Source organism: Pseudomonas sp. IPO3749, assembly GCF_013386605.1.
Taxonomy (GTDB): Bacteria; Pseudomonadota; Gammaproteobacteria; order Pseudomonadales; family Pseudomonadaceae; genus Aquipseudomonas; species Aquipseudomonas azotoformans_A.
This window is the reverse complement of the sequence record NZ_JACARN010000053.1, coordinates 55,295-105,811: the sequence shown is the minus strand read 5'-3', so window position 1 is coordinate 105,811 and position 50,517 is coordinate 55,295. Positions and strand designations below refer to the sequence as shown.

Annotated in this window: 44 protein-coding genes and 2 pseudogenes; 9 read left to right on the top strand and 37 right to left on the bottom strand. The window is 61.6% G+C overall.

Going from position 1 to position 50,517, the window contains the following annotated elements; translation table 11 throughout:
- Window positions 1-82: 82 nt before the first annotated feature.
- Window positions 83-703, bottom strand: a complete 621-nt coding sequence (locus HX812_RS21185) for a LysE family translocator (RefSeq protein ID WP_038849649.1) — start codon at window positions 701-703, stop codon at window positions 83-85.
- Window positions 704-867: 164 nt separating this feature from the next.
- Complete coding sequence (locus HX812_RS21180) at window positions 868-2,433, bottom strand: PAS domain-containing methyl-accepting chemotaxis protein (RefSeq protein WP_038849651.1); 1,566 nt, start codon at window positions 2,431-2,433, stop codon at window positions 868-870.
- 162 nt (window positions 2,434-2,595) lie between these two features.
- Here HX812_RS21180 and HX812_RS21175 point away from each other — a divergent pair, with 162 nt between their 5' ends.
- Window positions 2,596-4,794, top strand: a complete 2,199-nt coding sequence (locus HX812_RS21175) for an OsmC domain/YcaO domain-containing protein (protein WP_038849653.1) — start codon at window positions 2,596-2,598, stop codon at window positions 4,792-4,794.
- Between the two features lie 115 nt (window positions 4,795-4,909).
- On the opposite strand, the gene HX812_RS21170 is transcribed toward HX812_RS21175, so the two are convergent.
- The 4 genes from HX812_RS21170 to dapA all read right to left on the bottom strand — a co-directional run bounded on the left by HX812_RS21170 (window position 4,910) and on the right by dapA (window position 9,735).
- Window positions 4,910-6,076 carry a cystathionine gamma-synthase gene (locus HX812_RS21170; protein ID WP_038849655.1) on the bottom strand — a complete coding sequence of 389 codons (1,167 nt, stop codon included), beginning with the start codon at window positions 6,074-6,076 and terminating at the stop codon, window positions 4,910-4,912.
- On the bottom strand, window positions 6,073-7,449 hold the full coding sequence (locus tag HX812_RS21165) for a cystathionine beta-synthase (RefSeq protein ID WP_038849656.1): 1,377 nt from the start codon (window positions 7,447-7,449) through the stop codon (window positions 6,073-6,075). Before HX812_RS21165 ends, HX812_RS21170 begins: the two co-directional genes overlap by 4 nt.
- 139 nt (window positions 7,450-7,588) lie before the next feature.
- On the bottom strand, window positions 7,589-8,761 hold the full coding sequence (locus tag HX812_RS21160) for a carboxylesterase (RefSeq protein WP_080642428.1): 1,173 nt from the start codon (window positions 8,759-8,761) through the stop codon (window positions 7,589-7,591).
- A 125-nt stretch (window positions 8,762-8,886) separates the two neighbouring features.
- Complete coding sequence (gene dapA / locus HX812_RS21155) at window positions 8,887-9,735, bottom strand: 4-hydroxy-tetrahydrodipicolinate synthase (protein WP_038849659.1); 849 nt, start codon at window positions 9,733-9,735, stop codon at window positions 8,887-8,889.
- A 396-nt stretch (window positions 9,736-10,131) separates the two neighbouring features.
- Here dapA and HX812_RS21150 point away from each other — a divergent pair, with 396 nt between their 5' ends.
- Window positions 10,132-11,028, top strand: a complete 897-nt coding sequence (locus HX812_RS21150; RefSeq protein WP_038849661.1) for an SGNH/GDSL hydrolase family protein — start codon at window positions 10,132-10,134, stop codon at window positions 11,026-11,028.
- Here the strand turns inward: HX812_RS21150 and HX812_RS21145 are convergent.
- From HX812_RS21145 to HX812_RS21120, 6 genes are all read right to left on the bottom strand, one after another.
- Window positions 11,025-11,507: a VOC family protein gene (locus HX812_RS21145; RefSeq protein ID WP_016979938.1), complete on the bottom strand. Its 483-nt coding sequence runs from the start codon at window positions 11,505-11,507 to the stop codon at window positions 11,025-11,027. The genes HX812_RS21150 and HX812_RS21145 overlap by 4 nt on opposite strands.
- A 34-nt stretch (window positions 11,508-11,541) precedes the next feature.
- Entirely contained in the window at window positions 11,542-11,934 is a 393-nt protein-coding gene (locus HX812_RS21140) for an ester cyclase (RefSeq protein WP_038849663.1), read from the bottom strand.
- A 3-nt stretch (window positions 11,935-11,937) separates the two neighbouring features.
- Window positions 11,938-12,558, bottom strand: coding sequence for a LysE family translocator (locus HX812_RS21135; RefSeq protein ID WP_038849666.1), 621 nt, complete (start codon window positions 12,556-12,558; stop codon window positions 11,938-11,940).
- Window positions 12,559-12,624: 66 nt separating this feature from the next.
- Window positions 12,625-13,173, bottom strand: a complete 549-nt coding sequence (locus HX812_RS21130) for an adenylate kinase (RefSeq protein WP_038849668.1) — start codon at window positions 13,171-13,173, stop codon at window positions 12,625-12,627.
- A 59-nt stretch (window positions 13,174-13,232) separates the two neighbouring features.
- Complete coding sequence (locus HX812_RS21125; protein ID WP_038849669.1) at window positions 13,233-13,871, bottom strand: hypothetical protein; 639 nt, start codon at window positions 13,869-13,871, stop codon at window positions 13,233-13,235.
- Window positions 13,872-13,915: 44 nt separating this feature from the next.
- Entirely contained in the window at window positions 13,916-14,272 is a 357-nt protein-coding gene (locus tag HX812_RS21120; protein WP_033896551.1) for a VOC family protein, read from the bottom strand.
- Between the two features lie 78 nt (window positions 14,273-14,350).
- Here HX812_RS21120 and HX812_RS21115 point away from each other — a divergent pair, with 78 nt between their 5' ends.
- The gene (locus HX812_RS21115; RefSeq protein WP_177128164.1) at window positions 14,351-15,181 is read left to right on the top strand and encodes an NAD(P)-binding domain-containing protein; all 831 of its coding nucleotides are present in this window, start codon (window positions 14,351-14,353) and stop codon (window positions 15,179-15,181) included.
- A 45-nt stretch (window positions 15,182-15,226) separates the two neighbouring features.
- Here the strand turns inward: HX812_RS21115 and HX812_RS21110 are convergent, their stop codons facing one another.
- Window positions 15,227-15,880 carry a hydrolase gene (locus HX812_RS21110; protein ID WP_038849671.1) on the bottom strand — a complete coding sequence of 218 codons (654 nt, stop codon included), beginning with the start codon at window positions 15,878-15,880 and terminating at the stop codon, window positions 15,227-15,229.
- 152 nt (window positions 15,881-16,032) lie between these two features.
- Between HX812_RS21110 and HX812_RS21105 the strand changes: the two genes are divergently transcribed.
- Window positions 16,033-16,929 (top strand): LysR family transcriptional regulator, encoded by an 897-nt coding sequence (locus HX812_RS21105; protein ID WP_038849673.1) that lies wholly within the window; start codon window positions 16,033-16,035, stop codon window positions 16,927-16,929.
- 22 nt (window positions 16,930-16,951) lie between these two features.
- Here the strand turns inward: HX812_RS21105 and HX812_RS21100 are convergent, their stop codons facing one another.
- A complete protein-coding gene (locus HX812_RS21100; protein WP_080642429.1) occupies window positions 16,952-17,845 on the bottom strand; it encodes a LysR family transcriptional regulator in 894 nt (297 codons plus the stop codon).
- Between the two features lie 94 nt (window positions 17,846-17,939).
- Here HX812_RS21100 and HX812_RS21095 point away from each other — a divergent pair.
- Window positions 17,940-19,105: pseudogene (locus tag HX812_RS21095) on the top strand (MFS transporter).
- Between the two features lie 80 nt (window positions 19,106-19,185).
- Complete coding sequence (locus HX812_RS21090; RefSeq protein WP_038849685.1) at window positions 19,186-20,304, top strand: saccharopine dehydrogenase family protein; 1,119 nt, start codon at window positions 19,186-19,188, stop codon at window positions 20,302-20,304.
- Between the two features lie 242 nt (window positions 20,305-20,546).
- Here HX812_RS21090 and HX812_RS32135 read toward each other — a convergent pair.
- Window positions 20,547-20,704: pseudogene (locus HX812_RS32135) on the bottom strand (thiol-disulfide oxidoreductase); the annotation flags it as partial.
- 115 nt (window positions 20,705-20,819) lie between these two features.
- Window positions 20,820-22,157 carry an MFS transporter gene (locus HX812_RS21085; protein WP_038844656.1) on the bottom strand — a complete coding sequence of 446 codons (1,338 nt, stop codon included), beginning with the start codon at window positions 22,155-22,157 and terminating at the stop codon, window positions 20,820-20,822.
- 246 nt (window positions 22,158-22,403) lie between these two features.
- Here HX812_RS21085 and HX812_RS21080 point away from each other — a divergent pair, with 246 nt between their 5' ends.
- On the top strand, window positions 22,404-23,069 hold the full coding sequence (locus HX812_RS21080) for a TIGR02466 family protein (RefSeq protein ID WP_038844654.1): 666 nt from the start codon (window positions 22,404-22,406) through the stop codon (window positions 23,067-23,069).
- 13 nt (window positions 23,070-23,082) lie between these two features.
- Here HX812_RS21080 and HX812_RS32260 read toward each other — a convergent pair whose 3' ends face one another.
- The 3 genes from HX812_RS32260 to HX812_RS21065 all read right to left on the bottom strand — a co-directional run bounded on the left by HX812_RS32260 (window position 23,083) and on the right by HX812_RS21065 (window position 27,587).
- Window positions 23,083-24,576, bottom strand: coding sequence for a methyl-accepting chemotaxis protein (locus HX812_RS32260; RefSeq protein WP_038844652.1), 1,494 nt, complete (start codon window positions 24,574-24,576; stop codon window positions 23,083-23,085).
- A gap of 166 nt (window positions 24,577-24,742) precedes the next feature.
- Window positions 24,743-26,911 carry a TonB-dependent siderophore receptor gene (locus tag HX812_RS21070; protein WP_038844649.1) on the bottom strand — a complete coding sequence of 723 codons (2,169 nt, stop codon included), beginning with the start codon at window positions 26,909-26,911 and terminating at the stop codon, window positions 24,743-24,745.
- Window positions 26,912-27,095: 184 nt separating this feature from the next.
- A complete protein-coding gene (locus HX812_RS21065) occupies window positions 27,096-27,587 on the bottom strand; it encodes an Lrp/AsnC family transcriptional regulator (RefSeq protein WP_038844647.1) in 492 nt (163 codons plus the stop codon).
- A gap of 121 nt (window positions 27,588-27,708) precedes the next feature.
- Between HX812_RS21065 and HX812_RS21060 the strand changes: the two genes are divergently transcribed.
- Together HX812_RS21060 and HX812_RS21055 are read left to right on the top strand one after the other, a co-directional pair.
- Window positions 27,709-28,743, top strand: a complete 1,035-nt coding sequence (locus tag HX812_RS21060; RefSeq protein ID WP_038844645.1) for a histone deacetylase family protein — start codon at window positions 27,709-27,711, stop codon at window positions 28,741-28,743.
- A 58-nt stretch (window positions 28,744-28,801) separates the two neighbouring features.
- On the top strand, window positions 28,802-30,199 hold the full coding sequence (locus HX812_RS21055; RefSeq protein WP_038844643.1) for an amino acid permease: 1,398 nt from the start codon (window positions 28,802-28,804) through the stop codon (window positions 30,197-30,199).
- Here HX812_RS21055 and HX812_RS21050 read toward each other — a convergent pair.
- The 18 genes from HX812_RS21050 to HX812_RS20965 all read right to left on the bottom strand — a co-directional run bounded on the left by HX812_RS21050 (window position 30,172) and on the right by HX812_RS20965 (window position 50,482).
- Window positions 30,172-30,651 carry a cytochrome P460 family protein gene (locus tag HX812_RS21050; RefSeq protein WP_038844640.1) on the bottom strand — a complete coding sequence of 160 codons (480 nt, stop codon included), beginning with the start codon at window positions 30,649-30,651 and terminating at the stop codon, window positions 30,172-30,174. The two genes, HX812_RS21055 and HX812_RS21050, sit on opposite strands and share 28 nt — an antisense overlap.
- Window positions 30,651-31,685, bottom strand: a complete 1,035-nt coding sequence (locus HX812_RS21045) for an alpha/beta fold hydrolase (RefSeq protein ID WP_038844638.1) — start codon at window positions 31,683-31,685, stop codon at window positions 30,651-30,653. The genes HX812_RS21050 and HX812_RS21045 overlap by 1 nt, the downstream gene beginning before the upstream one ends.
- A gap of 189 nt (window positions 31,686-31,874) precedes the next feature.
- Window positions 31,875-32,636, bottom strand: coding sequence for a PIG-L deacetylase family protein (locus HX812_RS21040; RefSeq protein ID WP_038844636.1), 762 nt, complete (start codon window positions 32,634-32,636; stop codon window positions 31,875-31,877).
- Between the two features lie 179 nt (window positions 32,637-32,815).
- Entirely contained in the window at window positions 32,816-33,475 is a 660-nt protein-coding gene (locus HX812_RS21035; RefSeq protein ID WP_038844634.1) for a glycosyltransferase family 2 protein, read from the bottom strand.
- On the bottom strand, window positions 33,472-34,071 hold the full coding sequence (locus HX812_RS21030; protein ID WP_038844632.1) for an SAM-dependent methyltransferase: 600 nt from the start codon (window positions 34,069-34,071) through the stop codon (window positions 33,472-33,474). Before HX812_RS21030 ends, HX812_RS21035 begins: the two co-directional genes overlap by 4 nt.
- Window positions 34,068-34,826, bottom strand: a complete 759-nt coding sequence (locus tag HX812_RS21025) for a PIG-L deacetylase family protein (protein ID WP_038844630.1) — start codon at window positions 34,824-34,826, stop codon at window positions 34,068-34,070. Before HX812_RS21025 ends, HX812_RS21030 begins: the two co-directional genes overlap by 4 nt.
- Window positions 34,823-35,821: an acyl-CoA dehydrogenase gene (locus tag HX812_RS21020; RefSeq protein ID WP_038844628.1), complete on the bottom strand. Its 999-nt coding sequence runs from the start codon at window positions 35,819-35,821 to the stop codon at window positions 34,823-34,825. Before HX812_RS21020 ends, HX812_RS21025 begins: the two co-directional genes overlap by 4 nt.
- Window position 35,822: 1 nt before the next feature.
- Window positions 35,823-37,982 carry a glycogen debranching protein GlgX gene (glgX, locus tag HX812_RS21015; protein ID WP_038844626.1) on the bottom strand — a complete coding sequence of 720 codons (2,160 nt, stop codon included), beginning with the start codon at window positions 37,980-37,982 and terminating at the stop codon, window positions 35,823-35,825.
- 119 nt (window positions 37,983-38,101) lie between these two features.
- Entirely contained in the window at window positions 38,102-38,374 is a 273-nt protein-coding gene (locus HX812_RS21010; RefSeq protein ID WP_038844624.1) for a DUF2934 domain-containing protein, read from the bottom strand.
- Between the two features lie 24 nt (window positions 38,375-38,398).
- Window positions 38,399-41,134: a malto-oligosyltrehalose synthase gene (locus HX812_RS21005; RefSeq protein ID WP_038844623.1), complete on the bottom strand. Its 2,736-nt coding sequence runs from the start codon at window positions 41,132-41,134 to the stop codon at window positions 38,399-38,401.
- On the bottom strand, window positions 41,131-43,215 hold the full coding sequence (gene malQ, locus HX812_RS21000) for a 4-alpha-glucanotransferase (protein WP_038844621.1): 2,085 nt from the start codon (window positions 43,213-43,215) through the stop codon (window positions 41,131-41,133). The genes HX812_RS21005 and malQ overlap by 4 nt, the downstream gene beginning before the upstream one ends.
- Window positions 43,212-44,957 (bottom strand): malto-oligosyltrehalose trehalohydrolase, encoded by a 1,746-nt coding sequence (treZ, locus tag HX812_RS20995; protein ID WP_038844619.1) that lies wholly within the window; start codon window positions 44,955-44,957, stop codon window positions 43,212-43,214. The genes malQ and treZ overlap by 4 nt, the downstream gene beginning before the upstream one ends.
- 20 nt (window positions 44,958-44,977) lie before the next feature.
- A complete protein-coding gene (gene glgA, locus HX812_RS20990) occupies window positions 44,978-46,531 on the bottom strand; it encodes a glycogen synthase GlgA (protein ID WP_080642373.1) in 1,554 nt (517 codons plus the stop codon).
- 482 nt (window positions 46,532-47,013) lie between these two features.
- On the bottom strand, window positions 47,014-47,967 hold the full coding sequence (locus tag HX812_RS20985; protein WP_038844615.1) for a D-2-hydroxyacid dehydrogenase family protein: 954 nt from the start codon (window positions 47,965-47,967) through the stop codon (window positions 47,014-47,016).
- 26 nt (window positions 47,968-47,993) lie between these two features.
- Window positions 47,994-48,995: an alpha/beta fold hydrolase gene (locus HX812_RS20980; protein ID WP_038844613.1), complete on the bottom strand. Its 1,002-nt coding sequence runs from the start codon at window positions 48,993-48,995 to the stop codon at window positions 47,994-47,996.
- Between the two features lie 44 nt (window positions 48,996-49,039).
- Window positions 49,040-49,483, bottom strand: coding sequence for a YqaA family protein (locus HX812_RS20975; RefSeq protein ID WP_038844611.1), 444 nt, complete (start codon window positions 49,481-49,483; stop codon window positions 49,040-49,042).
- A complete protein-coding gene (locus tag HX812_RS20970; protein ID WP_038844609.1) occupies window positions 49,480-49,926 on the bottom strand; it encodes a DUF411 domain-containing protein in 447 nt (148 codons plus the stop codon). The genes HX812_RS20975 and HX812_RS20970 overlap by 4 nt, the downstream gene beginning before the upstream one ends.
- Before the next feature lie 97 nt (window positions 49,927-50,023).
- Window positions 50,024-50,482: an SRPBCC family protein gene (locus HX812_RS20965; RefSeq protein ID WP_038844606.1), complete on the bottom strand. Its 459-nt coding sequence runs from the start codon at window positions 50,480-50,482 to the stop codon at window positions 50,024-50,026.
- Between the last annotated feature and the right edge of the window lie 35 nt (window positions 50,483-50,517).

Here is a 50,517-nt window from a genome sequence, read left to right as displayed (position 1 = left end):
GCGTCGGTGTATTTGGCAGGCGCGGTCGCGGTGGCGCTGTCGGGGGTGGTCGCTTGGGCGTTGTTGACGAGAAAGCCGCTGCTCAACGCTTGCTGAACGCCAGCCGTGCAGCGAACAACACAAAGATCAGGCCGGTGGTGCGGTCCATCCACTGGATCACCTTTTCGCGGCGCAGGAAGCCGGAAAGCGGCTGCGTAGCACCGATCAGCACCAGTGCCCAGATCACGCCAAGCAGCACGTGGATACTGACCAGATCGAACGTCAAGAGGATCAACGGCTGACCCTGGGGGATGAATTGCGGCAGGAACGACACATAGAAAATCCCCACTTTGGGGTTGAGCACGTTGCCCAGCATGCCCTTGATAAACCAGTTGCCGGCAGGTTTGCCCTGCACCTCGGCGCTCGCCAATGAGCGACGTGGACGCAGCAACATGTTCGAGCCCAGCCAGGCCAGGTACGCGGCGCCGCAGTACTTGAGCAGGTTGAAGGCGACTTCCGACACCGCAATCAACGCACCCAGGCCAAAGGCAACCGCCGCGCCCCACAGCAGGCAACCGGCATTGATCCCCAACGTGGCTTGCAACGCCTGGCGCTTGCCTTCCACCGTGGCGGTCCTGAGTACCAGCGCCGTATCGAGGCCGGGCGTGAGCGTCAGCAGCGTGGCGGCGAAGGTGAAGGCGAGGAGGTTGTCGGTGATGGACATGGGGGATTCATGATGGATGGAGGTGTGCCTAAGCATATCGCCAATATCCGGGGACGAGCGATTTTCCTGTGGGGAGCAGGCTTTATGTGGTGAGCGGGGCAAGCCTGCTCACCACAACAAGCCCGCTCACTACAGAAAGCGGGCATGCCACTGTTAACGTAGGCTCAGCGATTGAATCGCTCCACCAACGCATATTGGGTAGATGCGGTGTTCGTCAGCTCCTTGCTCAGGTCCGTGGATTGATGGGCTTGTATCGACGTCTGGTCGGCCAGTTCGGCGATGGTGGTGATGTTGCGGCTGATTTCCTCGGCGACCGCGCTCTGTTCCTCGGTGGCGGCGGCGATCTGGGTGGTCATGTCGGTGATATGGGACACCGCTTCGCTGATGCCGACCAGCGCCTGGTCCGCCTCCAGCACCCAGGCCACGCCTTCCTGGGCCTGGCGTTGGCCGTGTTCCATACTTTGCACGGCATTGTTGGAGGACGCTTGCAGTTGGGTGATCAACGCGTGGATCTGGGTGGTGGACTGGGACGTGCGTTGTGCCAGCTGCCGCACTTCGTCGGCCACCACGGCAAAACCTCGGCCTTGTTCGCCGGCACGCGCTGCTTCGATGGCGGCGTTGAGGGCCAGCAGGTTGGTCTGGTCGGCAATGCCTTTGATCACATCCACCACGCTGCCGATTTCGTCGCTGTCCTTGGCCAGTTGCGCCACGGTGGCGCCGGTTTCGCTGACCACCGCAGACAGGCGCTCGATCGCCTCGCGGGTGTCGCGTGCCACTTCGCGGCCGCGCCCGGTCAGGACGTTGGCCTGCTGGGTGGCGTCGGCGGTGCGTTGCACGTGGCTTGCGACTTCCTGGGTGGTGGCGGCCATCTGGTTGACAGCGGCCGAGACCTGTTCGGTTTCGACGCGCTGGCGGTCCAGGCCCTTGGAGCTGGCGGTGGCCAACTGATCGGATTGCCCGGCCAGGGCGCTCAGTTGCTCGGCGCTGTCCTGCAGGCGGGTGAGGCAGGTTTTCAGGCGTGCGTTCTGGCTGAGAAACGCCGTTTCCAGACGTGCCTGGGGCCCACGTGCGTCGCTGTACATCTGCGTGATCAAGGCATCCGAGGTCGAGGGCTCCACACCTTGCAACAGGCGCAATGTGCTGCCTTGGCGCGCGCGCGAGCAGAGCACGCCCACCGGTACCGCGACCGCAACGGCCACGGCAATGGCGACGGGCGCACTGAGGAACAGGCCGGCGAGGCTACCGGCTAACCCGGTTGCCAGGCAAGGCACGCAGCTGATGGCGGCAGGCAGCCAGGCTTCCTGGCGTGAAACAGCCGGCTTGCCCTGGCTGATGCGGCGGTACAGGGCCTGGGCTCGACGGATCTCATCGGCCGTGGGCTTGACCCGTACAGACTCGAAACCTACCACTTTGCTGCCATCGAATATGGGGGTGACGTAGGCATTGACCCAATAATGGTCGCCGTTTTTCGAGCGGTTCTTGACGATGCCCATCCAGGGCAGACCTTGCTTGAGCGCACTCCACATGTGCGCAAACACGGCGGGGGGCACATCGGGGTGACGCACGATGTTCTGCGGTGCGCCAATCAAATCAGCGCGTTCAAAACCGCTGATGTCGACGAAGGCGTCGTTGCAGTAAGTAATGACACCTCGGACATCCGTGGCGGAGATGAGTTTTTGCGAAGGCGCGAGGGAAATCTCACGCTGTGTTACAGGCTGGTTATTGCGCATTCCGACTACTCCCTGGTTGCCCACAGTCCATCGGCGCCATCTGCGAAAAGGTTAATCCACATTGGCCAATTCGCCAGCCACTGGTCAAAAGCCTGAAACTTCCCGGTGAAACCCCTCATAATGGCGGCCATTTTTGTTTAGCCGTTATTCTGGTGTGCCCCCATGGAAATCAAGGTCAACTTTCTCGACAACCTCCGGCTTGAAGCCAAGTTCGACGACTTCACGGTGATTGCCGACCAGCCCATTCGCTACAAAGGCGATGGCTCGGCACCGGGGCCGTTCGATTACTTCCTGGCGTCGTCGGCGTTGTGCGCGGCGTACTTCGTGAAGTTGTACTGCCAGACGCGCAATATCCCCACCGAGAACATTCGCCTGTCGCAGAACAACATCGTCGACCCGGAAAACCGCTATAACCAGATCTTCAAGATCCAGGTCGAGCTGCCGGCGGACATTTCCGACAAGGACCGCCAAGGCATCCTGCGTTCCATCGACCGTTGCACGGTCAAGAAAGTGGTGCAGGCCGGGCCTGAGTTCATCATCGAAGAAGTCGAAAACCTGGACGCCGACGCCCAGGCCTTGTTGATGCCCAACTCCACCTCCGAGGGTGGCACCTACATTGCCGGCAAAGACCTGCCGCTGGAGCAGACCATCGCCAACATGTCCGGCATCCTGGCCGGCCTGGGCATGAAGATTGAAATCGCGTCGTGGCGCAATATCGTGCCCAACGTGTGGTCGCTGCATATCCGCGACGCGCATTCGCCGATGTGCTTCACCAACGGCAAGGGCGCGACCAAAGAGGGCGCCTTGGCGTCGGCACTGGGCGAGTTCATCGAACGGCTCAACTGCAACTTCTTCTATAACGATCAGTTCTGGGGTGAGGAACTGGCGAATGCACCGTTTGTGCATTACCCGGATGAGCGCTGGTTCCAGCCAGGCCCCAACGACGAGCTGCCAGGTGAAATCCTCGATGCCTACTGCCTCAAAGTCTACAACCGCGAGGGTGAACTGCGTGGCTCGCACCTGTTCGACACCAACTCCGGCAACGAAGCGCGCGGGATTGTATCGCTGCCGTTCGTGCGCCAATCGGACGGTGAGGTGGTGTACTTCCCGTCCAACCTGATCGAAAACCTCTACCTCAGCAACGGCATGAGCGCTGGCAACACCTTGGCTGAAGCCCAGGTGCAGTGCCTGTCGGAGATCTTCGAGCGCGCCGTGAAGCGTGAAATCATCGAAGGCGAGTTCGCCTTGCCTGACGTACCGGCCGAGGTCTTGGCCAAGTACCCCGGCATTCTCGCCGGTATCCAGGGCCTCGAAGCCCAAGGCTTCCCCGTACTGGTGAAAGACGCGTCCCTGGGCGGCGAATTCCCGGTGATGTGCGTGACCCTGATGAACCCGCGCACCGGTGGTGTGTTTGCCTCGTTCGGCGCGCACCCAAGCCTGGAAGTAGCGCTGGAACGCAGCCTCACCGAGCTGCTGCAAGGCCGCAGTTTCGAGGGCCTCAACGACTTGCCGCAACCGACCTTCGAAGGTCAGGCGGTGACTGAACCGAACAACTTTGTCGAGCACTTCATCGACTCCAGCGGCGTGGTGTCGTGGCGCTTCTTCAGTTCGCAGTCGGACTACGAGTTTGTCGAGTGGGACTTCTCAGGCGAAGGCGAAGACTCCAATGCCCAGGAAGCCGCAACCTTGTTCGGCATTCTGGAGGGCATGGGTAAAGAGTCCTATATGGCCGTGTACGAACACCTTGGCGCCACCGCGTGCCGCATCCTGGTGCCGGATTATTCGGAAATCTACCCGGTAGACGATCTGATCTGGGATAACACCAACAAGGCGCTGTTTTTCCGCGAGGACATTCTCAACCTGCACCGCCTCGACGAGGAAGCGTTGCAAGCCTTGGTCGAGCGCCTGATCGAAAGCGAACTGGACGACTACACCGATATCACCACGCTGATCGGTATCGAGTTCGATGACAACACCGCCTGGGGCCAACTGACCATCCTGGAATTGAAGCTGCTGATCTTCCTGGCCTTGCAGCAATATGAAGAGGCCAAGGAGTGCGTGGAGATGTTCCTGCAGTACAACGACAACACTGCTGAACGTGGCCTGTTCTACCAGGCGATGAATGCGGTGCTGGAGATGGAGTTGGACGACGACCTGGAACTGGCCGACTACGAAGCCAACTTCCGTCGCATGTTTGGTAATGAGCGGATGGATGCGGTGATTGGCTCGGTGCAGGGTGATGTGCGTTTCTATGGCTTGACGCCGACCAGCATGAAGCTGGAAGGGCTGGACCGGCATTTGCGTTTGATTGACAGCTACAAGAAGCTGCATGCGGCGCGGGCCAATATCACCACAAACTGACACAAGCCTCTGTGGGAGCTGGCTTGCCTGCGATAGCATCACCTCGGTACATCTGAAATACCGAGGTGTCTGCATCGCCGGCAAGCCAGCTCCCACAGGGAATCGATGTCTGCTGTTAGATGTGTGCCAGGGCTTGAGCCAAGTCCGCCCGCAGATCCTCCACATCCTCAACCCCCACCGACAACCGCACCAACCCATCCCCAATCCCCAGCTGCGCCCGCGTTGCCGCCGGGATGCTCGCGTGGGTCATGATCGCCGGGTGTTCGATCAGGCTTTCCACACCGCCAAGGCTTTCGGCCAGGGCGAAGATCTTGACGTTTTCCAGGAAGCGCGTGGCGCCGGCCAGGTCGCTGTTCAGGTCAATCGAAATCATCCCGCCAAACCCACGCATCTGTTTGCGCGCCAGTTCATGCTGCGGATGGGACTTGAGGCCTGGGTAATAAACCCGTGCCACTTGCGGCTGCTGCTCCAGCCAGGTGGCGAGGTCGAGGGCGTTGCTGCAATGGCGTTCCATGCGCAGCGCCAGGGTCTTCACGCCGCGCAGGGTGAGGAACGCGTCGAAGGGCCCGGCGATGGCGCCCACCGAGTTCTGCAGGAAGCCCAGGCGTTCCGCCAGTTCAGGATTGTCGCCGACGATGGCGATGCCGCCGATGACATCGGAATGGCCATTGAGGTATTTGGTGGTGGAATGCACCACCACATCAAAGCCCAGTTCCAGTGGGCGCTGGATCCACGGGCTGGCGAAGGTGTTGTCGGCTACGCAAATGATGCCGCGATCGCGGCAGATACGCGCGATGGCGCTCAGGTCTGTGAGGCTCAGCAGCGGGTTGCTGGGGGTCTCGACCCAGACCATGCGCGTGTCAGGCTGCAGGGTCGCTTCAAACGCCGACAAGTCACTCAGGTCGACAAAGCTGAAGCGGTGCCCGGCGCTGCGTTGGCGCACTTTGTCGAACAGCCGGAAGGTGCCACCGTACAGGTCATTGCCGGAGACGATATGGGCACCGGCATCCAGCAACTCCAAGACTGTCGAAATCGCCGCCAGCCCGGAAGCGAAGGCAAACGCCTGGCTGCCGCCTTCCAGGTCCGCCACGCAGCGCTCCAGGGCAAATCGCGTGGGGTTGTGGGAGCGGCCGTAGTCGAAGCCTTTGTGTACGCCGGGGCTGTCTTGCAGGTAGGTGGAGTTGGCGTAGATCGGCGGCATCAGCGCGCCCGTGGTCGGGTCGGGGGACTGTCCAGCATGGATCACACGGGTGGCAAAGGCGCTTTTGTCGGATGGGCTCATGCAAGGGATCTCCGTAGGTGGTTGAGCAGGTCGACGCGGGTGATCAGGCCGTGGAAGCCTGAGGCGTCGGCAATAATGGCGACCAGTCCGCGATCCAGCTCCGCCTGCAGTTGCGCGAGGCTGGCGCTGGGGGATAGGGTTTGCAGGGTATCGGTCATGGCGCTGGAGACAATCATGGAGAAATGCGTGGCGTCCTGGTGCAGGCCCAGCAGGATGTCGGATTCATCGATCACACCCACCAGCTTCTGACCGTCCACCAACACGGGCAGCTGCGATACATCCGCCAGGCGCATGCGCTGAAAGGCAGTGAGCAAGGTGTCGTCGGGGCTCACGCTGATCACACGACCGTCTTCGAAGCGCCGCGCGATCAGGTCGCGCAGGTCGCCGTAGTGCTTGTAGTGCAAAAGGCCAGCGTCGTTCATCCATTGGTCGTTGTAGACCTTCGACAAATAGCGGGTGCCGGTGTCGCAGACGAAAGTCACCACGCGCTTGGGCTCGGTCTGTTCGCGGCAGTAACGCAGGGCGGCCGCGAGCAGGGTGCCGGTGGATGAACCGCCGAGAATGCCCTCTGCCTTGAGCAACTGCCGGGCGTGGTCGAAGCTTTCTTCGTCGCTGATGGAGTAGGCCTGACGCACGCTGGACAGGTCGGCAATCGACGGAATGAAGTCTTCGCCAATGCCTTCCACCGCCCAGGACCCCGGTGTTTCCATCTTGCCACTGCGGCTGTATTCGGCCATCACCGAGCCCACCGGGTCGGCCAGTACCATCGCCAGTTCGGGTTGTACGCGCTTGAAGAAGCGGGTCAGGCCGGTGAGGGTGCCGGCTGAGCCGACGCCGACGACGATCGCGTCCAGATCATGCTGGGTCTGTGCCCAGATTTCCGGTGCGGTGCTGGTTTCATGGGCCAGGGGGTTGGCCGGGTTGTTGAATTGGTCAGCGAAGAACGAGCCCGGAATGTCCTTGGCCAGGCGCGCGGCCACGTCCTGATAATACTCGGGGTGGCCCTTGCCCACGTCGGAGCGGGTGATATGCACCTCGGCGCCCATGGCCTTGAGGTGCAGTACTTTTTCCGTGGACATCTTGTCGGGCACCACCAGCACCACCCGGTAGCCCTTGGCCCGGCCGACCAGCGCCAGGCCCAGGCCGGTGTTGCCAGCGGTGGCTTCAATAATGGTGCCGCCGGGGCGCAAACGACCGTCGCGTTCGGCGGCGTCGATCATGGCCAGGCCGATGCGGTCCTTGATGGAGCCACCGGGGTTCTGGGATTCAAGCTTGAGAAACAACGTGCAGGGGCCGGTATCGAACCGGCTGACCCGAACCAGCGGCGTGTTGCCGATCAGTTCAAGGACGGCGGGGCGGGAAGGGCTGGGCATGGTGTCACCTGGTGCGAGTTGGCGTCGGGGTGGACCGCGAAATGCAACAAAATGCGAAGTGTGCCTTCGACCATAGGCCTGGAACGCAGCGCTCGCAACCGGGGAGTCCGCTGTTTATCTTTTTTTGGCGCATTGGCCTTCAGGGTTGCTTTTGCCGCCGGGCCAATGCCGGTGATGAGGCTTGCATCACCTGGTCCATGACCTGGGCTTGCCAGTCGAAATACGGGTTGAAGGTGAGCCGCGCATGCACTTTGCCCGGCTCGCGATAGCCCCAGTCCGAATACCACACGGGTTCGCCTGCGCGGCAACGCGCAAAGTCCTCATCGGTCTGGCCGTTCAGGCACACGCGCTGGCTGCCGCCGGGCCCGTACAGGGGGTTGTCGGGTGCGAACAGCACGCCCATGTGGGAGAACCGACTGACTTGTTGGGCCGGCAGGTGGTCAGTGCGCACCAGCAAGCGCGGTAATTGCGGTGATGTGGCGGGCTCGCCGTACCAGATCATGCGTGAGGCCGGGTGGGTGAAGCGCCCAGCGAAGCTCTCCCGTACAAACTCCACATCCACCACTGAGTCATGGGCCGCGCTGACGATCAGCACGGGTCTATCAAACGGCCGGTCTTCCAGCTTGTCGATGACAGATTTGCTGGTCTGGTAGAACTGCGCAAAGCCATTGGTAGGCACATTCTGGTAGCGCAACGGCGTTTGTTGCTGGCGCGGACCGTCCGGGTCACGTAGCCATGGCTTGATGTGGGCCAGCCAGGGCAGCAGCCAGATATAGCGATTACGCGCCTTGAACGCCGGCGAAAACATCAGCAGCCCGGCAATGTCTGGATTATCCATGGCGTACTCCAGCACCAGGTTGGCGCCGGTAGAGAAGCCGCCCAGGTAGACCTGGTCCGTCTCCCGACGCAGCAGCTCCACTTGTTGGGCCACGGTTCGGCGCCAATCCTCGATGTCCACGTCCAGCATGTCCGACGGCTGCGTGCCATGCCCTGGCAGCAACAGCGTGCGTACTCGATAGCCCCGCGAGGCCAGATGCGCGCCGATATCGCTGAAAGAACCCGGCGAATCGCCCAAGCCGTGCACCAGCAAAACGCCGTGGCCATTGGGCGTTTGCGCGACCCATTCACGCGGCGCATTCCAGTCCAGCTCCAAGCTGTGGTCCGTATCTTGAAAGCGTCGGTCGCGCTCAAGGTCCAACAGGGTTTGCTGGCGGTAGTGTTCAAAACTGTCGGGCGCGGGTGACGGCAGTACTGCCGAGTGGGCAGAGCAACCCGCCAGGCTGAGCAGTATCAGAAAACGCAGTGATTTCATTCAGATCCCCCGACCGATGCAATGTGCAGCCGACCTTACGCGGCCGTCTGCGCTATCGCCAACCAAAAATATGACCATTAGTAACGGCTGTGTGAGGCGATCAGATCGCCTCTGTCAGTCGGTTCCTATAATTGCGTCAGCCGGGTGACAACCGCATCGCTGGCGCGCTGCATCGGCGCCCGTAACTCGCTGCGGATCAACCCTTGCAACGCCAGGGCCGCTTTTACCGGCGCCGGGTTGGGCTCCATGAACAGCGTGTTGATCAAGGGCAGCAACTGGAAAAACGTCTCCCGCGCCTCCGACAGCTGGTTGTCCCGCACCTGCTGCCACAGCGCCACAAACCGTTCGGTGTGTACATGGGCCGACGCCGCAATCGCCCCGGTCGCGCCCAGGCACAGCGCGTTGAAGATCTGGATATCCTCGCCGCACAACACCGCCACGTTGCCACTGGCCAGCAACGCCAGGGTATTGCCCAGGTTGCCGCCACAGTCCTTGATCGCGACGATCCGCTCATGGGCGACGATGTTGAGCAAAGTGGCCTGCTCGAAGGTCGCCCCGGTGCGGTAGGGGATGTCATACAGGATGATCGGCACGCTGGACGCATCGGCCACTGTGCGGAAGAACGCTTCCAGGCCGCCCTGGGACGGGCGGATGTAGCTGGGCGCCGGCACCAGCAAACCGGCGACCGGGCGTTGCAGGATTTCGCGCTGGAAGTGCAACAGCTCAATCTGGTTGTAGCCCGCCAGGCCCATCACCACACGGTTTGCCGGCACCCACTGCAACACCGCATCGAGCACCGCCAACTGTTCCTGGCGACTCAGCGACGCCGCTTCCCCGGTGGTGGTGCACACCATGATCCCGGCCACGTGCTGTTCCAGCAGATGGCTGACCAGGCGGTGCAGGCCGATGAAATCAATGGCGCCGTCCTGGAACGGCGTGACCACGGGAACCCAGATACCTTGAAACGCTGACATGCACTTTCTCCTGATGATTGACCGCTGGAGTCACCGTCAGAAGGGCATAGGGAATTGTGCAAGGGAGGAAGGCCGTCGCGCTCAATGTCCTGTCAGCTCATCTGACGGGACAGCGCGCCCCGGTCACATGAGCGACTGTTTCTTCGATTTGAGGGCGTGCGCAACGCAACCTTGCGCCTTGGCAACGGAGCCAATGACGGAAAGGTTAACGGAAGACGTTGCAGTCATGAGATGACACACCCTGAATAATGCCTCCATCTTCATGGAATATTGCAGCGTGTGTCAACGGGATGTATTCGAGTTTATAGGGCCGTCGCCGGATATGTGCGCGTCGCAATCGTCCTGTCGTGCTTTCAACCAGCCGGTAGTCTATTCGCACCTTCCGGGAGAACCTCGATGATCCGACGCGCGTGTTTGGCCGCCTTGCTGACCCTGTCTGTGTCGACCGCCTTTGGCGCCTCGACCTACGACCACCTGTATGCTTTTGGCGACAGCTACTCCGACAATGGCGCGGGCGACGTGCTCACCACAAGGCTTGCCGCGCAGAAGGTCAAGGACGCCCAGGCACTGCCCGGCCCGCTGTACTGGAAGGGGCGCTGGAGCAACGGCCCGACCGCCGTTGAAGGCCTGGCCCAGGCATTGAAAACAGCACTGACCGACTACGCGGTGGGCGGCGCCAAAAGTGGCCACGGCAACTACTACACGTGGATGATGCCGACCCAGGACACTGGCGTGCTGGGCCAGGTTGCCGAGCATTTGCACGCCGCCAAGTCCCACAAGGCCGATCCCAAGGCGCTGTATTTCATTTTCATCTCGGCCAACGATTTTTTCGAATGGGCCGACTTCTCCCATCCTGAAACCATCGAAGCCCTGAGCGAATCCAGCCTGGCCAACATCCGCAATGCCACCGAGCAACTGGTGGCAGCGGGGGCCAGGCACGTGATGGTGGTGGGCACCACGGACCTCAGCCACGTGCCCGCCGTGGTGCAGGGCAACCAGGTCGACAACGCCAAGCACTACCAGCAGTTGCTCGCACAGAAGCTGCCGGCCGCGCTGGCGCAGATCGGCGGGGCGAAGATCACTTACTTCGACCACCTGGCGTTCAGCGATGCGTTACGCGCCAATCCGCCAGCCAATGGTTTCAAGGATATGGACACGCCATGCCAGCCCACCTACCCGGACGTGAAACCGGCGTGCGCCAACCCCGATGGCCATTACTACTGGGACGAATGGCACCCCACCCGCAAGGTCCACGCCCTGGCGGCAAAGGCCATGCTCAAGGCGTTGCCTTAGCCTGCGGCCACCGCCGCTTCAATGGCGGCGATGTCGATCTTCTTCATGGTCATCATCGCGTCAAAGGCGCGCTTGGCGACGGCCGGGTCCGGGTGGGTGACCGCGTCGGTCAGCACTCGCGGTGAGATCTGCCACGACAACCCCCACTTGTCCTTGCACCAGCCGCAGGCGCTTTCCTGGCCGCCGTTGCCGACGATGGCGTTCCAGTAACGATCCGTCTCGGCTTGGTCATCGGTGGCCACCTGAAATGAAAACGCCTCGGTATGGGGGAAGATCGGTCCACCGTTGAGGCCAATGCAATGGATGCCCAACACGGTGAAGTCCACGGTCAGCACATCCCCCTGTTTGCCGGACGGGTAATCACCGGGCGCCAGGTGCACGGCGTTCACCTTGCTGTCGGGGAAGGTCATGGCGTAGAAAGTGGCGGCCTCCAGGGCGGTGCCGTTGTACCAGAGGCAGAGGGTGTTCTTGCTTTTCATGGTCGGTCTCCACAGGAAAAGGGCTGTGTAGAGTCTAGACGGCCAGTTGCTGCTCGATGGCCCCCTTGTCGATAACCGACCACACGCGGGCAAATTTACCGTCCACCACTTCGTAGAACACATTTTCGTCGAACGTCACCGTGCGCCCATTGATCGGCAGGCCGAAGAACTCGCCCCTGGGCGTCACAGTGAAATTCAGGCGGCTGGCAACCGTCGGCGGATCGGCCACCACCAGTTGGATGCGGAACACCAAGTCCGGTATCTCGCGAAAATCCCGTTCCAGCATCGCGCGGTAGCCGGCAAGGCCGACCTGTTCGGCGTTGTAGGTTACGTCCGGGTGCACGAAGTCGCCCAGGCGCTCCCAATCCTGGCGGTTCAGGCAGTCGATATAGCCTTGGTAAAAGGTGGCGAGTTCGTCTCTAGTCATGTCTCAAGCCCTGCGCGCCATCAACAACACCGTCGCCGCCGCCGACAACAACCCCGCGCAGCACCGATTGAAAATCCGCTTGCCCCGAGGCTCGGCAAACCAGCGCCGCATGTGCAGGCCCATATAGGCGTAGGCGCTGATGGCGATCCATTCCAGCACCAGGAACATCGCGCCGAGCAGCGCAAATTGCGGGGTGATGGGCTCGCCGGGCACCACGAATTGCGGGAGGAAGGCGGTGAAGATCAGGATTGCCTTCGGATTGCCCGCCGCCACCAAAAACTCCTGCCGCGCCAACGCCCATAATCCCACCTTGGCCGTCGCGGACTGCGCCTCTGCCTCCGAATTGGCCCGCCACAACTGAAACGCCAGATAAAACAGATACGCCGCGCCCAGGATCTTGATCCCATAGAACAACAACTCAGACGTTTGCAGCACCACCGCCAAACCCGCAGAGGCGAGGGCGATCATACCGGCGAAGGCCAGCAGGCGACCAATGCCGGCCAGGCAGGAAGTGCGGTAGCCGTAGCGGGTGGAGTTGCTCACGGACAGCAGGTTATTGGGACCCGGCGCCATGTTCAGGGCGAAGCAGGCGGGGAGGAAAAGGGCGAGGGTGGCGAGGTCCATGGCGGCTCCGGGTTCGCGGGGGCGGGGAGGTGTGAGGATAAGGGGAGTGGAGGTCGTTGGACAGCCTCAGCCGTTCGTGTTGTGAGCTATCGCGGCATTTGCGACATCAGCGGCCATCTGTTCAGCACTGCGCATCCCGTCAATCCTTAAGACCGGAGCCGTCTGCTGTGATATCCACGCCTCATGCCACGCCCGGTTTCGCCCTGAGAAATTCGGGTCGTCATACTGCGAAGCCCATTCCCGGAAGCCCACGTGTATCGCGTGCATATCACCACCGGGTGCGATCCGCTCGCCAAAACGCGCCTTCTCGCGGGCAGCCAGGCGTTCGAGGCGAACGGGCGTGGGTGTGACCACAAAGACAATCAGGTCGGCATCAGCAATCAGCGCATCGCCCCAGACCATGCAGGAACCACTCAGCACCCAGCCGTCGTCACCGAATGCTTGTTGCATCAATGACACGCGATCAGCGGGAGGTCGCTTGGTGGTGAAAGGAGGGTTTGTGGGCATCCAGTAAAAGTCATCGACGTCGACTTGTCGTAGACCCAGCCGCGTGGCGAGGTTGTGACCCAGCGTGGTGACCCCTGCGCACGATGCTCCTGTGATGTAGATCCGCATTTTTTCCTCCATGAACACAAGCCGGGTCCCAGGTCAGGGAGATGACCTGCCCAGGCATTTCAGGGCAAAGGTTTCGGGGTGACGGTGTACCAACCCGACGGGGTTTTGGCACACACCTGCGGCCTGAGCGGTGTTTCAACCGTGTTGTTGCCTTGAACGGAAAGTTGGCGAACGGCAATCACGCAACCTGCCTTGAACGTGCTGATTTTGACCATCTGCAGTTCCATTTCATAGTCGTTACCGGGCTCGGGGATGAGTGTGACAGGCGCGGGAAAGCAGGACATTTGCGAACCGCCCATGGCGAACCCTGCAATAAAGGGTTTACCCGCCGCAATGACGTGCTCGTCAAACACTTTAGGCGACTGGTTGATGGCTTTGCTCGCCTTGCTGGCAGGCATGCCGATCACACTGTTCTGGCTGTCGGTGGCTCTGAAAGGGTAGAGGCCCGCCGAGTCGACATGCGCATTTTGCCATCCGGCTTCTTCAGGCGTTTTGGTCAGCAGGGCCCCGTTGTAAAACGCTTCGCAGGTCTGGCCACTGAGGAATCCCGCATTGGTGGTGTCACCCGTGATCAGGCGGACGCGGGCCGAGTTGGCCGGGTCGTATTGGCTGATCTGGGCTTCGTTGCGCACGTCGGTTTTGGTGGTGGCGCAGCCGATAAGCGTCAAGCTGAGCGCCAGGGGAAAGAGAGAACGCATGGGTAACCTTCATATCCTGTGAGGGTGTGGCTTGAGGGGGAGACCTATTGATCAGCGTTCCAAACCGCCAGTTCATAGCCATCCGGATCGGTGAAGTGGAACCTGCGTCCACCCGGGAATGAAAATGTCTCGCGGGTGATGACAGCCCCCAGGGCTTTGAGCCGCTGCTGCGTGGCATCGAGATCATCGGCGTACAAGATGACTAACGGGCCACCCGGCCGAACCGGCTCCCCCGTGGTGAACCCGCCTGTCAGGCGCCCATCGCTGAACTCGGTATAGGTGGGGCCGTAATCAACAAACGTCCAACCGAACGCGCCGCCGTAGAAGGTTTTGCTGCGGGCGATATCGCTGACGTTGAATTCGATGTTGTCGATTTGCCGGTCTTTACCTTGAGTGCTCATGCTTGCCTTCCTGGCTGATCTTTTCGAGCGGCGAGTGTAGCGTGAACGTCCGCCTGCATGAAGACGGCAATCATGCCTATGATGCACCCGACTACAGAATTGATCGGAGTGGACAGCGTGCTGAACATTGGAATCCTGGGCGTCGGTGAGCTGACGGAAAAGGTAGTGATCGGCCTGCGGCGCAGCGGCTTTGGCGGTCGGGTGCTGCTGTCCCCGCGTAACCACGAACGTGCGCAGCAACTCAGTGCGCAATGGGACTGTGAGGTGATGGCTGACAATCAACAGGTTGTCGATGGGGCGGACTTGTTGGTGCTGGGCGTGCGCCCGGAGGTGGTCGATCAGCTTTCGAATGAAGTGCAGCTCAGACCTGAGCAAACGCTGGTGTCGTTGGTGGCGGGATTGCAGCTGGCCGAGTTGCAACGCCGGTTTCCGCAGGCGCGTGTGGTGCGCGCCATGCTGTCCTATGCCGCGCAGATCAACCAGACAACCGTGGTGATCACGCCCGGTGGCGAACCCCACGCAACGCTGCTGGGCGCGCTTGGATCATTGGTTGTATTGGATCAGGAAGAGGCGTTCGAACTGGCCACCGTCGCGGCTTGCATGAACGGCTGGTTCTATTTCTTCCTGAGTGATCTTCAGCAGTGGTTCACCGACAAAGGCCTGTCCAAGGATCAGGCCGCCCAACTGGTGATGGGCAACCTGCAAGACTGCCTGGCCAGCGCCCGCCATCAGCCAAAGGCCAGTCTCGAAGCGTTGGGTAGCGCCATTGCCACGCCCGGCACCTTTACGGCGGCCGGGCTGGAGGTGCTCAGGAATAACCGAGCGTCCCAGGCATGGACAGCGGCGGCTGATGAAGTGCTTGAACGCCTGCACAAGCCGCTGCCGACAGGCTTGGCGAAGAAACAGTGAGCGGGGATGAAGCATCGCGCGAGCGTCGCTTCATCCCCGTTCTACTTACCCCGCGACAGCCGGCACGGGTGTGTTGAGCAATTGTTGCTCCCACAGGTACGCAATGCCGCTACCCGCAGCATGCTGCTGAAGCACCTCGGTCAGCGCGCCTGCCGTTTCGCTGCGCGCCCAGTCGCGCTGCCATTCGGCGGCTATCGCCAGCCAGGTCATCATGTTCGCGCCGGCCGCAATCATGCGCTGGATCGCTACCTGATGGGCCTCGACGGAAACAGCGCCCGAGGCGTCGGTGATCACGGTCACGTCCCAGCCTTCGCCGAGGGCTTGGATCACCGGCATGGCCACGCAGATTTCAGTCCACAGGCCCGCGATGACCAGTTGCTTGCGGCCAGTGGCTTTTACTGCGTCCACCACGGCCTGATCTTCCCAGGTGTTGATGAGCGTACGGTCGATGACCGTTTGGCCGGGAAACACATCGGTGATTTGCGGGAAGATGAAACCGCCACGTTCGGCGATTACGCTGGTCAGGATGGTGGGTACATTGAAGGCCTTGGCGGCTTTGGCGAGTGCCGTGGCATTGTTGACTACCATCTGCGGCTCATGGCTGTTCAGGTTGGTGAGTTGGTAAGGCTGATGGTCAATCAGAACGAGTACCGAATCTTCCGGGCGAAGCAGCGAGTCAATGCCGTTACGAAAAGTCATTGATACATCCTTTGTTGTCGTTGTGAGCGGGATCAGCTATCAAGCAGTGCGCAGGTGGCCGCATTGCTTGTGGACAGCACTGTGCTTTTCTCTCACTCATTGCGGTAGTCGCGCGCGGTGGTTAGCTGTGTCGCTCAAAGGGGAACACTGATTTGGATATCGAAGAACTTCAGACCTTCGTGGAGGTTGCCGATGCGGGGGGCGTTTCGCCTGCTGCGGTGAGGCTTGGTGTGTCCAAGTCAATCGTCAGTCGCAGGTTGGCGCGCCTGGAAGCAGAACTTGGCGTGCAGTTACTGGCCCGGTCTACGCGTGGGGCCGCGCTGACTGAGGCCGGCGCTACGTTTCGCGACTATGCCGCCAGGGTCTGTGCGGAAATGGACGTTGCCAGGGAAGCGATCCTGCCCGCCGGAGCGTTGCGAGGCCGCCTGCGAGTGGCCGCGCCGCTGTCTTTCGGCCCCACCCATTTCGCCCCCGTGTTGGCGGAAATGGCTCGGCGTCACCCGCAACTGCATATCCAGACCTGCTACAGCGATCGCTTTGTTGACCTCATCGCAGAGGGTTATGACTGTGCGATACGGGTCGGCTACCTGCAGGACTCCAACCTGATTGCACGCTGCATCGGGCCGATCAAGGGCAAACTGGTTGCGATTCCGGGGTATATCAAGGCCCATGGTGCGCCGCAGAAGCCGGAGGAGTTGATCGCCCATCAAGCCCTCATGCAGAGCACCGAAGCCTGGCAATTTCTGGAGGGCGACAAGGTCGTTGCGGTGCGTCCCCAGGGGCGCTTCAAGGCAGACAGCGGTGTGGCGTTGGTGGCTGCCGCCGTAGCCGGCCTGGGGATCGCGTACCTGCCCGATTGCCTCACGCACGACAGCCTGGCCAGCGGTGCGCTGGTGCCGATCATGACGGCGTATCCACCCCCTCCGGCAGGTGCCTACATGGTCCGGCCGGCAGGTCAGCATCCGGCCCAGAAGATTCGGGTTCTCACCGAACTTTTGATCGAGTATTTCGGTACGTCTCCGCACTTTGCGGGTGACGTCGCCAGGTGAAAACGCTGGCGCCAGGCGTGGTTTACAGCCGATGGTGCTCCAGCAAAAAGTCCACAAACACGCGGATCCGCGCCGGCATGCTCGCACCGCCGACAAACACCACGTGGATCGGCTCCCTGTCGCCGGGGTTCCAGGGTTCCAGCAGGCGCACCAGGTCACCGCGTTGCAGGTCTTCTGCCACCGTGAATTCGCCGATGCGTGCGATACCGGCGCCCAGTCGCGCCAGTTGCGCGAGCGCTTCGCCACTGCTGCATTCGATATTGCCGTTGATCTTCAGCGAAAACTCGCGGCCATCACGGGCGAAGGGCCAGTCGGATTGGGCGCGGCGGAAGTTGAAGCGCAGGCAGTTGTGTCGCAGCAAGTCGTTCGGTTCCAGCGGTGTGCCGTGTTGCTGGAGGTACGCAGGTGACGCCACCAGCGCTTGGCCGGTATCACCGATGCGGCGTGCTGTCAGCGGGCTGTCTGGCAGGTCGCCAAAGCGGATCGCCACGTCCGCTTGGCCGCCCAGGATGTCGACCACTTCGTCGCCCAAGGTCAAATCCACCACAATGTTCGGGTAGCGGGCGCTGAATGCCGCCACCAAGGGCACGATGGCCATACGACCGTGGCCCAGGGCTGCACTGACCCGCAACCGGCCTTTGGGGGCGCCCTGGTCGGCGATGGCTTCTTCGACTTCGGCCATGTCGGCCAGGATGCGCCGGGCGCCGCGAAGGTACACCTCGCCTTCGGCCGTGAAGGCGAGGGCGCGGGTCGTGCGAATCAGCAGGCGGGTGCCCAGGCGCTGTTCCGTGCGTGCGATGACACGGCTGACGGCCGAGGGCGTCAGGCGTAACGCCCGCGCCGCCGCCGACAGGCTGCCTTCTTGCGCCACCATCGCGAATACTGCCATCTCACCCGACCTGCCGTTGAAATCCATTTTTGCCTCGCGCGCAAAGGTGATTGCCAATTAAACGGTCTAGTGCCGTTAAAGCGTTGATCGTAGCATTTGCGGCATAAATGAGGAGTCTTCCATGCGTATCAATCCACCCCTTGTAGCCCTTGCCGTCGGTGCCTTTGGCATTGGCGTCACTGAGTTCGCGCCCATGGGCATGTTGCCCACCATCGCCAATGACCTTGGCGTGTCTATTCCCACTGCAGGGCTGTTGGTCAGCGCCTATGCCCTGGGGGTGCTGCTCGGCGCGCCCCTGATGATCTTGACCACCGGCAAGATTCCCCGGCGCTATCTGCTGGTGGGGCTTATGGCCATTTTCACCTTGGGTAACGTGATGTCGGCGCTTGCCACCGGCTATTACGACCTGTTGATCGCCCGCGTCATCACTTCACTCAACCACGGTGCGTTTTTTGGCGTCGGCTCCATCGTCGCGGCCAGTGTGGTCGCGCCGGACAAGCGTGCCGGAGCCGTCGCCGCGATGTTTATGGGCCTGACCCTGGCGACCATTGGCGGTGTGCCGCTTGCGACCTGGTTTGGTGAGCTGCTTGGCTGGCGTACGGCGTTCTGGGGCATTGGCGGATTGGGCCTGGTGACCATGCTCGCGCTGTGGTTGCGCTGCCTAACCTGCCACTGCCGAAAAGCGACGGCGTGCTGGCCGAAATCAAGGTGTTGGGGCGTGGTTCGGTACTGGCGGCGCTAGCCCTGACCGTGGTCGGTTCGGGTGCGATGTTCACCGTGTTTACCTATATCGCGCCGATCCTGAGCAATGAGACCCATGCGTCTACCCCGTTTATCACGGCCATGCTGGTGCTGTTTGGCGTCGGGCTGACCCTGGGCAATATGTGGGGCGGCAAGGCGGCAGACCGTTCGATTGACCGGACCCTGATCGTCTCGCTGAGCGCACTGATCCTGGTCCTGCTGGCCTTTGCATTCCTGATGCGCTGGCCGATTCCGGCGGCGGTGAGCATTCTGATCTGGGGTATCGCCAGCTTTGCCGTCGTGCCGCCGTTGCAGATGCGCGTGATGGAAGCGGCCAAGGATGCACCGAACCTGGCCTCGGCCGTGAACATCGGCGCTTTCAACTTCGGTAACGCGATTGGTGCAGCAGTGGGTGGCGCAGTGATCAACGCAGGGCTGGGCTATCCGGCGATTTCCCTGGCCGGCGCCGCAATGGCGGGCTTGGGGTTGCTGATGGTCGTGAGCTTCGCCTGGAGTTCCAGGACTCGCATGGCTGCGGCGGTTTAGGAAATCGAGTATCGTTGGCCGCCTCAGCTGCCAGCCTGTTGCAGGCGCAGCGCATGATCGATGGTTCAGGGAAGACGGGCATGGCACTCAGGGTGATGGTGATCGGCGGCTACGGCAATTTCGGCAGCATCGTGTGCCGACATCTGGCGGTAGCACCGGGCATTGAGCTGGTAATCTCGGGCCGTGATCCACGCAAGTTACAGCGCAAACTCGACGCGTTGAACGCGCAGCCCGGCACGGTGTGCGAAGGCTGGTGCGGCGACGCGATGGGGGCGGGATTCGCGGATGTTTTACAGTCCAGGCGCATCCAGTTAGTGATTCATACCGGCGGGCCGTTCCAGGGGCAGTCCTATGCGGTTGCGCTGAGCTGCATCGAGGCGGGTGTGAACTACTGCGACCTGTCCGACTGCCGCACCTTCGTCAATGGCGTAGGCGTGCTGGATGCGCAGGCCAAGCAGGCGGGCGTGGCCATTCTCAGTGGTTGCAGTTCGGTGCCGACACTGTCATCGGCGCTCATCGACCAGTACCGGTCGCGCTTTACGCGCATCGACTCGATCGAGCATGGCATTTCCTCTTCGGCCAAGATGCCGGGCCTGTCGACGATCGAAGGGGTGCTGGCCTACGCGGGCAAACCCATCAAGCAACTCAGGAATGGCCAGGTACAAGAAGTGCTGGGTTGGCAGGACCTGACGCTGCGCAAAATGCCTGGACTGGGCACGCGAGTGCTGGCCAACGTGGACGTGCCGGACATGGATATTTTCGCCAGCCGCTACGGCGCCCACACCTTGCGCTTCAAGGCGGGCGCGGGGCTCAAACTGGGTGGCGTCGCCAACGGGTTACTGGCCCAGGCTCGGCGGCTGGGGATCGTGCGTGATCATGTCACTTGGGCCGCGCGGCTGCATCGGTTGGGCACTTGGTTTGAACGGTTTGGCGACGGTAAAAGCGCGATGTACATCGATGTGCAGGGCGTGGGGGCTGACGGCCAACCCTTGTCACTGGCCGTGCAATTGACGGCCTTGAATGACAAAGGCCCGGAAATCCCCAGCTGCGCTGCTGTTGCGCTGGCTGTCAAGAACGCCCAGGGCTACTCGCCCGAACCCGGCGCGCGACCGTGCGTCGGTGAGATTACCGTCGACGAGTACATGGCCGCCATCAACGACCCGGCGAACCTGAGTCTGTCTGTACGGTTCTCGGACTAGCGCACCACGCCGCTCAACTAATCATCGTTGCGGCCAATGCCAGTCAGTCAAGGCAATGCGGCCTCTGTGGTGAGCGGGCTTGTCCCGCGCTGGGGCGCGAAGCGGCCCTAAAAACAGACGTCGCGTTTCGTCAGGCTGAAATGGGCCTGCAGTAATGGGGCTGCTTCGCAGCCCAGCGCGGGACAAGCCCGCTCACCACAAGAGGGTGGACGTCTTTGGTTCCCTTAACTGACCGGCATTACTCATAGCGGTGCCTTCAAGAAACGCCGCTCATGGTCTGGATGCGACAACAGGCAAGTGTCGTACCGCCCGAAAATCCGATAGCGATTGCGTGCGATGCGGTCGTAGCCCAATCCCGCAGCCCGCGCGGGATGATGCGCAACAACAGCAATGGACGCCACGCGCAATTTCAACCACAACAGCGCCCAACTGTGGGAGCAACTGTCTTGGCAGCTTTCAAAAAGCATCATCGGCTGACACAGCGCTATCACAACTGCTCATCGTTGTTTTGGAACTTAGCGCGAGAACACCGGCGCGGTGCTTTTGTCCTCCGGCCCCACGTAATGCAAGGAAATCCTCGACGTCTCCGGCAACGCCAACCCACCCGCCAACGCCAGCAACGCTACGGCAATCAGGTAGAACGCCGGTGACAGATTGCTACCCGTGGTGCTGATCAACCAGGTCGCCATCAACGGTGCGGTGCCGCCGAAGATCGTGTAGGCCAGGTTGTAGGTGATCGCCGAGGCGGTGTAGCGCGTGCGGGTTGGAAAGGTTTCCGACAGCAAGGCGGCCGTAACCACGCCACACAGCACGGCCCCTACCGCCAGCAACATCACGCCGACGATGGAGGCCGCGAACGAACCGGAACTGGCCATCAGGAACGACGGATACACGACCACCATCAACAACACACAGGCGGTCATCACGGTGACACGACGGCCGACTCGATCCGAATACAACCCCGCCAGTGGGCAGATCGCCGCCGCGAAGATCAACGCAATCAGCGACACCAGCAACGCCATCGCCCGACTCAAGCCGCCGGCCACTTGCAGGTAGGTCGCGAAGTAAGTGGTGAACATATAAAACGACAGCGCCGTCAGTGACACAAAAGCGCCCAGGCAGCAGATCGCCGCACCATGGTTGCGCAGGGTTTCCTTGAGCGGGGAGTGGGCCACGGTGTGCTCCTCTTTCACCGCCTGGAAAGCGGGCGTCTCGTCCAGCTTCCAGCGCAGGTAAAGCCCCACCAGGCCCAGCGGCGCGGCGATCAGAAATGGCAGGCGCCAGCCCCAACTGCCCATGGCCTCGGCGGACAACGACGCTTCCAGCGCATACGCCACCACCGCGGCGGCGGCGAAGGCGGAAAACGTCGACACCGGCACGAAGCTGCCGTACCACGCGCGTTTGTCACTCGGTGCATGTTCCATGAGATAGGCACAGGCCCCGGCGTATTCGCCGCCGGCGGAGAAGCCCTGGGCGCAGCGGATCAGCGATAACAGGATCGGCGCCGCTACGCCGATAGCTGCGTAGGTGGGAAGCAGGCCGATCAGGGTGGTGGCGCCGGCCATCAACAGGATCGTCATGGCCAGCGTACGTTTGCGGCCGATGCGGTCACCCAGCATGCCGAAGAAAATCCCGCCCAGGGGGCGGAAGGCAAACGCCACGGCAAACACGGCGAAGGTCTTGAGCAACGCGGCGCTGGCATCGCCGCTGGGGAAGAATTGCTGCGCGATGGTGGTGGCGAGGAAACCGTAGACGGCGAAGTCGAACCACTCGACAAAGTTACCGATGCCGGCGGCGATAATGACCTTACGCAAGGTCTGGGGGCTGACCTGTTCGGTGGATGGGCTCGTCATGGGGGGAGGCCTCGGGATAGGTGCGGGGATGACTGATTATCGGGGCAGGCTGTTGGGCGACGGGGCCCAAAAGAGTCGTCCGCGTAGTCAGCAGCGACTTGCTGGTGGTGGTGAAGGCAGGATTTGGGCCAGGTGAGGCGGGGCGCTTGTGCGCAACTGTGGTTAAGACTTTAACAATGGTTTACATCGCCGAATCGATGATGCCGGTATGGTTTGTGGCTACTGGCAAAACATGATGAGTAACCCATGCAGTCGAGCGACAATCTGTTGAATCCGGAGCTGATCAACATCCGGCGGCTGTTCACAACGCCTTTGGCCAGCATCCAATACCCCAATGCAGACACGCTCAACGCTGAGCTCAAATCGGTGGTCACACAGCGCATGGCGCAGGATCAGTCTGGCGCTCAGCGCAGCAACGATGGCGGTTGGCAGTCCGCGAACGATTTTCAGGCGTGGGGTGGGGATGCCTGCAGCGCGTTGGTGGCGTTTGCTACGCGGTTTGCCACTGAGCTGACCGCCGTTCATCACGAAGGCTTCGGACTGACCGAGCCCGGTTTCGAGTGGAAACTCAACGCGTGGGCCAATGTGAACGAGGCGGGCCACAGCAATGCGCTGCATGGGCATCCTGGCGCATTTTGGTCAGGTGTTTACTGGGTCGATGCGGGGGGGCGTGAAGAGGACGCCACCGTCGGCGGCGACCTGGAATTCGTTGATCCGCGAGGCATGGTTGCCTCGACCTACAACCCCGCCTTGCGCATGCGGGTCGAGGATTGCCTGACTGCCGGTTTCAGCAGCATCTGTGTCGCCAGCAGCGGGACATTGATCATGTTTCCGTCCTGGTTGATGCACTCGGTACGACGCTTTGAGGGCACGCGGCCACGGATCTCGATCGCGTTCAACTTCGGCACATGACGACCCTGAACGTTCACTGATGGAAGCGTCTGCCCAACGCATCCAACCGCACCGCAATCGGCGGTAGCTGCTCACTGCTGCGCGCCAGGGTTTCCACATCGTTGGCGGTGCTTTGCGCAATGCTCTGCACCGACTGCAACCGCCCGACAATCTCCAGGTTCGCGGTGGTCTGCTCGCGGGTGGTGGTCACGATCCGGCCGTTCAGGTCGTCGATGTGCGCAATGTCGTTGCCCACGGCGCGCAGCATGTCGACGGCGACCTGGCTGTCTTCCACGCAACGCTCCACGCCTTGGCGACTGTCGTGCATGGCTTCGACGGCCTGGCGGCTGCCGTGTTGCAGGCCTTCGATGATGGTCTTGATTTCCTGGGTGGACACCGCCGTGCGCTGCGCCAGGCTGCGCACTTCGTCGGCGACCACGGCGAAGCCACGGCCTTGCTCGCCGGCGCGGGCGGCTTCGATGGCGGCGTTGAGGGCGAGCAGGTTGGTCTGGTTGGCGATGCTGTTGATCACTTCGAGTACGCTGCCGATCTGCTCGGCTTGCACGGCCAGGCCCTGCACGGTTTCATGGGTGCCGTTGAGGCGCGAGGCCAACTGGGTGATTTCCTGCTGGGCCCGGCTGACGCTTTCCTGGCCGCGTTGGATTTGTTGACTGGCCTTGCCGGCGTGGTCCACCGCTTGCTCGACGTGCACGGCGATGTGGCCCATGGCGTCTTCCATGCGCTGCATCGAGCCGGTCATCTGGGTGATTTCCGCCAACTGGTGCCGTGCGCCTTTTTCCAGGGTGCCGCTGGCGCTGGCCAGGGCCTGGCCGAGTTGGCCGAGGCCGTGGGAGTCGCGGGCGACACCGTCGATCAGGTGTGTGATCTGTTGCAGGAAGTGGTCGAAACGCTTGGCCAGGGACACATGCACCTTGCCGTCACCTTGGGTGGTCTGCGCGCTGAATTGGGAGGTGACCGCGAGCATCTTCTCCAGCATTTCCTGGCTTTCGACCGCTTCAGCCTGGCTGTGTACGGCCAGGTAGAGCAGGGCGACGGTTTCCATCACCACGTAGAACGTGTGGACGAACACCATGGTCCAGCCGCCGTGATGTTCCATCACGAACACCGGGAAGCCTTGGTGTTGCAGGGCATGGAACACCACGTGATGCACGGCGATGGTGGCGGCCGCGACCAGGATCGGCAGCCAGTCACGATAAAACGTCAGCACCGCCAACAGCGCGAAGATCCCGAAGTGCGATTCGATCACGCCCTGGGCCTGGTTGATGTGCAGCGCCGCCATCACCATGAGGCCTGCGCCGAGGGCGCAACGCATCACGCGGGTGCCGCCTATCGCTCGGTACAGCGCCGTGAGCACCACGCTGGTGCCACCGCCGACAATGGCCGCTTGAATCAGGGTGTCATGCCAGAGCGCCAGGCCCAGGGAGAACAGGAACATCAGCCAGATCAACGCCAGCATGATGCGGTCGGCTTTACGGTAATGCTCGAAAAAACGCGCGCGGGTGGGCATTCACACTTACTCCATGTGGTCTGGCCGAATCAAAGTGAGGGCAGGGTGGAGCGAATCAGGGTTTTTTGGTTTTTATAGGATTCAGTGATGCCAAGCGGTTATCGGCATCAGAAGGCGGGACTTGAGGAACGGCTACCCGGGCGGGTAGCCGTTGATCGGATCGCGATCAGAAGCTGTATTTGGCAGTCAGCATCATGTTGCGGGGTGTGCCGTAGGAATCACCGCCATAGCTCACGGAGTTGGAGATGGACTGGTAGTAGCGACGGTCAAAGATGTTGTTGGCGTTGAGTTGCAGGTCAAGGTGCTGGTTGACCTGGTAACCGGCCATCAGGTCGGTGACGGCGTAGGCGCCTTGCTTGAGGCGGTAGGTGCTGCCGTCCGCGACTTTGAAGTCGTTGTACATGCGGCTCTGCCAGGAGACGTTGCCGCCCACGCGGAGTTTTTCCAGGGCACCCTGGAAGTGGTAGTTAGTGGTCAGTTTGAACAGGTGTTCCGGGGTGTCGGTGTCGAACTGCTGGTTGACGTTCTGCGGGTTGGCTTGATCCTTGATGGTGTGGGTACGCGCGTAGGTGTAGCCACCGCCGACCTGCCAGTTCTCGGTCAGGGCGCCTTGCAGTTCAAAGTCGATACCCTGGCTGCGGATTTCGCCTGAGGCTTCGGAGCAGCTGGCCTGCGGACAGTTAGGCACCACCACATCCACCGCGCGGTTTTCCTGGTCGACGCGGAACAGCGCCACGCTCGCATTCAGCGCACCGCCGAGGTATTCGCCCTTGATGCCCACTTCATAGTTCTTACCGACAATCGGCTTGACGGGGTTGCCGGAGGTGTCCTTGGCGCTTTGCGGCGTAAAGATGTCGCTGTAGCTGACATAGACCGAGTGATGGTCGTCCAGGTCGTAGATCAAGCCGGCGTAGCGGGTGAGGTTACGCGTGACCTTGTAGTCGCCGGAGTTGTCGGCACCGCCATGGGCATCGTAGTCATACCAGTCCAGGCGCCCACCGAGGATCAGCTTCAACGGGTCGGCCAGGTTCAGGCGCGTGGTGACGTAGACCCCATCCTGGGTGGTGACGTCACGGTCGTTGGTGGTGTGGACGAAGTCCGGTTTGCCCGCCGTGAGCGGCCAGTTGAGGTTGTAGGGGCTGTAGTTGTGGGTGGTCATGTCGTAGATGCGTCGGCTGGCGCCCACGATCAGTTCATGGGTACGTCCGAACGCTTGGAAGGGGCCGCTGGCGAAGGCGTCGACGCCTGCCTGGTTTTCATCGTAGGCCGCCTGGTAGACGGTGCGCGCCAGCGTGTTATTGACCCAACGTGACTGGTAGGAGCCGGAGAACAATGCGTTTTGTTCGGCATAGTTGGCGTTGACTTGCAGTTTCCAGTCGTTGGCCAGTTGCTGGCGCAGTTCAGCAAATACCGTGTTGACTTCCTGGTCTTTGTTCTCCCAGTCGGTGCCTGGGTTGTAGGACCGTGGCAGGTTCAGGTGATGACCATCCTGGCCGACCATCGACGAACCCCAGAAATAGTTGGTCTTGTCTTTCTGGTTCGAGAAACCGAGCGTCAGGGTGGTGTCTTCGCTCAGGTCGGCTTCGGTGACGGCATAGAACAGGCCGTGATATTCCTCGGCGTTGTCGATGAAACTGTTGGCATCGCGGTAGGACGTGACGACCCGGCCGCGCCAGGTGCCACTGTCGTTGAGGGGGCTGGAGGCGTCGAGTTCGCCACGGTAGTCGTCCCAGCTGCCGGCGGCGCCGGTGAGGGTGACTTTTTGTTCGTCCAGTGGCCGCTTGCGTACCAGGTTGATGGCCGCCGAAGGGTTACCCGCGCCGGTTATCAGGCCAGTGGCGCCGCGCACAATCTCGACGCGATCGAACATCGCCAGGTTCGGCTGAGAGCCTACGGAGACGCCGTTATAGCCGGTGGGGATGCCGTCGTACATCAGGTTGTCGATGTCGAAACCGCGGGACGTGTAGGACTGCCGGCCAGGACCGCTGGAGAAGTTGAGGAACAGACCGGGCGTGGCTTTGACCACATCATTGATGCTGGTCATCGCCTGGTCATCCATGCGTTGGCGCGTAATGACGGTAACGGCCTGCGGGGTTTCACGCATGGTCAACGGCAGCTTGGTCGCGGTTTTCATCGCGCCGGTGGTGTAGGACTGCGTGCCTTCGGTGGTTTCGCCCAGTTGCGCTTCGCCGGAGATTTGCGTGGTCCCCAGTTCAAGGGTGGCGGCGGGTGCCTGGGTCTCGGCGGCAAAGGCCGCCGTTGAACTTGCAAGACAGACGGCCAACGCCATCAGACTGGGTGAAAAACCTTTACCGCCGTGTTGTTGCACAGACATGGAACTGACTCTCCCCGAATGCCGTCCCTGGCGAATAATAAAGATGTTGATAATTATTCGCATCAGTGTGGCAGCTTGAGCTTGTGGGAAAAAGCCTTTGAAGAGAATTAGTTAATGATTTTTTCACATCTGTTTAAGGCCAGTTCGTCATGCCGCCGTTATAAAGGTTCGGCGTGCGCGGCGATTATTCACGCGGGGGAATCGCCACGCGACTCGTCGCCTTGACTTCCCTCAGCGCCAGACTCGACTGAATCGACGCAATCCCCAACTGCCGACGCAATACGCTCTCGACAAACTCGCTGTAGCTGTCCAGGTCTTGCGCGAGGACCTGCAACAGGTAATCCGCATCACCGGTGATCTTGTGGCAGGACAACACCTGCGGCAGCGCCTTCACCACCGCTTCAAACGCATCCGGCGCGTGATCGGTGTGGATCGCGAAGCGCACATGGACGAACGCCATGATGTCCAGTCCGAGCATCTTGCGGTCGAGGTTGGCCTGGTAATCCTTGATCACGCCTTCCTCTTCCAGGCGTTTGCGCCGACGCCAGCAGGGGGTGAGACTCAGTGACAGGCGTTCGCTCAACTGCGCGTTGGAAATACTGGCGTCTTCCTGCAACAAAGCGAGGATGGCGAGATCGGTGTCATCAAGAGCGACCTGTCTGGTTTTATTTTTCATAATTGTGCGCCACAGAGGTAAATATTCCCGATAAAGCTAACAGTGCCGTAAGTAAAAGCAAAGAAAGCCCGGCGTGGCCAGAACAAAATAGACCCTGTCTTTTACTGGCGGATGCCCACCCATGTTGACTGTTTTTAGCGAAGCCCACCGTTTGCACCACGGCACTGAACTGAAGGATGGCGTGCTCAAACCTTCATTCGAACAACCGAGCCGCGCCGACACGGTGCGTGACCGCGTCAGGCAGGTTGGACTGGGCGATATCGTCACACCGCGCCGCTTCGATCGGGCCTGTTACGTCAACGCCCACAGCGAGCGCTACGTAGCGTTCCTCGAAACCGCCTGGGCCGAATGGACCGCCATTGGCCGCAGCCATGACGCGTTGCCCCTGGTGTGGCCGGTGCGTGACTTGGCGAACCATCAAGTCCCGGAGTTCATCGACGGCAAGCTCGGTTTCTACGCGATGGACGCCGGCTCGCCGATTACCCGCACCACCTGGGAGGCGGTCAAAACCAGCGCGGACATCGCCTTGACCGGCCTGGCGTTGATCGACGAGGGGCATCACAGCGCCTTCGCCCTGTGCCGCCCGCCGGGCCATCACGCAGCCCGCGAATACATGGGCGGTTATTGCTACCTCAACAACGCCGCGATTGCCGCCGAGCAAGCCATTACCCAAGGCGCCAAGCGCGTGGCGGTGCTGGATGTGGATTTCCACCACGGCAACGGCACGCAGAATATTTTCTACGACCGCCCAGACGTGCTGTTCATCTCCCTGCATGGCGACCCGGCAGTCTCTTACCCGTACTTTTCCGGTGCGGCCAGTGAGCGCGGTGCGGGCGCAGGGGACGGCTTCAACCTGAATTATCCGTTGCCGAAAAACACCACCTGGGCGCACTACCAAATCGCCTTGATCAATGCGTGCCAGCAACTGCGCGACTTCGCGCCCGAGGTGCTGGTGATCTCCCTCGGCGTCGATACCTTCAAGGACGACCCCATCAGCCATTTCCTCCTCGACAGCCAGGACTTCCTCGGCATGGGCGAAATCATTGCCAGCGTCGGCGTACCCACTCTGTTCGTGATGGAAGGCGGCTACATGGTCGATGAAATCGGCATCAACGCCGTCAACGTGCTGCACGGTTTCGAAAGCAACAGCCAATAACAACGACCCGTCGACTTTTCTTCTGCCAAAACTCAAAAACATAACAAGAGGTTTTGTGATGAAAACAACCACGTCCGGGCTTTATGAAAAGCCTGCGTTGCAACGCACCCTGAGCAACCGCCATATCCAGTTGATGGCCATGGGCGGTGCAATCGGCACCGGCCTGTTCATGGGCTCCGGCAAGATCATTGCGCTGTCCGGCACCTCGATCATCCTGATCTACATGATCATCGGGCTGTTCGTGTATTTCGTGATGCGCGCCATGGGCGAACTGCTGCTGTCCAACCTCAACTTCAAGAGCTTCGCCGACTTTGCCGGCGCCTACCTGGGGCCGCGTGCGGCGTTTTTTCTCGGCTGGTCGTATTGGTTGAGCTGGAGCGTGGCGGTAGTGGGGGATGCGGTGGTGGTAGGTGGCTTCTTCCAGTACTGGTTTCCCCATGTGCCGGCCTGGATGCCGGCAGTGGGCATGCTGCTCACGCTGTTCGCGTTGAATGTGTTGACGGTGAAGTTGTTTGGCGAAGTGGAATTCTGGTTCGCGATCATCAAGCTCATTGCCGTGCTGACCTTGATCGGTGTGAGTGTGGTGCTGATTGCCAGCTCGTTTGTCTCGCCCACCGGGGTCACTGCATCGCTGACCCATTTATTGGACAAACAGGCCGCGTTCCCCAATGGTTTGTTCGGTTTTTTCGCCGGGTTCCAGATGGCGATTTTTTCTTTTGCCGGTACCGAACTGATCGGCACCGCTGCAGCCGAAACCCGCGCGCCGGAGAAGACGCTGCCCAAGGCGATCAACTCGATCCCGCTGCGCATCATCCTGTTCTACGTGCTGGCCTTGGCGTGCATCATCGCGGTGACGTCATGGCAGCAAGTCTCGCCGAGCAAAAGCCCGTTCGTTGAGTTGTTCCTGGTGGCGGGTTTTCCGGCGGCGGCGGGCATCGTCAATTTCGTGGTGCTGACCTCGGCGGCCTCCTCGGCCAACAGCGGTGTGTTTTCCGCCAGCCGTATGTTGTTCGGCCTGGCTGACTTGGGGGATGCACCGGGAATTTTTCGACGCTTGTCGAAGAGCAGCGTGCCGTTTATCAGCCTGGCGTTTACCACCGTGCTGATGTTGCTAGGCCTGGTATTGCTGTTTGTGGTGCCGGAGGTGATGACCGCCTTCACCATCGTTTCGACGGTATCGGCGATCCTGGTGATTTTCACCTGGTCGACAATCCTGGCGTCCTACATCGCCTACCGCAAGAAACGTCCGGACCTGCATGCCAAGTCCACCTACAAGATGCCCGGTGGCGTGCCGATGGCCTGGTTTTCCCTGGGTTTCCTCGCATTTGTGCTGGGTCTGCTGGCGTTACGGCCGGATACACGCTTGGCGCTGTGCGTGATGCCGGCCTGGTTTATCTGGCTGGGGATCGCCTACCGGTTCTCACGCGTTCAGGGCGCCAGTTTGGTAAACACATAATCGCGATCCTTCACCAACGCCTGGTGGCACGCAAAGCACGTCTGGTGCTGCGCTTCATCGGCTGGCTTGCCGTTGATGAAGCGACCGAACCCCCAGCCCCCGGTGGACGCGTATTTCTTCGAGTCCTTGACCATGAACTGCACCGTGGTCGCCGCGCCGGGGATGGACGCGGTCTTGAACTCGGGCGATTGTTCGTGTTTCCACGCCAATTTGGCCAAGACCGTGCCATCCGGGAACGGCAGCTTGCCCTCCCGGTAAGCCTTGAGCGCCGCGCTGTTGCCCAGCACCACACGTAGTTCGTTCAACGGATCGGCCTCCTGAGCAGGCGCCACCAATTCCCACTGGCGGTAGCCGTCGGGAATGGTCACGCCGTAGATGGGCGACGGAGCGCTGTCGGCGAAGGCGCCAGCCGAACTCGCCAGGGCCAATGCAGCCATGCACAGGCGCTTCATCACAAGTGATCCGCGTCAATGACCGCCTTGGCAAACGCTTCGGGCGCTTCCTGGGGCAGATTGTGGCCCACGCCGCCGTTGATCAGGCGGAATTCATACTTGCCGGTAAAACGTTTGGCGTAATCTTCAGGTTTAGGATGCGGGGCGCCGTTGGCGTCGCCTTCCAGGGTGATGGTCGGCACGCCGATCGACGGCGCCTGGGCGAGTTTCTGCTCCAGAGGATCGTACTTCGTCTCACCCTGGACCAATCCCAGGCGCCAGCGGTAGTTGAACACGGTGATCGCCACGTGATCCGGGTTCTCCAGGCCCTTGGCGCTGCGGTCAAAGGTGGCGTCATCGAACTTCCATTGCGGGGAAGCCAGTTGCCAGATCAGCTTGGCGAAGTCATGGGTGTTTTTCTGGTAGCCCTCGGCTCCGCGCTCGGTGGCAAAGTAGAACTGATACCACCATTGCAGTTCGGCCTTGGGCGGCAAAGGATTCTTGCCCGCCGCCTGGTTGCCGATCAGGTATCCGCTGACCGACACCAGCGCCTTGACCCGTTCCGGCCACAGCGCCGAAACGATGTCCGCCGAACGTGCGCCCCAGTCGTAGCCGCCGAGTACGGCTTGCTTGATCTTCAGCGCGTCCATGAAGTCGATCACATCACTGGCCAACGCCGCCGGTTGGCCGTTGCGCAGGGTTTTGTCCGAGAGGAAACGGGTGTCGCCATAACCCCGGGCGTAGGGGATCAGCACGCGATAACCCTTGGCTGCCAGCAGCGGGGCGACCTGGGCGTAGCTGTCGATGTCGTAGGGCCAGCCATGCAGTAGGATCACCACCGGTCCCGTGGCCGGGCCGACTTCGGCGTAGGCCACGTCCAGCAGGCCGGCCTTGACGTGTTTGAGTGCGCCGAACGCGCTTTGCGGGCTGGCGACGGCGCGGGTCGGCGCCTCGGGCATTTCGGCATGGGCCACACCCAGGATGCCGAATTGTGACAAGGCCAAGGCCAGGAAAAGGGATTGGCGTTTGAAGCGGCGAGTCAACTGAGTGTGCATGGCGAGCCTCCTGTGGCTTGTTGTGTGCCTGGAGCCCAGTTGAACGCCGCGCTGTATCTGGCCTGTTTCAGGAAACCCGTTGAGTTAAAGACTGTGTATCGCAGCGGGCTCTGTACACACTGCGATACAAACATGCAGCGCGAACCGTGCCTTTTCTGTCAGAAACCACCGGCATGGACGAGCCGGGGCCTACGACAGCACGATCTCATAGGGTTCCCGCATTCTCTCCAAGAGTACCTGGGCAAGCATCGGCGCCAGGCCGATCTGTGGGTCACCGGCCAATTGGCTGGCATAGGCGTGCGCCGCATGGAGCTTGCGCGCCACGGTCCAGGTGTCCAGCCGCACCTTGCGTGCGCGTTGCCAGGGGATGATCGCACCTTCCCGAGCGGGCCAGTGCCAGGCCCAGATCGGCAGTTCATACAGCTGCGCACCGACCAGGGTGCAGGCGTTGGCGCTGGCACGCCCGACGGTGTCGTGATCGTCATTACCGTCGTTACGCCACGTGCTGAACACCACATCGCCCGGTTGCAAGTAGCGTGCAATGAATTGACTCAGTTGCGGCTCGCGGCTGGCGAGGGCGTCGTCACAGAAGCCACCGCGGATCCACTTCAAACTGTGCAGGGGCATGCCCAGGCGGCGCATGGCCTCGACGCTTTCCTGGGGCCGCACCACGCTCAGGCGGCTGGCCGGCCAGACGTTGGACCCTGGGTGACTGGCGCTGCCATCCGTGATGGAGATGAGTTGCAGGGGATGCTCCAAGGTGCTGAGCAGTTGCAGCAGGCCACCACAGGCCAGCACTTCGTCGCCGGGGTGGGGCGCGATGATGACCACGCGTGCGCCAGGCGGCACCAGTGAGGACGGGGTGATCGGGGGAATTTGCGCCAGCTGCGGGGCGCTGTTCCAGATTTGCGCAGGGCCGCTACGGCCGTCGCTTAAGGAAGCAAGCTTCATGGGGTGTCACATCCTTGTCGATTGATGCTGGGTCGTGGCCCGTTGACGGGACGACACTCTTTTATCCACCACAGGCTCCGCCGCAGTGGCTGCATGACGCTCCAACCCTGGAACGCCAGCAAGGCGTCATCAGCATAGACAAGGATTGGTCGGTTTTACATTCGGCAACGTCGTTTTTTTCAAGTGGCGTGCATCAAGCTCTTCAAGTAATCGCCGAAACCGCCCTGTGCGCGAGCATCCAGGCGCGCACTGGTGATCACTTGCGGGCTGTGGCTCCAGGCAATGGAGGCGCCGCACAGCTCTAGGTTACGCACCAGTTGCACATCCTCATGGCACGCCAGCGGCTCGAAACCACCCGCGCGCACATAAGCGCCTGCGCTGACGCCCAAGTTGGCACCGTGGATGTGTCGATGGCCGTCTCGCGCCTCGTAACCCTGGTTGTAGCGAATCTGCGCAGCCGGGTCGAAGCCTTCGCTCCAGGCGTCCACGGTGACGGTGCCGCATACCGCGTCGGCCCCCAGTGCCAACTGGGCCACCAGCCAATCAGGCGCCACGCGGCTGTCGGCATCGGTGCACGAAATCCAGCGGGCGCCCTGGTTGAGCAGATGCCGCGCACCCACGCCTCGAACATGCCCGACATTGCGTGCCTGGGCTTCAAGCCATTGCACGGGATAGGCCTGGGCAATGGTGGCACTGGCATCGCTGCAACTGTCGAGTACCACCAAGACAGTCACGGCTTCACCGAGTAAACCCGGATGGCTGGCCGCGATCAGTGCCGCTTTCAGGCAGTCGCCCAGCAAGGCCTCTTCGTTGTGTACCGGGATCAGAATGCCGATCATCTCAGGCCCTCAAGGGTGGCGACCGAAGTGCCGTCGCGGCTCCACAGGTCGAGCAGGAAGTCGTGTTCGTGGTGGCTGGCCACGCGAGGCATATCCAGCCGTTCCTGGAGCAGGGCATGCACTTGCTCGGCCGTTTGCGGGCAACCTTCGATAGGTGGGCGCCAATGGCAGGCCAGCACCTGGCCGTCGTCGGTCAACGAGGTGCGCACGCGTTCGATCAACCGGCACAAGTCGTCGGCGTCGAGGTAGTAACACAACTCGCTGAGCACGATCAGCTCGAACTGGCCTGTGGGCCACTGTTCGGGCAAACGGCTTTGCTGCACCTGAGCCTGGGGAAAGCCCAGCAAGCGACTGCGCGCCAGGGCGACGGCGGCCGAAGCCGTGTCGCAACACAGCAGGCGGTCACAGCGGGGCGCCAGTTCGAAGCTCAGCTCGCCATTGGCGCAACCAGGCTCGAACACCGAGCCGTAGCGGGGGCGCGTGAGTATCGCCAGGGTCAACGCGCGTTTGCGGCGTTCGTACCAGCGTTGGCGAAAGGCCCAGGGGTCATCGTTGTTGGCGAACAATTGGTCGAAATACGGTCTAGCCACGCTCATACGAATACCACTTCAAAAGGCTGGAGCAGACGTTCCACTACATAGGGTGCAAGCACGGGCGCCAGGCCGATCTGCGGGTCGCCCTCCAACTGGCTGGCGAAGGCGTGGATGGCGTGCCGTTTGCGGGCGACCGCTTCACAGGTCAATGGGATCTTGCGCGCGCGATGCCATGGCACTTGGTTATCTTCAGGCGTTGCCCAGTGCCAGGTCCATACCGGCAGTTCGTACAGGCTTGCGCCGACAGCAGAGGCTGCCTTGGCGCTGGCACGACCGACGGCTTCGTGGTCGCAATGCCCATCTTCGCGCCAAGTGGTGAACACCACGTCGGTGGGTTTGAGGTAACGCTGGATGAACGCCGCGAGTTCAGCTTCCCGCGCCGCCACCTTGCTGTCAGCAAACCCGGCACGCAGCCATTTCAGGCTGTGCAGCGGCAAGCCAAGACGATGCAGGGCCTGGGCCGATTCCTGGGGGCGCACCACACTCAAGCGCTCAACCGGCCAACGCCGCGAGCCCGGATGACTGGCGCTGCCATCGGTGACTGAAATGAGCTGGATGGCCCGGCCGAGTGCCGCGAGCCCCTGCATCAAGCCACCACACCCCAGCACTTCATCATCCGGATGGGGGGCGACGATCACCGCCCGATAGCCTTCTGGCACCAACTGCTCAACGCTGATCGGCGGCAGCTCGGCCATCTTCGGCGACGCCTGCCAGCGATGCAGCGGCGTGCCTTGGCCAACGATTGGATTGGGTTTCATAACTGCCACCTCCCTGTGGGTTCGCCGGCGACCAACTCGCCAAGGCCGGCCAAGTCGCGTTCGGCGTGACTCTGGCGCATATACACCGGCAAGTCCGCCATCAACTGGGCGAAATGCGGATCCTTGCAATAGGGCCCCGCACCGACGGCCCGACCCACATGGCGCATCACCTGTTCGACGGTGTCTTCGATGCACGCCCGAGTCTGTTGCGCCAACTCCCTGGCATTGGCCTTGGGTTCTCGATCGACCTGTTCCGCGCTGGCGCGCAGTACACAGGCGGCGCTGTTGAGTGCGCTGTCGACCGCACCGAGGTGGGCGAGGGCGTGGGGTTCCGGGCGTTTGCTGCACTGCTCACGCAAGACTTCCGCCAGGCGTTGCGCCGCGCCATACCAGCAGGCAGCAATGCCAATGCCGCCTTGCCAGAATCCGGGGCGAGCCAGGTAATCACCTGGTCCGCCCACGGCCAGCCCCCAGGCCTGGTCAAACACGATTTCCACACTGCCGGTGGCGGCCATGCCCACGGCATTCCAGCCTTCGTCCGTGACGACGACGCCGGGTTGATCCATAGGCACCGCCACCAACTGTTGGCGGTCGTCTTCGTCCCAGGCCGTCAGCAAGCCATGGCTGACCACCGCCGCGCCGGAACACCAGGCTTTACGCCCTTGCACCTTCAGGCGCTGGCCCTCTTTGAAGACGCGTACCTTGGCGGTGGGTGGCTCGGCCGCCCACATGCCCCAGATGCTGCCCAAGGGTGGCAGTGGGCTGTTGAGTTCGGCAATGATCGCCAAGGCGTCGGTGTGGCCTTCGAACAACTTGCACAGGCGCAGGTCATGGCCTGCCACCTGTGCCAAACGGCTGAACCGCGCCAATGTCTGACCGCTGCCCGGCAAGGGCAGTTTGTCCAGGCCTTCCTCCTGAAGCGCCTTCAGGGCCGCGCCCAGGGCTTGCGTGTCCGCATAGCCCCGGTAGCCTTGAAGGAATCCATGCAGTGCCATTTCACACCTCGTCTTCACGCTGTAGCTCGAACAGCAGCAGCGAGCGGCCCGTCACCGCGTACTCATGATCGAAATCAAAGCGTTCCTGCCCACGAATCGCCGGCGAATTGGTGTCAAGCATGCAAGTCCAGAACTCGCCTTCGGGCACCGGCGGCAGGCGGAAATTGACCATGTCATGGTGGGCATTGACCACCAGCAACAACGTCGCATCGGCGCCGGCACGACGAATCCCGGTTTCCTGGGCGCGGCCATCCATCAACATGCCCAGGCAGCGGCCATGACTGTCTTGCCACTGTTCGGTGGTCATCTCATTGCCATCCGGCGCGAGCCAGGTGACGTCCTTCACGCCAATGTCTTCGTTGTAGTCGCCTACCAGGAAGCGGCCACGACGCAGGATCGGGTAGGCCAGGCGCAATTTGATCAAGCGTTTCACAAACTTGAGCAGGGCTTTGCCGTCATCATCCAGGTCCCAGTTGACCCAGCCGATCTCGCTGTCCTGGCAATAGGCGTTGTTGTTGCCGTGCTGGGTGCGGGCGAACTCATCACCGGCCACGATCATCGGCGTACCTTGGGCCAACAGCAAAGTGGCGAAGAAGTTGCGCATCTGACGCAGGCGCAGCGCGTTGATTTCCGGGTCGTCGGTCGGCCCTTCGACGCCATGGTTCCAGGACAGGTTGTTGTTGCTGCCGTCCTGGTTGTTTTCGTCGTTGGCCTCGTTGTGCTTGTCGTTGTAGGACACCAGATCGTGCAGGGTGAAACCGTCGTGGGCGGTGATGAAGTTCACCGAACTGTAAGGACGGCGGCCACGATGGTTGAACATCTCGCCGGAGGCGGTCATGCGCCCGGCAAAGTCCGCCAGTTGGCCGTCATCGCCTTTCCAGAAGGCCCGCACGGTGTCGCGGAAGCGGTCGTTCCATTCGACCCAGCCCGGTGGGAAGTTGCCCACCTGATAGCCGCCGGGGCCGCAGTCCCAGGGTTCGGCGATCAGTTTGAGCTGGCGCAATACCGGGTCCTGGCGGCAGGCAACGAGGAAGCTGTGGCGCTCGTCGAAACCATCGCGGTAACGGCCAAGAATGGTTGCCAAGTCGAAGCGGAACCCGTCGACGTGCATCTCATTGGCCCAGTAACGCAGGGAGTCGGTGACCATCTGCAATACGCACGGATGGCTCAAGTCCAGGGTGTTGCCGGTGCCGGAATCGTTGATGTAGAAACGCTTGTCATCCGGCATCAGCCGATAGTAGGAAGCGTTGTCGATACCACGCATGGACAGGGTCGGGCCGCGCTCGTTGCCTTCGGCAGTGTGGTTGTAGACCACGTCGAGGATCACCTCGAGCTTCTGCTCATGCAGGTGCGCGACCATCTCCTTGAACTCGGCGATCTTGCCGCTGGCCAAGTAGCGCGGGTCGGGGGCGAAAAACGCGATGCTGTTGTAGCCCCAATAGTTGGTCATGCCTTTTTGCAGCAAGTGCTGGTCATTGACGAAGGCATGCACGGGCAGCAGCTCGACCGACGACACGCCCAACTGGCGGATGTGCTTGAGCACGTCGTCTTCCATCAAGCCGGCGCAGGTGCCGCGCACGGATTCGCCCACGGAAGGGTGGCGCATGCTGATGCCGCGCAAGTGGGTCTCGTAGATGATGGTGCGGTCCCACGGCACGCGCACCGGCTGGTCGTTGCCCCAGGTGTGTGCAGGGTCGATGACTTTGCATTTGGGAACGAAGGGTGCGCTGTCGCGTTCATCGAAACTGAGGTCGTCGTCCGGATGGCCGATGGTGTAGCCGAACAACGCCTCGGACCATTTCAGCTCGCCCACCAATTGCTTGGCGTAGGGGTCGATCAGCAATTTGTTGTGGTTGAAACGGTGGCCGTTGGCGGGGTCATACGCACCGTACACGCGATAGCCGTAAATCAGCCCTGGATGGGCGTCGGGCAAGTAGCCGTGGAAGGTTTCGTCGGTGTATTCGGGCAGTTCGATGCGCTCCAGCTCGACTTCGCCGGAATCATCGAACAGGCACAGTTCGACCTTGGTCGCGTTGGCCGAGAACAACGCAAAGTTGACACCCAGGCCGTCCCAGGTGGCGCCAAGGGGGAAGGGCAAACCTTCACGAATCCGCGACGGCTCGCTGTCCGGCGTCGAAGGGGTTTTATCGGGTTTGCTCATTAAGTGGCTCCTGCAAGGGTCTTTTTTCGGGCCGAACGCGGCCGTGCTGACGAAAATTCAGCTGAGAGTCTGGAAGGTGAAACCACCTCTTGCCGACAGCGCCGACAAGAGGCGAGGGGTCAAGGCTTGGGTTTTTTGAGCGCCGGTGGTTTTTTAGCGGCCGGTGGCGCCGGCTTGCTGGCCGCAGGTGCCGCGGGTTTGGCTTTCGCCTGAGGCTTGGGGGCGCTGGCCTTGGGCTTGGCTGCTGCCTTGGGCTTGCTCGGCGTCAGCGCTTCGGCTTCTGCCAGTTTGCGCGCCATCTCCCAGTGACGTGCATCTTCACCATGGGGTTTGCCCTCGGACTCCCAAATCTGATGCGCCAGTTCGCGTATGCGTTTGTCTTCAGTACTCATCACAATGCTCCTCACAGAAAATTTTCAGCTTTCTTGATCATCAGGATTGATAAAGACATTGACCGGGAAATCCCCCAGGGCAGCGCTAACCAACAGCTCCTTGTCTGGTGTGACTGCGCCTGTATGAAAAAGTCCCTTCCAGTTTTGCGTTGTGGCGGCGAACGGTAATTTCACCCGTGTATCGCCCCAAACCTGCGCGTTGATCTGGGGATGCACACCGTTTTCAAGCAGGTGATGGGGCCAGCGTGGCACCACGACCAGCAAGCGTTTGCCCTGATGTTCGCGTCTGAATGCGACCACCCGTTCGGCGTGTTTGCCGACCACTTCCAGCGGCGTGTAGGTGCCGCTGCGGAACAGGTCAGGCTGGGCCTTGCGCAAGGCCAGCACCTGGGCAATCAACGCCTGTTTGATACGCCCGTCGCGCCAGTTGAACAACAGTTCGCCGATGTCCGGTGGGTTTGCCAGCGCCTGTTGCCGTGCGCTGAAATCCACCGGGCGACGGTTGTCCGGGTCGACCAGGCTGAAGTCCCAGAACTCATCGCCCTGGTACAAGTCCGGTACACCCGGTACGGTCATGCGAAGCAAGGATTGCGCCAGGCCATTCAGCGCGCCGGCCGGGGCAATCGCCTGAGCGGCATGGCCAATGGCGCTGCGTAGTGGGTGGCCTTCTTCACTGAGCAACAGCCGTGAAAGGAACGCTTCGACACCTTGTTCATAGGCCTCGTTGGGCGCGCTCCAGCTGCTCTGCAACTTGGCTTCGCGCAGGGCCTTTTGTTGCCATTGCCACAGGCGCTGCTGGTAGTCGGCAAAATCGGTGCCCTGGTCCAACGGCCAACTGCCGAGCAAGACTTGATAGAGGATCAATTCATCGCCGGCCGAGGGCGCGGTGTCGGTCCGCAACGGGGCGGCCAGGGTGCGCCAGTGTTCCACCTGTTCTACAAACCACGGCGCGCATTCACTCAGCACCGCCAGGCGCGCGCGGGTATCTTCGCCGCGCTTGTGGTCATGGGTGGCGGTGGCCAGCAGGTTGTCGGGGAAGGTCTGCAAGCGCTGCTGGTTGACGGCATGGAAGTCGGCCAGTGGCGCGCTGAACTGTTCGGTGCTGAAGCCCACGTCATTGCGCGACAGCAATACCGCCGAGCGATAGAACGCGGTGTCCTCCACGGCCTTGGCGGCAGCCGGTGAAGTCAGTTGTTGGAAACGCACGCAAGCATGCTTGAGGATCTTGCGTTCGCGGCCCACCGGACGGTTGCGCCAAGGTTGACCACCCAGCCATTTTTCCAGGTGATCGAGTACGGGCCAGTCGCCTTCGCCCAAGGTGGTGCGCGCGCCGTCGATGGCGTGTTGGAACACCTGGTTATCGGCGTCGCTGCGCCCGCGTGCACTGATGTAAGTACGGTACACCGGGAAATGCACAATCAGTTCCTGCAACGCCCGGCGGATGGCACCTAGCGTCAGGTCGCGGGTCATCACGTCGTCGCGGGCCACTTGCAGCAGGGCCTGGGCCACACTTTCGAAGTCGCCGCCGAGGGAACCGTTGAGGATTTGCTGACGTGCCAGCCGCGCCTCTTCGATGAACGCCGAAGGCCGTTCGCTGTGACGGGTCCACAATTGGGCCAACGGCTCAAAGCCGTCGGGGTGATGTTGCAGCAGCGACAGCTGGTTCATGAATTCGTAGCCGGTAGTGCCGTCCACTTGCCAGTCTTCGCGCAGGGTTTCGCCTTCGCCGAGGATTTTTTCCACGAAGATCGGCAGATGCCGCTGCGGTGACAACGAATCCACCCGGCGCCGCAGCTTGCGGCAATACCCGCGCGGGTCGGCCAGGCCGTCGATATGGTCGATGCGCAGGCCATCCACAAGACCTTCGCTGATCAGTTCGAAAATCTTGCCATGGGTGGCCTCGAACACCGCCGTGCGTTCTACGCGTAGGCCGCCCAGTTCATTGACATCGAAGAAGCGCCGCCAGTTGATATCGTCCGCTGCAGTGCGCCAGCTGGCGAGGCGATAAGCCTGTTGTTCAAGCAGTTGATGCAGGCGGTCGAAGTCGAAGGTCGCCAGTTGTGCGTCGATGGCCTGGCGCACTTCGTCTTCAGTGGCCCGTTCGGCCAGGGCCTGTTTGAGCCAGGCGGCTTCATGGTAAGCGTCGTCCTGATAGGCCAGGGCGCTGAAGCGGTCGGACAACGGCTTGAGCAACTCATCGCTGCCCAGGATCGTCGCGTAGTCCCGTGGGCAGATCGGAAAGCGATGCTCGTAATGCTCGACGTAGAACGCGCCATGGGTGGCATCGAACTTCAGGCTCACGCTGCCGCTCTGCAAGGCTTCGCCGTAGTCGCTGCCGAGGAACGGCATCAGCAATTGGCCCTTGAGCAGCGGGTCGGGCGAATGCCACTGGATATCGAAGAACTCGCTGTAGGGGCTCATGCGTCCCCACTCCAGCAGGTCCAGCCACCAAGGGTTATCCGCGCCACCCACGGCCATATGGTTGGAGACGATGTCGAGGATCAGGCCCATCTCGTGTTCTCGCAACGCGGCGACCAGCCGACGCAAGGCGGCTTCGCCACCCAGTTCCGGGTTGACGCGGGTGGGGTCGACCACGTCGTAGCCGTGCATGGAACCGGCGCGGGCGCTGAGCAGCGGTGAAGCATACAAGTGACTGATCCCGAGGTGGGCAAAGTAGGGCACCAGCGGCACCGCGTCATCCAGGGTAAAACCTTTATGGAATTGCAGGCGCTGGGTCGCGCGCAGGGGCAGTGCGTTCATCGGTCACGCTCATAGGCTTGGTTGCGCGCGACGGCCAACAGTTCGAGGCGGCGGGCGGCACCGGCATTGTCGAGCAGGCTGGAGGCCTCACCCACTAAGCGGCGGCGCCAATTGGGGTGGGTGTCGGTGGTGCCGGGCAGGTTGGCCTGCTCCTCGACGCCGAGCGCATCCTCCAACGGCAACAGCACCAACGGCGCACGGGTATGGCCGAGGTAGCGCACGCTGGCGTCGATCATGTGGTCGGTTTCATTGCGGATTTCTTCAACGAAGTTCTGCGGGTCCTGGCTCAAGGCCTGGCGCAGTGCCTGGCGTTCGCGCAGGCGGTGTTCGCTCCATTGCTCCACGGTGGGCGCGTCGATCAGGCCGAGCTGAATGTTCCAGTCGATATCGCGGCTGTGCCACCAGCCGTTGAGCGTCGGCAAATCGTGGGTACTGGTGGTGGCCAGGGCATTGTCCGGCCAGTCGAGGATCGGCTTGAACTGGCCGTCGTGGTTTTGCTCGAACAGCAACACGCGCATGCCCAGGATCGAACGCGCGATGAGTTTTTCGCGCAGGCCATCCGGCACCGTGCCCAAGTCTTCACCGAGCACGATGGCTTGATGGCGATGGGATTCCAAGGCCAGCAGGCGCAACAGGTCGTCCACCGGGTAATACAGGTAGGCGCCTTTTCGCGGCGAGGCGTCCATGGGGATCACCCACAGGCGTTGCAGGCCCATCACATGGTCGATACGCAGGCCACCGGCATGGGCGAAGTTGGCGCGCAGCATTTCGATAAAGGCACGGAAGCCGTTGCGCTTGAGGCCTTCAGGCGAGAACGCGGAGATGCCCCAGCCTTGGCCGGCGCGGTTGAGAATGTCGGGGGGTGCGCCCACGGTCAGGTCCGCGAGCAGTTCGTCCTGACGGCTCCACGCCTGGCTGCCACCGCCGTCTGCGCCCACGGCCAGGTCGGCAATCAAGCCGACGCCCATGCCGCTGCCGCGCGCCGCTTGTTGCGCGCGCTCCAGGCAACGGGCGATCAACCATTGGCTGAAGGCGAAGTAGCCGATCTCATCTTGATGCTCTGCAGCAAACGCGGTCAGTGCCGGGCTCTGCGGGTTGCGCCACTCTTCGGGCCAGTGGCGCCAGTCGAGGTCTTCACCTTCGGTGGCGCGCGCGGCTTGCACGGCTTCGAAGCGGCAGTGGTTTTCCAGCGCTTCACCACCGGCCTGGCGGAAACTCAAGAAGTCGGCGTGTTGTGGATGCTGGCCGTGGCGGAAGTCTTCGTACAACGCACGCAACAGTCGCTGCTTGGCCTTGGCGGCGGTGGGCCAGTCGATCAGGCTGAGTTGTTCCAGATCGTGCAGCTCGTCCGTCAGGCCGAGGGCTTCGATGGCGTTGCGCACTTCGCGCTCCCCCAGGATGCAACCCGGCGAGGCGTACAAGCTGTTGAGGAACAAACGACTCGACGGCGAATACGGGCTGTAGCGCTCGGTGTCGGCGCTGAACATCGCGTGCATCGGGCTGATGGCCAGGGCGTCGGCACCGCGTTCAGCGGCCGAACGAGCCAGGTGTTCCAGGGCCAGGGTGTCGCCAAAGCCGCCATCGCCCAAGCGGCGCAGGCTATACAGTTGCGCGCTGAGGCCCCAGGCGCGGGCGGGGCGGCTGTCGACGGCCTCGGCCACGCTGTAGCAGTGGGTGGGGGCGACGGCCAGGGTGAACGACTGCTCGGCGATATGCACCTGGTGGTAACCGAGGGCGATGACGCCGGGTAATACGGCGTCGCCATCCAGGCGCAATTCGAGGGTTTCGCCATCTTCCAGGCTGACCCGGCACAGGGTGTCCGGCTCAAAGTAGCGGGCCAGATCCAGGCCTTCGCCGCTGTCGATGGTCATCAAGGGTGGCAGGTGTTTGTCTTGTTGCGCCTGTTCCAGTTCGAGCAGGCTGGCGTCGATCTCTGCATCGCTGTCGGCCGGGTGGCCCAGGCCTTTGAGAACGGCGCGCAGGGCGTCGGGTTTCACACGTTGCGGGCGGCCGTTTGCGTCGACCCAATCGACGGCCAGGCCCGCTCGGCTGGCGAGAATTTCCAGGTTCGCTTCGCTCAAGGGTGCTCTCCAACAGGGGATAAGGTAACGCGCGCGCTGTACGGCAGCAGGTGGGCACCGAGATTGGCAGGCGTTTCGAAAAGGACAGTTCCCGTCGCCGGGTGATCCAGCGGCGTGGCACTCAGGTTGAGGTCGATCTGCAACAGGCTGCCGTTACCCAGGCGCCAGCGGGCGCTGACGGCCCCTTCGGCCAACACCTGCGCGCCCAGCGCGAGGCTGCCCGGCAAGTGCGGCACGATGTGGTAGTGGCGCAGGTTCAGCAGTTGGCAGTAGAGCTGGGCGTGCGGATCGTCTGCGAACGCAGGGAACGACTGCTCAAAGGTCGCCAGGGCGTTGGGGTCAGGGATGCGTTCACGTCGCTCAGGGTCGTGGAACGCCGCAAAGTCGGCGAACTCGTTACGCCGACCTTCGCGCACGGCTTCAGCCAATTCGCCATGATGATCAGTGAAAAACAGAAAGGGTTCGGCTGCATTGACTTCGTCACCCATGAACATCAGCGGGATCATTGGTGAGAGCAGCAGCAGGGCAGTCGCGGCCTCCAGTGCCTGTGGCGGGCAAAGTTGATGCAGGCGCTCGCCCAGAGCGCGATTGCCGATCTGGTCATGGTTCTGCAAAAACGCCACAAACGCGCTCGGCGGCAGGTGCCCGCTGGGTTCGCCGCGTTCATGGCCATGCCGGGTGGTGTGCCCCTGGTAGATAAAGCCTTCGCCCAGGCAACGCGCCAGCTTGGCGGTAGGCTCCTCGGCAAAGTCACTGTAGTAGGCGTCCGTTTCGCCGGTCAGCAACACGTGCAGGACGTTATGAAAGTCATCATTCCATTGAGCGTCAAAATCGTGCTGCAGGAGGCTGGCCTGGTTGCGCTCGTTTTCCAGCATCAGCCAGACGTGACGACCGGTGTCGACTTGCTCGCGAACGCGGTGGGCCAGTTGTTTCAGAAAATCCGGGTTATCGATGGCGTGTACTGCGTCCAGGCGCAGGCCGTCGAAACGGTATTCGAGCAGCCACATCAAGGCGTTGTCCAGGAAGAAGTCCCGCACTTCACGCCGGTCAAAGTCGATACCGGCGCCCCATGGCGTGTGCACGTCTTCCTGGAAGAAGCCTTTGGCGTACTGGCCGAGGTAGTTGCCGTCGGGGCCGAAATGGTTGTAGACCACGTCGAGGATCACCGCCAGGCCATGTTCGTGGGCGCTGTCGATCAGGTGCTTGAGTTGATCGGGCGTGCCGTAGGAGGCTTGGGGCGCGTAGGGCAGGACGCCGTCATAGCCCCAATTGCGTTCGCCGGGAAATTGCGCCAGCGGCATCAATTCAATCGCGGTCACGCCCAGTTCTGCCAGGCGTGGCAGGTGCTTCTCGACGCCGGCGTAGCCTCCCATTGCGCCGACGTGCAGCTCATAGATGACGGCTTCGTGCCAGGGACGGCCCTGCCACTGGCTGTGGCGCCATGGATAGGCGAGGGGGTCGACCACCAGGCTCCAGCCATGCACATCCGAGGCCTGGGCCCTGGAGGCAGGGTCGGGTACATCCATTTCCCCATCGATATTGAAGCGGTAGCGCGTGCCCGCCGGGCACGCTATTTCGGTTTCAAACCAGCCATCTGCCTGGGGCAGCATGGCGACGGACTTGCCGTCTTCCAATTCAACGCTGACATAAAACGCGTCTGGCGCCCACAAGGCAAAACGCGTGTGTTGCGCGTCCAGCATGATTGCGCCGTGGGGCCAGGTTTCCAGAGTCCGTAACGGCATCTATAGAGACCTCCCGTTGGTTATTTAGCGGATTTCCCCAAGGCCTTGGCCACAAGCTGCTCGTACAGTTCGGCGTAGGGTTCCACCGCCTGGCTCCAGTTGAACGGTTGTGTCATCGCACGGCAGCGCATGGCATTGAGCAGGCCAGGGTAGGCAAATACCTTGAACGCGCGGCTCAAGGCTTCTTTGTAGCTGTCGACCGTGGATTCATTGAACAGAAAACCGGTCACGCCATTTTCGATGGTGTCAGCCAGGCCGCCGGTATTACGTGCAACGGGCAGCGAGCCGAAGCGCTGGGCGTACATCTGGCTCAGGCCGCACGGCTCGTAGCGCGACGGCATGAGCAGGAAATCACTGCCGGCAAACATGCGACGGGCATCAGTCTCATTGAAGCCGATGCGCACACCAATCTGGCCGGGGAAGCGCAGCGCCAGTTCACGCATGGCGTTTTCTTCTTCCGGCTCGCCGCGACCGATAATGGCGATCTGCCCACCTTGCTCGACAATAAAGCTGGCGACGGCTTCGGTCAGGTCCAGGCCTTTCTGGAACACCAGGCGTGAGACCACGGCGAACAGCGGGCCGGTGGATTCACTCAGGCCAAACAGCTCGCGCACCTGGCTGGCGTTGACCGCTTTGCCTTCCCAGTCGCCGATGTTGAAGTTGTGGGTCAGGTGCGGGTCGGTGGAGGTTTCCCAGCTGTCTTCAATCCCGTTGGGAATGCCGCTGAGCAGGCCTTGCTGGGTCTTGCTGGCAAGAAATCCATCCAGGCCACAGCCAAATTCTGGGGTGGTGATTTCCCGGGCGTAGGTCGCGCTCACCGTGGTGATGTGGCTGGAATACGCCATGCCGGCCTTGAGGTACGACATCTTGCCGTAGAACTCCATGCCTTCCTGTTGCAGGGCGTGGGGTGGAATGCCTAGTTCCGGCGTCGAGGCCAGGCTGATCACGCCTTGATAGGCCAGGTTATGAATGGTGAACAGCGTCGGTGTGCGTGACCCACGCCAGTGCATATACGCCGGCGCCAGGCCAGCGGGCCAGTCGTGGGCGTGCACCAGGTCTGGGCACCAGTGGATCTGCGCGAGGTTGGCGGCCATGTCGGCGGCGGCCAGGCCCAGGCGGGCGAAACGAATGTGGTTGTCCGGCCAGTCGCGACCGTTATTGGCGCCGTAGGGCGTGCCCTCGCGTTCGTACAATTCGGGGCAGATCAACACATAGATGACCAGGCCGTCCTTGAGGTCCATGCGCCCGATCTTGCACGGCGGCAGCGCGGCGTGACCACCCAGCTCACCGATGATATGGATCGGGTTATCGCTTTCCATCACCTGCGGGTAACCGGGAATCAGCACCCGCACATCGTGCAGGTGGGCCATGGCGCGGGGCAGGGCCGCGGACACATCGCCCAGGCCGCCGGTTTTCACCAGGTCGGCAAATTCGGAGGTCACGAACAGGACTTTCTTGCGATTAGGATTCTGACTCACGATCGGCCGCACAGTGGTGGGCAGGTCGACCAACGAAGGTCCCCCTACCGGCTGACTGACACGCTCTCCCTGAATATCTACAGCGGCACTGATCATAGTTCTCTCCCACATGTTGGTCGGCTAATGGCCCGCTGCCATTAGCTCCGATGACCGCATCCTGCGGCCAGGCGCACAAGCACTGTACAAACTGGCAAGGCGTATGCCAGTTGCACGGTTAGCCAAAAAAGATTGGATGGACGGGCATTTCGCGTGAACCGCGGGTGCTCGCCTTACCTTAAAACTGGACCTACGGCAGAGTTGGAAAGTTTCGATTTTTTGCGGGGTTTTTGTTTTCGAACGGACCCATCGGTCATGAGTCTAGGACAGATCCTAGAGCTTGTAGGCTTTCTACGGAAATTTTGTAGGACAAAAAACTTGTAACCTTATGCTCTCGTAGAAAGCACCAGGATGTAGTGAGCAGGCTTGCCCTGCGCTGGAGTGCGAAGCGCTCCCATCAGTTCGCCCCAGCGCAGGGCAAGCCTGCTCACCACAAGGTTCAGTGAACACCAAGCGGGTGCGGGCTGCCCTTGAATGGTGCGTCAGCCCAGCTCGCGAATGGGCGTACCGTTGGCCCACGCTTGAATGTCTTCGAGCATCTGGCCGTAGAATTGCCGGTAATTCTGTTCGCTCACATAGCCCACGTGCGGCGTCGCCAGCACGTTCGGCAGGCGGCGGAACGGATGATCCGCCGGCAGCGGCTCCTCGGCGTACACATCCAGCGCGGCTCCCGCCAGGCGTCCGTTTTCCAATGCCAGCACCAACGCCGACTCATCCACAATCGGGCCACGTGCGGTGTTCACCAAGCGCGCGCTGGGTTTCATCCAGCTCAGTGCTTCGGCATCCACCAGCCCACGGCTGCGGTCGCTGAGCACCAGGTGAACGGTGAGAATATCCGCCTGTTCAAACAGTGCTCTCTTGCTGACCCAGGTCACGCCCGATTCCGCAGCGCGTTCCGGCGTGAGGTTTTCACTCCAGGCAATCACCCTCATACCGAAAACCTGGGCAAACTGCGCGACTTTCTGGCCAATACTGCCCAGGCCGAGAATGCCCAGGGTCTTGCCATGCAGATCACCGCCCAGGCCAACCTGCCAATGGCCGGCGCGCAAGGAATTGGCCTCGGCCAGCAGATTGCGGGTAGAGGCCATGATCAGCGCCCAGGTCAATTCCGGCGCGGCGTGTTTATAGCTGTCGGTGCCGCAGACTGTGATGCCCAGCGCCTTGGCGGCGGGAATGTCGATGGCCGCATTGCGCATGCCGCCCGTCACCAGCAGCTTGAGCTTGGGCAAACCTTGCAGCAGGGCCTTGTCGAAGGTAGAGCGCTCGCGCATCACGCAAATTACCTCGAAGCCCTGCAAACGCTCGATCATGGCGGCGGTATCGGCCGGGTAATCGTGCAGGAAATGCACCTGGCCCACGGCCTCAAGCACTGACCAATCCACCACGCCACTGGCCACATTCTGCCAATCATCAATGACTGCGATCTGTACCGACATTCACGAGTGCCTCGAAAAAAGTTGGATTAAAGGGCGTTCAAACCCTGCAACAGCGCTTTATGAAACTGGGCCGGTTCCTCCATCTGCGGTGCATGCCCCAGGCCCGGGAACTCCACCAGGGTGGCATGGGGAATCAGCTTGGCCACTTGCTTGCCCAGCACGGCGTAGTCGCCGAGCTTGGCCTTGACCGCCGGCGGCGCAACGTCCTTGCCGATGGCGGTGTTATCGGACGTGCCGATCAGCAGCAGTGTGGGCATTTGCAGGTTCGTGAACTCGTAGTACACCGGCTGGGTGAAGATCATGTCGTAAATCAACGCGGAGTTCCATGCGACCAGGGTATGCCCTGGGCCGTTGCTCAGGCCGGCGTACATGTCTACCCAACGCTCGTACTCGGGCTTCCAGCGTCCGACGTAGTAGGTGTTGAGTTGATAGTTTCGAATCCCGTCGGCGCTGACCTTCAGCTCACGTGCGTACCATTGGTCGACGGTGAGCGAAGGCACGCCCAGTGCCTTCCAGTCTTCCAGGCCAATCGGGTTGACCATTGCCAGCTGTTCGGTCTGCTCGGGGTACATCAGCGCGTAACGCGTGGCGAGCATGCCGCCGGTTGAGTGGCCGATAACCGTGGCCTTTTGAATGCCGAGTTTTTCCAGCAGTTGATGGGTGTTGGTCGCCAACTGCTGGAAACTGTATTGATAATGGTCAGGCTTGCTGGAGCTGCAAAAACCTATCTGGTCCGGCGCGATCACCCGGTATCCGGCATCGCTCAACGCCTTGATCGAACCTTCCCAGGTGGCGCCGCAGAAGTTCTTGCCGTGCATCAACACTACGCTGCGGCCGTTGGCCTGTCCTTTGGCGGGCACGTCCATATACCCCATCTGCAGGGACTTGCCCTGGGACTGGAATTCGAAATGCTTGAGTGGGTAGGGGTATTCAAAGCCTTGCAGCTCGGGACCGTAGCTGGCGGCAAAGGCGGGTGCGGTGCTGACGGCGAGCAGGCCGGTGATGCAAAAAGTGCGGATCAGGGGCATTGGCAAGGCTCCGAGAAGGGTGCTCGGATGCTGTTGCGGGACGATTAACTGGGGATTAACACCCAGTGCAAGGTCACGGCGGCGAGTACCCCATAACGGACGCTTTTGGCTAAAGTCACCAACAGCAGGAATCGCCACAACGGCTCACGCATCACCCCGGCGACCAAGGTCAGCGGGTCACCAATGACCGGCATCCAACTGAGCAACAATGTCCAATGGCCCCAGCGCTGGTAATGGTTACGAGCCTTGTCCAATTGCTTGTCACTGACGGGAAACCAGCGCCGCCCCTTGAAATGCTCGACCCAGCGTCCAAGCCACCAATTGACCACCGAGCCCAGCACATTGCCCAGCGTGGCAACGCCGAGCAGCAACCACAGGCTGTAATGCCCGCTGAGCAGCAGGCCCACCAGTACGGCTTCCGATTGCAGTGGCAGCAATGTGGCGGCGCCAAAGGCCGCGAAGAATAATCCTAGGTAGCCCGCAATCATTGCGCCGGGTATTGCGCCACCACCACATCTTTGCCTGCACGGGTCAGGCCGATGACTTGATAGGCCTCGCTGCGGCCTTCGACTTCCATGCCCGGTGAGCCCATGGGCATGCCCGGCGCGGCGACGCCCAGCAGGTCATCGCGTTTACGCAAGGCCAGCACTTGCTCGGCGGGCACGTGGCCTTCGACGAACTTGCCGTCAATCACGGCGGTGTGGCACGAACTCAGGCGCGGCGCTACGCCCAGGCGTTGTTTGACGGCGCTCATGTCGGCTTCGACGTGGTCATTGACCTTGAAACCATTGCTTTCCAGATGGCTGATCCACTTTTTGCAACAACCGCAGTTGGCGTCGCGGTGCACGTCGATGGGAATCAGGTCGGCAGCCTGGGCCAGGGTGGTGGTGAACAGGGCTGACAGCAGGGCCAGGCGCAATGTGGTTTTCATAGGAACTCGCGTGTGGGAGAGGGCCGTTGGGATGGCGGCGATCATGACGCCGTCATCGCAGGCAAGCCAGCTCCTACCGGTTGGGAATGTTTCCAAATTATACGAAGGGTGGGTTTTCCAAGCGATGCTTGAGCTGGTCCAGGGCAATGGTCGACAACTCGATCATGCGCTCATGCAAGGTCGCCAGTTGCAGCTCGGTCTCGTAGGTCAATACCCGCTTGAACAGCGTGCCGTCTTGATGGGGCAGCAGGAAGTAGTGAATGGAGCCATCCACGGCCAGGGACGTAAACACCGTCTTGAACTCGCCGGGGCGACGGGCGATCTGCACGCGGTAACTCATCGGGACGCGTACGCCCAGCAAGTCAATGAACTCGGTAAACCGTGCGCCTGCGGGCAGTGAGCCGGTGGTGCCAGTATCGGCACTGAGGGACGTGGGATGCCATTCGTGCCAGCGATCCGGTTGGGTCACATAGTCGTAGACGGCTTCGATAGGGGCTCGGATAAAGCGTTCCTGACTGATCCGCTCCAAACGGACCGACTGCTCGGCAGCTCGCATGGCACACCTCCTGTGTTGCGACTAGGAACTGTCAG

Coding starts and splice junctions, on each gene's coding strand:
- HX812_RS21185 (WP_038849649.1), bottom strand. CDS start 703: ATGTCCATCACCGACAACCTCCTCGCCTTCACCTTCGCCGCCACGCTG.
- HX812_RS21180 (WP_038849651.1), bottom strand. CDS start 2,433: ATGCGCAATAACCAGCCTGTAACACAGCGTGAGATTTCCCTCGCGCCT.
- HX812_RS21175 (WP_038849653.1), top strand. CDS start 2,596: ATGGAAATCAAGGTCAACTTTCTCGACAACCTCCGGCTTGAAGCCAAG.
- HX812_RS21170 (WP_038849655.1), bottom strand. CDS start 6,076: ATGAGCCCATCCGACAAAAGCGCCTTTGCCACCCGTGTGATCCATGCT.
- HX812_RS21165 (WP_038849656.1), bottom strand. CDS start 7,449: ATGCCCAGCCCTTCCCGCCCCGCCGTCCTTGAACTGATCGGCAACACG.
- HX812_RS21160 (WP_080642428.1), bottom strand. CDS start 8,761: ATGAAATCACTGCGTTTTCTGATACTGCTCAGCCTGGCGGGTTGCTCT.
- dapA (WP_038849659.1), bottom strand. CDS start 9,735: ATGTCAGCGTTTCAAGGTATCTGGGTTCCCGTGGTCACGCCGTTCCAG.
- HX812_RS21150 (WP_038849661.1), top strand. CDS start 10,132: ATGATCCGACGCGCGTGTTTGGCCGCCTTGCTGACCCTGTCTGTGTCG.
- HX812_RS21145 (WP_016979938.1), bottom strand. CDS start 11,507: ATGAAAAGCAAGAACACCCTCTGCCTCTGGTACAACGGCACCGCCCTG.
- HX812_RS21140 (WP_038849663.1), bottom strand. CDS start 11,934: ATGACTAGAGACGAACTCGCCACCTTTTACCAAGGCTATATCGACTGC.
- HX812_RS21135 (WP_038849666.1), bottom strand. CDS start 12,558: ATGGACCTCGCCACCCTCGCCCTTTTCCTCCCCGCCTGCTTCGCCCTG.
- HX812_RS21130 (WP_038849668.1), bottom strand. CDS start 13,173: ATGCGGATCTACATCACAGGAGCATCGTGCGCAGGGGTCACCACGCTG.
- HX812_RS21125 (WP_038849669.1), bottom strand. CDS start 13,871: ATGCGTTCTCTCTTTCCCCTGGCGCTCAGCTTGACGCTTATCGGCTGC.
- HX812_RS21120 (WP_033896551.1), bottom strand. CDS start 14,272: ATGAGCACTCAAGGTAAAGACCGGCAAATCGACAACATCGAATTCAAC.
- HX812_RS21115 (WP_177128164.1), top strand. CDS start 14,351: ATGATGCACCCGACTACAGAATTGATCGGAGTGGACAGCGTGCTGAAC.
- HX812_RS21110 (WP_038849671.1), bottom strand. CDS start 15,880: ATGACTTTTCGTAACGGCATTGACTCGCTGCTTCGCCCGGAAGATTCG.
- HX812_RS21100 (WP_080642429.1), bottom strand. CDS start 17,845: ATGGATTTCAACGGCAGGTCGGGTGAGATGGCAGTATTCGCGATGGTG.
- HX812_RS21090 (WP_038849685.1), top strand. CDS start 19,186: ATGGCACTCAGGGTGATGGTGATCGGCGGCTACGGCAATTTCGGCAGC.
- HX812_RS21085 (WP_038844656.1), bottom strand. CDS start 22,157: ATGACGAGCCCATCCACCGAACAGGTCAGCCCCCAGACCTTGCGTAAG.
- HX812_RS21080 (WP_038844654.1), top strand. CDS start 22,404: ATGCAGTCGAGCGACAATCTGTTGAATCCGGAGCTGATCAACATCCGG.
- HX812_RS32260 (WP_038844652.1), bottom strand. CDS start 24,576: ATGCCCACCCGCGCGCGTTTTTTCGAGCATTACCGTAAAGCCGACCGC.
- HX812_RS21070 (WP_038844649.1), bottom strand. CDS start 26,911: ATGTCTGTGCAACAACACGGCGGTAAAGGTTTTTCACCCAGTCTGATG.
- HX812_RS21065 (WP_038844647.1), bottom strand. CDS start 27,587: ATGAAAAATAAAACCAGACAGGTCGCTCTTGATGACACCGATCTCGCC.
- HX812_RS21060 (WP_038844645.1), top strand. CDS start 27,709: ATGTTGACTGTTTTTAGCGAAGCCCACCGTTTGCACCACGGCACTGAA.
- HX812_RS21055 (WP_038844643.1), top strand. CDS start 28,802: ATGAAAACAACCACGTCCGGGCTTTATGAAAAGCCTGCGTTGCAACGC.
- HX812_RS21050 (WP_038844640.1), bottom strand. CDS start 30,651: ATGAAGCGCCTGTGCATGGCTGCATTGGCCCTGGCGAGTTCGGCTGGC.
- HX812_RS21045 (WP_038844638.1), bottom strand. CDS start 31,685: ATGCACACTCAGTTGACTCGCCGCTTCAAACGCCAATCCCTTTTCCTG.
- HX812_RS21040 (WP_038844636.1), bottom strand. CDS start 32,636: ATGAAGCTTGCTTCCTTAAGCGACGGCCGTAGCGGCCCTGCGCAAATC.
- HX812_RS21035 (WP_038844634.1), bottom strand. CDS start 33,475: ATGATCGGCATTCTGATCCCGGTACACAACGAAGAGGCCTTGCTGGGC.
- HX812_RS21030 (WP_038844632.1), bottom strand. CDS start 34,071: ATGAGCGTGGCTAGACCGTATTTCGACCAATTGTTCGCCAACAACGAT.
- HX812_RS21025 (WP_038844630.1), bottom strand. CDS start 34,826: ATGAAACCCAATCCAATCGTTGGCCAAGGCACGCCGCTGCATCGCTGG.
- HX812_RS21020 (WP_038844628.1), bottom strand. CDS start 35,821: ATGGCACTGCATGGATTCCTTCAAGGCTACCGGGGCTATGCGGACACG.
- glgX (WP_038844626.1), bottom strand. CDS start 37,982: ATGAGCAAACCCGATAAAACCCCTTCGACGCCGGACAGCGAGCCGTCG.
- HX812_RS21010 (WP_038844624.1), bottom strand. CDS start 38,374: ATGAGTACTGAAGACAAACGCATACGCGAACTGGCGCATCAGATTTGG.
- HX812_RS21005 (WP_038844623.1), bottom strand. CDS start 41,134: ATGAACGCACTGCCCCTGCGCGCGACCCAGCGCCTGCAATTCCATAAA.
- treZ (WP_038844619.1), bottom strand. CDS start 44,957: ATGCCGTTACGGACTCTGGAAACCTGGCCCCACGGCGCAATCATGCTG.
- glgA (WP_080642373.1), bottom strand. CDS start 46,531: ATGATCAGTGCCGCTGTAGATATTCAGGGAGAGCGTGTCAGTCAGCCG.
- HX812_RS20985 (WP_038844615.1), bottom strand. CDS start 47,967: ATGTCGGTACAGATCGCAGTCATTGATGATTGGCAGAATGTGGCCAGT.
- HX812_RS20980 (WP_038844613.1), bottom strand. CDS start 48,995: ATGCCCCTGATCCGCACTTTTTGCATCACCGGCCTGCTCGCCGTCAGC.
- HX812_RS20975 (WP_038844611.1), bottom strand. CDS start 49,483: ATGATTGCGGGCTACCTAGGATTATTCTTCGCGGCCTTTGGCGCCGCC.
- HX812_RS20970 (WP_038844609.1), bottom strand. CDS start 49,926: ATGAAAACCACATTGCGCCTGGCCCTGCTGTCAGCCCTGTTCACCACC.
- HX812_RS20965 (WP_038844606.1), bottom strand. CDS start 50,482: ATGCGAGCTGCCGAGCAGTCGGTCCGTTTGGAGCGGATCAGTCAGGAA.